The organism is Amycolatopsis sp. cmx-4-61, from assembly GCF_046548775.1.
Lineage (GTDB): Bacteria > Actinomycetota > Actinomycetes > Mycobacteriales > Pseudonocardiaceae > Amycolatopsis.
In genome coordinates this window covers 55,443-110,939 of the sequence record NZ_JAEBEI010000012.1, presented here as the reverse complement: position 1 = coordinate 110,939, position 55,497 = coordinate 55,443, and the positions used below count along the sequence as shown (strand labels likewise).

Annotated in this window: 54 protein-coding genes (2 of these 54 running past the window's edge); 27 read left to right on the top strand and 27 right to left on the bottom strand. The window is 72.1% G+C overall.

Translation table 11 applies throughout. The annotated features are described in order from the left end of the window. From uraD to ACLJOU_RS29305, 5 genes are all read left to right on the top strand, one after another. Positions 1 to 55, top strand: the final stretch of a protein-coding gene (uraD, locus tag ACLJOU_RS29325; RefSeq protein WP_410571740.1) for a 2-oxo-4-hydroxy-4-carboxy-5-ureidoimidazoline decarboxylase. 410 nt of this gene lie to the left of the window's left edge; 55 of the gene's 465 nt are visible here — the last part of the coding sequence; the start codon falls outside the window, past its left edge; its stop codon occupies positions 53 to 55. Then, on the top strand, positions 52 to 369 hold the full coding sequence (uraH, locus tag ACLJOU_RS29320) for a hydroxyisourate hydrolase (protein ID WP_410571738.1): 318 nt from the start codon (positions 52 to 54) through the stop codon (positions 367 to 369). Before uraD ends, uraH begins: the two co-directional genes overlap by 4 nt. Before the next feature lie 2 nt (positions 370 to 371). Next, positions 372 to 1,253: a factor-independent urate hydroxylase gene (pucL, locus tag ACLJOU_RS29315; RefSeq protein WP_410571736.1), complete on the top strand. Its 882-nt coding sequence runs from the start codon at positions 372 to 374 to the stop codon at positions 1,251 to 1,253. A gap of 51 nt (positions 1,254 to 1,304) precedes the next feature. Next, on the top strand, positions 1,305 to 1,859 hold the full coding sequence (locus tag ACLJOU_RS29310) for a TetR/AcrR family transcriptional regulator (protein ID WP_410572031.1): 555 nt from the start codon (positions 1,305 to 1,307) through the stop codon (positions 1,857 to 1,859). Positions 1,860 to 1,963: 104 nt separating this feature from the next. After that, positions 1,964 to 3,517: a glycoside hydrolase family 27 protein gene (locus ACLJOU_RS29305; RefSeq protein ID WP_410571734.1), complete on the top strand. Its 1,554-nt coding sequence runs from the start codon at positions 1,964 to 1,966 to the stop codon at positions 3,515 to 3,517. Here ACLJOU_RS29305 and pucD read toward each other — a convergent pair. From pucD to ACLJOU_RS29285, 4 genes are read right to left on the bottom strand one after another with little or no spacing between them, the layout of a single operon-like run. Beyond that, positions 3,504 to 5,762, bottom strand: coding sequence for a xanthine dehydrogenase subunit D (pucD, locus tag ACLJOU_RS29300; RefSeq protein ID WP_410571732.1), 2,259 nt, complete (start codon positions 5,760 to 5,762; stop codon positions 3,504 to 3,506). The two genes, ACLJOU_RS29305 and pucD, sit on opposite strands and share 14 nt — an antisense overlap. Next, positions 5,759 to 7,099 carry an 8-oxoguanine deaminase gene (locus ACLJOU_RS29295; RefSeq protein ID WP_410571731.1) on the bottom strand — a complete coding sequence of 447 codons (1,341 nt, stop codon included), beginning with the start codon at positions 7,097 to 7,099 and terminating at the stop codon, positions 5,759 to 5,761. Before ACLJOU_RS29295 ends, pucD begins: the two co-directional genes overlap by 4 nt. Then, on the bottom strand, positions 7,096 to 7,563 hold the full coding sequence (locus ACLJOU_RS29290; protein WP_410571729.1) for a (2Fe-2S)-binding protein: 468 nt from the start codon (positions 7,561 to 7,563) through the stop codon (positions 7,096 to 7,098). Before ACLJOU_RS29290 ends, ACLJOU_RS29295 begins: the two co-directional genes overlap by 4 nt. After that, positions 7,554 to 8,426, bottom strand: a complete 873-nt coding sequence (locus ACLJOU_RS29285; protein WP_410571728.1) for an FAD binding domain-containing protein — start codon at positions 8,424 to 8,426, stop codon at positions 7,554 to 7,556. The genes ACLJOU_RS29290 and ACLJOU_RS29285 overlap by 10 nt, the downstream gene beginning before the upstream one ends. 123 nt (positions 8,427 to 8,549) lie before the next feature. Between ACLJOU_RS29285 and ACLJOU_RS29280 the strand changes: the two genes are divergently transcribed. The 3 genes from ACLJOU_RS29280 (at position 8,550) to ACLJOU_RS29270 (ending at position 11,650) form a co-directional block, all read left to right on the top strand. Beyond that, positions 8,550 to 9,872: a PucR family transcriptional regulator gene (locus ACLJOU_RS29280; protein ID WP_410571727.1), complete on the top strand. Its 1,323-nt coding sequence runs from the start codon at positions 8,550 to 8,552 to the stop codon at positions 9,870 to 9,872. 167 nt (positions 9,873 to 10,039) lie between these two features. Further along, positions 10,040 to 10,528 carry a MarR family winged helix-turn-helix transcriptional regulator gene (locus ACLJOU_RS29275; RefSeq protein ID WP_410571725.1) on the top strand — a complete coding sequence of 163 codons (489 nt, stop codon included), beginning with the start codon at positions 10,040 to 10,042 and terminating at the stop codon, positions 10,526 to 10,528. Between the two features lie 24 nt (positions 10,529 to 10,552). Beyond that, positions 10,553 to 11,650, top strand: coding sequence for a DUF2786 domain-containing protein (locus ACLJOU_RS29270; RefSeq protein WP_410571723.1), 1,098 nt, complete (start codon positions 10,553 to 10,555; stop codon positions 11,648 to 11,650). 4 nt (positions 11,651 to 11,654) lie between these two features. Here ACLJOU_RS29270 and ACLJOU_RS29265 read toward each other — a convergent pair whose 3' ends face one another. Next, positions 11,655 to 11,876, bottom strand: a complete 222-nt coding sequence (locus tag ACLJOU_RS29265; protein WP_410571721.1) for a hypothetical protein — start codon at positions 11,874 to 11,876, stop codon at positions 11,655 to 11,657. Positions 11,877 to 12,175: 299 nt separating this feature from the next. On the opposite strand from ACLJOU_RS29265, the gene ACLJOU_RS29260 reads away from it, so the two are divergent. After that, positions 12,176 to 12,517, top strand: a complete 342-nt coding sequence (locus ACLJOU_RS29260) for a hypothetical protein (protein ID WP_410571719.1) — start codon at positions 12,176 to 12,178, stop codon at positions 12,515 to 12,517. A 57-nt stretch (positions 12,518 to 12,574) separates the two neighbouring features. Here ACLJOU_RS29260 and ACLJOU_RS29255 read toward each other — a convergent pair whose 3' ends face one another. Both ACLJOU_RS29255 and aceB read right to left on the bottom strand, forming a co-directional pair. Then, a complete protein-coding gene (locus ACLJOU_RS29255) occupies positions 12,575 to 13,762 on the bottom strand; it encodes a DUF6986 family protein (protein WP_410571718.1) in 1,188 nt (395 codons plus the stop codon). Continuing rightward, positions 13,762 to 15,339, bottom strand: coding sequence for a malate synthase A (gene aceB / locus ACLJOU_RS29250; RefSeq protein ID WP_410571716.1), 1,578 nt, complete (start codon positions 15,337 to 15,339; stop codon positions 13,762 to 13,764). Before aceB ends, ACLJOU_RS29255 begins: the two co-directional genes overlap by 1 nt. Positions 15,340 to 15,451: 112 nt before the next feature. Here aceB and ACLJOU_RS29245 point away from each other — a divergent pair, with 112 nt between their 5' ends. Next, positions 15,452 to 16,228, top strand: coding sequence for an IclR family transcriptional regulator (locus ACLJOU_RS29245; protein ID WP_410571714.1), 777 nt, complete (start codon positions 15,452 to 15,454; stop codon positions 16,226 to 16,228). Positions 16,229 to 16,301: 73 nt separating this feature from the next. Then, positions 16,302 to 16,601, top strand: a complete 300-nt coding sequence (locus ACLJOU_RS29240; protein WP_410571713.1) for a hypothetical protein — start codon at positions 16,302 to 16,304, stop codon at positions 16,599 to 16,601. A 1-nt stretch (position 16,602) separates the two neighbouring features. On the opposite strand, the gene ACLJOU_RS29235 is transcribed toward ACLJOU_RS29240, so the two are convergent. Then, positions 16,603 to 17,103 (bottom strand): GNAT family N-acetyltransferase, encoded by a 501-nt coding sequence (locus ACLJOU_RS29235; RefSeq protein ID WP_410571712.1) that lies wholly within the window; start codon positions 17,101 to 17,103, stop codon positions 16,603 to 16,605. Between the two features lie 148 nt (positions 17,104 to 17,251). On the opposite strand from ACLJOU_RS29235, the gene ACLJOU_RS29230 reads away from it, so the two are divergent. Further along, entirely contained in the window at positions 17,252 to 17,707 is a 456-nt protein-coding gene (locus ACLJOU_RS29230) for a hypothetical protein (RefSeq protein WP_410571710.1), read from the top strand. A 43-nt stretch (positions 17,708 to 17,750) separates the two neighbouring features. Here ACLJOU_RS29230 and ftsY read toward each other — a convergent pair whose 3' ends face one another. After that, on the bottom strand, positions 17,751 to 19,073 hold the full coding sequence (ftsY, locus tag ACLJOU_RS29225; RefSeq protein ID WP_410571708.1) for a signal recognition particle-docking protein FtsY: 1,323 nt from the start codon (positions 19,071 to 19,073) through the stop codon (positions 17,751 to 17,753). 138 nt (positions 19,074 to 19,211) lie between these two features. Between ftsY and ACLJOU_RS29220 the strand changes: the two genes are divergently transcribed. The 3 genes from ACLJOU_RS29220 to ACLJOU_RS29210 all read left to right on the top strand — a co-directional run bounded on the left by ACLJOU_RS29220 (position 19,212) and on the right by ACLJOU_RS29210 (position 22,587). Continuing rightward, the gene (locus ACLJOU_RS29220; RefSeq protein WP_410571706.1) at positions 19,212 to 20,420 is read left to right on the top strand and encodes an anhydro-N-acetylmuramic acid kinase; all 1,209 of its coding nucleotides are present in this window, start codon (positions 19,212 to 19,214) and stop codon (positions 20,418 to 20,420) included. A gap of 15 nt (positions 20,421 to 20,435) precedes the next feature. Continuing rightward, the gene (locus ACLJOU_RS29215) at positions 20,436 to 22,001 is read left to right on the top strand and encodes a sodium:solute symporter (protein WP_410571704.1); all 1,566 of its coding nucleotides are present in this window, start codon (positions 20,436 to 20,438) and stop codon (positions 21,999 to 22,001) included. A gap of 85 nt (positions 22,002 to 22,086) precedes the next feature. Beyond that, entirely contained in the window at positions 22,087 to 22,587 is a 501-nt protein-coding gene (locus tag ACLJOU_RS29210; RefSeq protein WP_410571702.1) for a DUF3455 domain-containing protein, read from the top strand. 95 nt (positions 22,588 to 22,682) lie between these two features. On the opposite strand, the gene smc is transcribed toward ACLJOU_RS29210, so the two are convergent. Both smc and ACLJOU_RS29200 read right to left on the bottom strand, forming a co-directional pair. Next, a complete protein-coding gene (smc, locus tag ACLJOU_RS29205) occupies positions 22,683 to 26,285 on the bottom strand; it encodes a chromosome segregation protein SMC (protein WP_410571701.1) in 3,603 nt (1,200 codons plus the stop codon). Positions 26,286 to 26,441: 156 nt separating this feature from the next. Next, positions 26,442 to 26,729, bottom strand: coding sequence for an acylphosphatase (locus tag ACLJOU_RS29200; RefSeq protein ID WP_410571699.1), 288 nt, complete (start codon positions 26,727 to 26,729; stop codon positions 26,442 to 26,444). Between the two features lie 172 nt (positions 26,730 to 26,901). Between ACLJOU_RS29200 and ACLJOU_RS29195 the strand changes: the two genes are divergently transcribed. Further along, on the top strand, positions 26,902 to 27,504 hold the full coding sequence (locus ACLJOU_RS29195; RefSeq protein ID WP_410571697.1) for a hypothetical protein: 603 nt from the start codon (positions 26,902 to 26,904) through the stop codon (positions 27,502 to 27,504). A gap of 19 nt (positions 27,505 to 27,523) precedes the next feature. On the opposite strand, the gene ACLJOU_RS29190 is transcribed toward ACLJOU_RS29195, so the two are convergent. Next, positions 27,524 to 28,165: a TetR/AcrR family transcriptional regulator gene (locus tag ACLJOU_RS29190; protein ID WP_410571695.1), complete on the bottom strand. Its 642-nt coding sequence runs from the start codon at positions 28,163 to 28,165 to the stop codon at positions 27,524 to 27,526. A gap of 65 nt (positions 28,166 to 28,230) precedes the next feature. On the opposite strand from ACLJOU_RS29190, the gene ACLJOU_RS29185 reads away from it, so the two are divergent. Further along, on the top strand, positions 28,231 to 29,397 hold the full coding sequence (locus ACLJOU_RS29185; protein ID WP_410571693.1) for an acyl-CoA dehydrogenase family protein: 1,167 nt from the start codon (positions 28,231 to 28,233) through the stop codon (positions 29,395 to 29,397). Here the strand turns inward: ACLJOU_RS29185 and ACLJOU_RS29180 are convergent. Genes ACLJOU_RS29180 through kdpF form a run of 7 tightly spaced genes read right to left on the bottom strand, consistent with a single transcriptional unit; the run spans position 29,394 to position 37,294 of the window. Beyond that, positions 29,394 to 29,603 (bottom strand): hypothetical protein, encoded by a 210-nt coding sequence (locus ACLJOU_RS29180; RefSeq protein ID WP_410571692.1) that lies wholly within the window; start codon positions 29,601 to 29,603, stop codon positions 29,394 to 29,396. The genes ACLJOU_RS29185 and ACLJOU_RS29180 overlap by 4 nt on opposite strands. Before the next feature lie 21 nt (positions 29,604 to 29,624). After that, complete coding sequence (locus ACLJOU_RS29175; protein ID WP_410571690.1) at positions 29,625 to 30,323, bottom strand: response regulator; 699 nt, start codon at positions 30,321 to 30,323, stop codon at positions 29,625 to 29,627. After that, on the bottom strand, positions 30,320 to 32,884 hold the full coding sequence (locus ACLJOU_RS29170) for a DUF4118 domain-containing protein (RefSeq protein ID WP_410571688.1): 2,565 nt from the start codon (positions 32,882 to 32,884) through the stop codon (positions 30,320 to 30,322). The genes ACLJOU_RS29175 and ACLJOU_RS29170 overlap by 4 nt, the downstream gene beginning before the upstream one ends. Before the next feature lie 4 nt (positions 32,885 to 32,888). Beyond that, positions 32,889 to 33,479 (bottom strand): potassium-transporting ATPase subunit C, encoded by a 591-nt coding sequence (locus ACLJOU_RS29165; RefSeq protein ID WP_410571686.1) that lies wholly within the window; start codon positions 33,477 to 33,479, stop codon positions 32,889 to 32,891. Between the two features lie 5 nt (positions 33,480 to 33,484). Then, on the bottom strand, positions 33,485 to 35,533 hold the full coding sequence (gene kdpB, locus ACLJOU_RS29160; protein ID WP_410571684.1) for a potassium-transporting ATPase subunit KdpB: 2,049 nt from the start codon (positions 35,531 to 35,533) through the stop codon (positions 33,485 to 33,487). Then, positions 35,530 to 37,191: a potassium-transporting ATPase subunit KdpA gene (gene kdpA / locus ACLJOU_RS29155; RefSeq protein ID WP_410571683.1), complete on the bottom strand. Its 1,662-nt coding sequence runs from the start codon at positions 37,189 to 37,191 to the stop codon at positions 35,530 to 35,532. Before kdpA ends, kdpB begins: the two co-directional genes overlap by 4 nt. A gap of 1 nt (position 37,192) precedes the next feature. Then, positions 37,193 to 37,294: a K(+)-transporting ATPase subunit F gene (gene kdpF / locus ACLJOU_RS29150; RefSeq protein ID WP_410571682.1), complete on the bottom strand. Its 102-nt coding sequence runs from the start codon at positions 37,292 to 37,294 to the stop codon at positions 37,193 to 37,195. A 403-nt stretch (positions 37,295 to 37,697) separates the two neighbouring features. Here kdpF and asnB point away from each other — a divergent pair, with 403 nt between their 5' ends. Next, a complete protein-coding gene (asnB, locus tag ACLJOU_RS29145) occupies positions 37,698 to 39,539 on the top strand; it encodes an asparagine synthase (glutamine-hydrolyzing) (protein ID WP_410571680.1) in 1,842 nt (613 codons plus the stop codon). Position 39,540: 1 nt separating this feature from the next. Here the strand turns inward: asnB and ACLJOU_RS29140 are convergent, their stop codons facing one another. Beyond that, complete coding sequence (locus ACLJOU_RS29140; RefSeq protein ID WP_410571678.1) at positions 39,541 to 40,374, bottom strand: LysR family transcriptional regulator; 834 nt, start codon at positions 40,372 to 40,374, stop codon at positions 39,541 to 39,543. A gap of 60 nt (positions 40,375 to 40,434) precedes the next feature. On the opposite strand from ACLJOU_RS29140, the gene ACLJOU_RS29135 reads away from it, so the two are divergent. Beyond that, positions 40,435 to 40,767, top strand: a complete 333-nt coding sequence (locus tag ACLJOU_RS29135) for an ester cyclase (protein WP_410571676.1) — start codon at positions 40,435 to 40,437, stop codon at positions 40,765 to 40,767. Here ACLJOU_RS29135 and ACLJOU_RS29130 read toward each other — a convergent pair. Then, positions 40,757 to 41,233: a GNAT family N-acetyltransferase gene (locus tag ACLJOU_RS29130; RefSeq protein WP_410571675.1), complete on the bottom strand. Its 477-nt coding sequence runs from the start codon at positions 41,231 to 41,233 to the stop codon at positions 40,757 to 40,759. The two genes, ACLJOU_RS29135 and ACLJOU_RS29130, sit on opposite strands and share 11 nt — an antisense overlap. Then, complete coding sequence (locus ACLJOU_RS29125; RefSeq protein ID WP_410571673.1) at positions 41,230 to 41,733, bottom strand: SRPBCC family protein; 504 nt, start codon at positions 41,731 to 41,733, stop codon at positions 41,230 to 41,232. The genes ACLJOU_RS29130 and ACLJOU_RS29125 overlap by 4 nt, the downstream gene beginning before the upstream one ends. A gap of 62 nt (positions 41,734 to 41,795) precedes the next feature. Between ACLJOU_RS29125 and ACLJOU_RS29120 the strand changes: the two genes are divergently transcribed. After that, positions 41,796 to 42,377, top strand: a complete 582-nt coding sequence (locus ACLJOU_RS29120) for a TetR family transcriptional regulator (protein ID WP_410571671.1) — start codon at positions 41,796 to 41,798, stop codon at positions 42,375 to 42,377. On the opposite strand, the gene ACLJOU_RS29115 is transcribed toward ACLJOU_RS29120, so the two are convergent. Both ACLJOU_RS29115 and ACLJOU_RS29110 read right to left on the bottom strand, forming a co-directional pair. Continuing rightward, a complete protein-coding gene (locus ACLJOU_RS29115) occupies positions 42,367 to 43,365 on the bottom strand; it encodes a Gfo/Idh/MocA family oxidoreductase (RefSeq protein WP_410571669.1) in 999 nt (332 codons plus the stop codon). The two genes, ACLJOU_RS29120 and ACLJOU_RS29115, sit on opposite strands and share 11 nt — an antisense overlap. Beyond that, positions 43,362 to 44,369, bottom strand: a complete 1,008-nt coding sequence (locus ACLJOU_RS29110) for a LacI family DNA-binding transcriptional regulator (protein WP_410572030.1) — start codon at positions 44,367 to 44,369, stop codon at positions 43,362 to 43,364. The genes ACLJOU_RS29115 and ACLJOU_RS29110 overlap by 4 nt, the downstream gene beginning before the upstream one ends. A gap of 123 nt (positions 44,370 to 44,492) precedes the next feature. Here ACLJOU_RS29110 and ACLJOU_RS29105 point away from each other — a divergent pair, with 123 nt between their 5' ends. The 7 genes from ACLJOU_RS29105 to iolD are packed head-to-tail and all read left to right on the top strand — an operon-like array spanning position 44,493 to position 51,930. Beyond that, complete coding sequence (locus ACLJOU_RS29105; protein ID WP_410571668.1) at positions 44,493 to 45,371, top strand: TIM barrel protein; 879 nt, start codon at positions 44,493 to 44,495, stop codon at positions 45,369 to 45,371. Positions 45,372 to 45,412: 41 nt separating this feature from the next. Next, positions 45,413 to 46,393 carry a sugar ABC transporter substrate-binding protein gene (locus ACLJOU_RS29100; RefSeq protein WP_410572028.1) on the top strand — a complete coding sequence of 327 codons (981 nt, stop codon included), beginning with the start codon at positions 45,413 to 45,415 and terminating at the stop codon, positions 46,391 to 46,393. Then, complete coding sequence (locus tag ACLJOU_RS29095) at positions 46,390 to 47,433, top strand: ABC transporter permease (RefSeq protein WP_410571666.1); 1,044 nt, start codon at positions 46,390 to 46,392, stop codon at positions 47,431 to 47,433. Before ACLJOU_RS29100 ends, ACLJOU_RS29095 begins: the two co-directional genes overlap by 4 nt. Then, on the top strand, positions 47,430 to 48,209 hold the full coding sequence (locus ACLJOU_RS29090) for an ATP-binding cassette domain-containing protein (protein WP_410571664.1): 780 nt from the start codon (positions 47,430 to 47,432) through the stop codon (positions 48,207 to 48,209). The genes ACLJOU_RS29095 and ACLJOU_RS29090 overlap by 4 nt, the downstream gene beginning before the upstream one ends. Positions 48,210 to 48,243: 34 nt before the next feature. Then, a complete protein-coding gene (iolC, locus tag ACLJOU_RS29085) occupies positions 48,244 to 49,173 on the top strand; it encodes a 5-dehydro-2-deoxygluconokinase (RefSeq protein ID WP_410571662.1) in 930 nt (309 codons plus the stop codon). A 34-nt stretch (positions 49,174 to 49,207) separates the two neighbouring features. Next, a complete protein-coding gene (gene iolB / locus ACLJOU_RS29080; RefSeq protein ID WP_410571660.1) occupies positions 49,208 to 50,098 on the top strand; it encodes a 5-deoxy-glucuronate isomerase in 891 nt (296 codons plus the stop codon). After that, the gene (gene iolD, locus ACLJOU_RS29075; RefSeq protein WP_410571658.1) at positions 50,095 to 51,930 is read left to right on the top strand and encodes a 3D-(3,5/4)-trihydroxycyclohexane-1,2-dione acylhydrolase (decyclizing); all 1,836 of its coding nucleotides are present in this window, start codon (positions 50,095 to 50,097) and stop codon (positions 51,928 to 51,930) included. Before iolB ends, iolD begins: the two co-directional genes overlap by 4 nt. Here iolD and ACLJOU_RS29070 read toward each other — a convergent pair. The 3 genes in view from ACLJOU_RS29070 to ACLJOU_RS29060 are tightly spaced (at most 11 nt apart) and all read right to left on the bottom strand, a layout consistent with a single transcriptional unit that may run on beyond the window. Next, positions 51,915 to 52,868, bottom strand: a complete 954-nt coding sequence (locus ACLJOU_RS29070; protein WP_410571656.1) for a hypothetical protein — start codon at positions 52,866 to 52,868, stop codon at positions 51,915 to 51,917. The genes iolD and ACLJOU_RS29070 overlap by 16 nt on opposite strands. Next, positions 52,865 to 54,097 (bottom strand): MFS transporter, encoded by a 1,233-nt coding sequence (locus ACLJOU_RS29065; RefSeq protein ID WP_410571654.1) that lies wholly within the window; start codon positions 54,095 to 54,097, stop codon positions 52,865 to 52,867. The genes ACLJOU_RS29070 and ACLJOU_RS29065 overlap by 4 nt, the downstream gene beginning before the upstream one ends. A gap of 11 nt (positions 54,098 to 54,108) precedes the next feature. Further along, positions 54,109 to 55,497 carry the 3' portion of a discoidin domain-containing protein gene (locus ACLJOU_RS29060; protein ID WP_410572026.1) on the bottom strand. 165 nt of this gene lie beyond the right edge of the window, so the window shows 1,389 of its 1,554 coding nt (coding positions 166-1,554); the start codon falls outside the window, past its right edge; its stop codon occupies positions 54,109 to 54,111.

The following is a 55,497-nucleotide window of genomic DNA, read 5'->3' as shown; positions in this document are numbered from 1 at the left end:
GCGGGAACTCCTCAAGATCGCCGAACTCCGACTCGCGAAAGCGGTGACCGCGTGAGCCTCGTGACCACCCATGTCCTCGACACGGCGGCCGGACGCCCCGCCGCGGGCATCGCCGTCCGGTTCGAAACCGCCGAGGGGAAGCCGATCGCCGAGGGCCGCACCGACGACGACGGCCGCATCCGCGACCTCGGGCCGGACTCCTTGGCACCGGGCGTCTACCGCCTGGTCTTCGACACCGGCGCCCACCTGGGCCCGGACGCCTTCTTCCCGGAGGTCGCGCTGACCTTCCGGATCACCGACCCCGCGGCGCACCACCACGTGCCGCTCCTGCTCAGCCCGTTCGCCTATTCGACCTACCGAGGGAGCTGACCGTGGCCATCACCCTGGGCCCCAACCAGTACGGCAAGGCGGAGGTCCGCCTGGTCACGGTGCGCCGCGACGGCCCGGTGCACCACCTGAAGGACCTGACGGTGTCGACGTCGCTGCGCGGCGAGCTGGCCGCGACGCACCTGACCGGCGACAACGCCGGGGTGCTGGCGACCGACACGCAGAAGAACACCGTGTACGCCTTCGCGAAGGAAGCGCCGGTCGGCGAAATCGAAGAGTTCGGCCTGCGCCTGGCCCGCCACTTCGTCGGCACCCAGGAGAACATCACGGGCGCGCGCGTCAAGATCGACGAGCACGGCTGGGACCGGATCGCCGTCGGCGGCTCGCCGCACGACCACGCGTTCAGCCGGTCCGGCGACGAGCGCCGCACGACGGCGGTCACGGTCCAGGACGGCCGGGCGTGGGTCGTGTCCGGCATCGACGGGCTGACGCTGCTGAAGTCGACGGGCTCGGAGTTCCACGGCTTCCCGCGGGACCGGTACACGACGCTGGCGGAGACCGGCGACCGGATCCTCGCCACCGCCGTCACGGCGAAGTGGCGCTACCAGGGCGAGCAGATCGGCTGGGCGGAGAGCCACCGCGAGATCCGGCGGCTGATGCTGGAGACGTTCGCGACGAAGCACAGCCTTTCGCTGCAGCAGACGCTGTACGCGATGGGCGCCGCGGTGCTCCAGGGCCGGCCCGAGGTGGCCGAGGTGCGGTTGTCGCTGCCGAACAAGCACCACTTCCTGGTGGACCTGAGCCCGTTCGGGCTGAAGAACGACAACGAGGTGTTCTACGCGGCGGACCGGCCGTACGGGCTGATCGAGGGGACGATCCTGCGGGACGACGCCGAGGACGCGGGGCCGGCCTGGGACATCCACTGAGTTGATAGAACGCTCTATCATCGAGGGGTGGCAGGGACCAAGGAACGCATCATGGCCGCCGGAGCCGAGCTGTTCCGGCGCAACGGCTACGCCGGCACCGGGCTGAAGCAGATCGTCTCCGAGGCCGGTGCGCCCTTCGGGTCCCTGTACCACTTCTTCCCCGGCGGCAAGGAGGAACTCGGCGCCGAGGTCATCCGCACCTCCGGGCTGGCCTACCTCGCCCTCTTCGATCTCTTCATCGCTCCGGCCGAGGACCTGATCAGCGGGATCGAAGCCTTCTTCGCCGCGGGGATCGCGACCCTCGAAGCCACCGACTACGTCGAGGGCTGCCCCATCGCCACCGTCGCCCTCGAGGTCGCCTCCACCAACGAGCCGCTGCGCCAGGCCACCGCCGAGGTCTTCACCGCCTGGATCGACGCCGGGACCGAGAAGTTCGCGAAGTTCGGGCTGTCCCGCGAAGCGGCCCGGACCCTCACCATCACCGCCGTCAACAACCTCGAAGGCGCCTTCGTCCTCTGCCGCTCGCTGCGGGACACCGAAGCCATGGCCGTCGCCGGAGCCGCGACCGTCGAGGTCGCCCGGCACCTCGAAAGCGCGCAACTTTAGTCGGCAATCGCACGCAAATCACCAACATGGTGCTTGACCACTCAGCGAGCACCGGCGTAGTGATCTAGCCTCCTGCCTCACACCGTCGTCCGGTTGGAGCCGCCATGCGCCGTGTCCTCGCCGTCGCCGCAGCAGCAGTAGCCGCCGCAGCGCTGGCCACCCCCGCCCAAGCCCTGGAGAACGGCCTCGCCCGGACGCCGCCGATGGGCTGGAACACCTGGAACACCTTCGAGTGCAGCATCAACGAAACCCTCGTCGAGCAGACCACCGACCTGATGGTCAGCTCGGGGATGCGCGACCGCGGCTACACCTTCGTCAACCTCGACGACTGCTGGATGACCTGGTCCCGTGACGCGGACGGCAACCTCGTCGCCGATCCCGCGAAGTTCCCCAGCGGCCTCAAGGCGCTCGGCGACTACATCCACGCCCGCGGCATGAAGTTCGGGATCTACGAAGACGCGGGCACGATGACCTGCCAGGGCTACCCCGGCAGCCTCGGGCACGAACAGGCCGACGCGAACCTCTTCGCGAGCTGGGGCGTCGACTACCTCAAGTACGACAACTGCCACAACGACAGCTCCACCCAGCAGGACTACGTCCGGCGCTACTCGGCCATGCGCGACGCGCTGCAGGCCACCGGCCGCCCGATCACCTACAGCATCTGCGAATGGGGCTACTTCGACCCCGCCACCTGGGCCGGGGACGTCGGGAACCTGTGGCGCACCACCGGCGACATCACGAACAACTGGGGCAGCATCGACTCGATCTACCGCCAGAACGTCGGGCTCGCGGCCGCCGCGAAGCCGGGGGCCTGGAACGACCCGGACATGCTCGAAGTCGGCGACGGCATGGACTTCCAGGAGGACCGCGCGCACTTCACGCTCTGGGCGGCGATGGCCGCGCCGCTCATCGCCGGCGCCGACCTGCGGTCCGCGAGCGTCGCCACCTTCTCGACCTACCTGAACCCCGACGTGATCGCCGTCGACCAGGACCCGCTCGGCAAGCAGGCCACCCGCATCGCGACCGGCAACGGCCTCGACGTCCTGGCGAAGCCGCTCCAGGACGGCGCGGTCGCCGTGGTGCTGTTCAACGAAAACGGCACCCCGCAGCCGATCACGACCACGGCCGCCGCGGCCGGGCTGCCCGCCGCGGCGAGCTACCGGCTGGCCAACCTGTGGTCCAAGGAGCTGACCACCAGCGACGGCACGATCGGTGCCACCGTGCCGTCGCACAGCACGGTGATCTACCGCGTCACGCCCGGATCGGGCAGCAGCATCGGCACCACGCAGCCGATCCAGGGCGCGTCGTCGGGGCGCTGCATGGACATCGACGGCACCAACGCCGACATCCGGGACTGCGACGGCGGCGCGAACCAGGCGTGGACGTTCACCGGCGCCGGCGAGCTCACGGCGAACGGCCGCTGCCTGGACGCCGAAAAAGGCGGCACGACCGCCGGGACCAAGCTCCTCGCCTGGCCCTGTCACGGCGGTGCGAACCAGAAGTTCAAGCTCGAAGCCGACGGTTCGATCACCCAGGCCGGGCTGTGCGTCGACGTCACCGGCGGCGACAAGCCCGCCGGCAACGTCAACGGCACGCAGCTCGAACTGTGGAACTGCAACGACGACGCCAACCAGAACTGGCAGCTCAAGTCCCCGTGAGGTGCTCCGGCCGCACCGGGACGCGGGTGAGCGCGAGCCCGGTCGCGGCCCGGATCGCGGCGACGATCGCCGGGGTCGACGAGATGGTCGGCGGCTCGCCGACCCCGCGCAGGCCGTACGGCGCGTGCGGGTCCGGGCGTTCCAGGACGTCGATGCGCATCGGCGGCATGTCCAGGACCGTCGGGATCAGGTAGTCGGTGAAGGAGGGGTTGCGGATCTTGCCGCCGGAGGTCTGGATCTCCTCCATCACCGCGAGCCCGAGGCCCTGCGCCGAGCCGCCCTGGATCTGGCCCAGCACGGCCTGCGGGTTCAGCGCCTTGCCGACGTCCTGGGCACAGTCGAGCGCGACCACCTTGACCAGGCCCAGTTCGGTGTCGACGTCGACCACGGCCCGGTGCGCGGCGAACGCGTACTGCACGTGCGCGGTCCCCTGCCCGGTCTCCGGGTCCAGCGGGGTCGTCGGGCGGTGCCGCCATTCCACCGTTTCGTCGTGGACGTCGTCGCCGAGGACGTCGGCCAGGTCGGCGAGCACCTGGCCGTCGGCCGCGACGAGCTTGCCGCCGACCACGCGCACCCGCCGGTCGAACCGGGCCAGCAGCCGTGCCCGCACCGCCGCGCACGCGGCCTGCACCGCGCCGCCGGTGACGTAGGTCTGGCGGGACGCCGACGTCGAGCCGCCGTTGCCGATCGAGGTGTCCATCGGCAGGACCGTCACCTGCTCGACACCCAGCTCGGTCCGCACGATCTGCTGCATGATCGTCACCAGGCCCTGGCCGACTTCGCAGGCCGCCGTGTGCACGGTCGCGGCCGGCTCGCCGCCGACCAGCTGCAGGCGCACCCGGGCCGTCGAGTAGTCGTCGAAGCCTTCGGAGAAGCAGACGTTCTTGATCCCGACGGCGTACCCGACCCCGCGGACGACGCCTTCGCCGTGCGTCGTGTTGGACACCCCGCCCGGCATGTGGCGCAGGTCGAACGGCCGGTCCGGCGGCATCGGCATCTCCCGCACGCGGGTCAGCAGCTCGGCGACCGGCGCTTCGGCGTCGACGACCTGGCCGGTCGGCATCAGGTCGCCCTCGCCCATCGCGTTGCGCACGCGGACTTCGACCGGGTCGAGGCCGCACGCGGCCGCGAGCTTGTCCATCTGCGACTCGTAGCCGAAGGCCGCCTGCACGGCGCCGAAGCCGCGCATCGCGCCGCACGGCGGGTTGTTCGTGTACGTGCCCCAGCAGTCGACCGCCACACTGTCCACTTTGTACGGTCCGACACCGAGCGTCGCCGCGTTCGCGACCACCGCGCCGGTCGAGGACGCGTACGCGCCGCCGTCGAGGTACAGGCGCGTCTCCACGTACACCAGACGGCCGTCGCGCGTGGCGCCGTGTTCGTAGTACATCTTCGCCGGGTGGCGGTGGACGTGCCCGTAGAAGGACTCTTCGCGGTTGTAGACCATCTTCACCGGCTTGCCGGTGTGCAGCGCGAGCAGGCACGCGTGGACCTGCATCGACAGGTCTTCGCGGCCGCCGAACGCGCCGCCGACCCCGCCGAGCGTCAGCCGCACCTTCTCGACCGGCAGCCCCAAGGCGGCGACGATCTGCTGCTGGTCGACGTGCAGCCACTGCGTCGCGACGTACAGGTCGACGCCGCCTTCGGTGTCCGGGACCGCGAGCCCGGACTCCGGGCCGAGGAACGCCTGGTCCTGCATGCCGACCTCGTAGACGCCCGAGACGACGACGTCGGCGGCGAGGTCCTGGGGACCGCGGCGGATCTTCACGTGCCGGACGACGTTGCCGCCTTCGTGCAGCGAAGGGCCTTCGCCCGCGACAGCGGCTTCGGAGTCCGTCACCGGCTCGAGTTCTTCGTAGCCGACGCGGATCCGCTTCATCGCGCGGCGCGCGGTCTCCGGGTGGTCGGCGGCGACCAGCGCCACCGGCTCGCCCTGGTACCGCACCACGTCCGGCGCGAGCACCGGCTGGTCGGCGTGCTCGAGGCCGTACCGGTTGACGCCGGGGACGTCCTCGTGCGTCAGCACCGCGTAGACGCCCGGCACGGCCAGGGCTTCGGCGATGTCGATGGAGGTGATCCGCGCGTACGGGTGCGGGCTGCGCAGGGTCACGCCCCACACCATGTCCTCGTGCCAGAGGTCCGAGGAGTAGGCGAACTCGCCGCGCACCTTCACCGTGCCGTCGGGCCGCCGCGGCGAAGCACCGACGCCGTTCGTGGTCGGCGTGGTGACGGACGTGGTGGTCATCGGCCCTCCTGCAGTTTCGCGCTCGCGGCCGCCAGCTCGCGGGCGATGGCGGCCTCGTCGGCCTCGCGCAGGGTGCCGTCCTCGACGATCGCCTTGCCGCCGACGAACAGCCGCCGCAGCGGCGGGACCGTGCCGAGCACCAGCGCCGCGACCGGGTCGGCGATGCCGGCGTGGTTCAGCCCGGTCAGGTCCCAGACGGCGAGGTCGGCGAGCTTCCCGGGCTCGATCGAGCCGAGGTCGTCCGCGCGGCCGAGGCAGCGGGCGCCGCCCATGGTGCCCATCCAGAGCGCTTCCCGCGTGGTCAGCCCGCGCGGGCCGCCGCGCTGGCGGGCCTGCAGCAACGCCTGGTGCAGTTCCTCGCCGAGGCCACCGGACTCGCTGGAGGCGGCCCCGTCGACACCGAGGCCGACCGCCACGCCGGCGTCGAGCAGGTCCCGGACCGGGGCGATGCCGGAGCCGAGCCGTCCGTTGGACGTCGGGCAGTGCGCCGAGCCGGTGCCGGTCGCACCGAACCGGCGGATCGCCTCCGGCGCGAGGTGGACGGTGTGCGCGAGCCAGACGTCGTCGGCGAGCCAGCCGAGCTTGTCGGCGTACTCGGCGGGCGTGCAGCCGACCTCGGCGAGGCACTGGCGTTCTTCGTCCAGCGTCTCGGCGAGGTGGGTGTGCAGGCGGACGCCCTTGTGCCGGGCCAGCTCGGCCGCGCCGGACATCAGGCGTTCGGTGACCGAGAACGGCGAGCAGGGGCCGACGGCGATCTGGAGGTGCGCGCCCGGCGAGTCGTCGTGGAAGCGGGCGATCGCCGCTTCGGTGCCGGTCAGCGCGTCCTCGGTCGTCTCGACCAGGTTGTCCGGCGGCAGGCCGCCGTCGGACTCGCCGCGGTCCATCGACCCGCGCACGACGTGCAGCCGGACACCGATGCGCTGGCGGGCCGCGACCAGCGCCGCGACCTGGTCGCCACCGTCACGGGGGAAGACGTAGTGGTGGTCGGCGACGGTGGTGCAGCCGGTCAACGCGAGCCGAGCCATCCCGGCCGTGCCCGCGGCGTGGGTGATCTCGTCGTCGAGGCGGCCCCAGACCGGGTAGAGCTGCTTGAGCCATTCGAACAGCGTGTGGTCGGCGGCCATCCCGCGGGTCGCCCACTGGTAGAGGTGGTGGTGGGTGTTGATCAGGCCGGGGGTGACCAGGCAGCCTCCGGCCTCCACGCGGTCGTCGAACTCGCCGGTGTACACCCCTTCGCCGACTTCGGCGATCCGGTCGTTCTCGACGACGACGTGCCCGCTCGCGTACTCCTCGCCGGTGACCGTGGCGATCGCCGCGTTCGCGATGAGCGTCCTCACGCGACACCTCCCGTGGCGGCGGCGCGGACCGCGTCGAGGATCTTCTCGTAGCCGGTGCAGCGGCAGAGGTTGCCGGCCAGTGCCTCGCGGATCTCCTCGTCGGAGGGGTCGGGGACGCGCTCCAGCAGGTCGTGCGCGGCGACGACCAGGCCGGGGGTGCAGAAGCCGCACTGCACCGCGCCGTGGTCCACAAAGGACTGCTGGACCGGGTGGAGCGTGTCGCCGTCGGCCAGCCCCTCGACCGTGCGGACCACCCGGCCCTCGGCCTGCCCGGCCGCGACCAGGCAGGCGCACACCGGGACGTCGTCGAGGTAGACCGTGCAGGACCCGCATTCGCCCTGCTCGCAGGCGTTCTTCGAGCCCGGCAGGCCCAGCCGCTCGCGGAGCACGTAGAGCAGGCTTTCGCCTTCCCAGACGTCGTCCGCCTGCCGCGGCTCGCCGTTGATCGTGACATTCAGGCGCATGCGCGCTCTCCCGTCCGGTGTTCGTCCCAGGCCCAGGTCAGGGTCCGTCGCGCTAGTACCCCCAACGCGTGCTTCCGATACGCCGCACTGCCCCGGACGTCGTCGATCGGGGCCGCCGCTTCCCCGACCAGGTCGCCGAAGCGGCGTTTCAGGGAGTCCGGCAGGGGCGCGGGTGAGGTCCACGGCAGCTCGGCGGCCAGGAAGTCCTCAGCTTCGCGGGCGCGGCGCGGGGTCGGGGCGGCGGACCCGATGGCCGCGCCGACCCGGCCTTCGCGCAGGCACAGCGCGAAGGAGCAGACGGCGATGACCATCGCGTTGCGCGTCCCGACCTTGGCGAACTGCTGCGGCCCGGCGTGCGCGGGCAGGTGGACGGCGGTGATCAGCTCGTCCGGCTCGAGGGCGTGGCGTTTGACGCCGACGTAGAACTCCTCCGCGCGGAGGAGGCGGGTCCCCCGGACGGAGGCCACCTCGACCCGCGCGTCCAGGGCGAGCAGCACCGGGTGGGTGTCGCCCGCGGGCGAGGCGGCGCCGAGGTTGCCGCCGACCGTGCCGCGGTTGCGGATCTGCGGGGATCCGACCGTGCGCGAGGCCATGGCCAGCGCGGGGACGGCTTCACCCAGTTCGGCGATGACGCGGGAGTACGGGACGCCGGCGCCGAGCCGGACCGTGCCGTCCGAGGACTCCACAGTGGACCACGTCGCCAGCTCGGGGACCCGGGTGAGGTCGAGCAGGGCTGCCGGGCGCCGGTGGTCGAAGTTGAGCTCGACCATGACGTCGGTGCCGCCGGCGATCGGCACGGCGTCCGGGCGCCCGGCCTTGAGGGCCAGGGCCTCGGCGAGCGTCGCGGGGCGCAGGAACTCCACTGGCGGCTCCTTCGTGGGGGGCGATAGACCAGTAGACGACGGATCACGGCCGGGCGGCAACGGCGCCACGCATGAACCGCACTGGAGCGGACCCGGGGCCGGTTGTGCTTTCCTACAAGCCTCATGACGACCGTGAAAACTCTGCTGGGCCTGACCGGCCTGCGGCTGCGCCCGCGGGCCGGGGCCGACCTGCTCGACCGGCCGGTGACGCGCATCTACGTCACGGAGCTGTCCGACCCCGGACGGTACCTCTCGGCCGGTGAGCTGGTGCTGTCCGGCCTGCTCTGGTGGCACGCGCCGGGCGACGCCGAGCCGTTCGTGGCCGCGCTGGCCCGCTCCGGCGCGGCGGCGCTGGCCGCGTCCGGCGCGGACTCGGGCGGGATCCCGGACGACGTCGTCGACGCCTGCGTCCGGCACGGGATCCCGCTGCTGGAGGTGCCGGCCGACCTGTCGTTTTCGGTGATCACCGAGCAGGTGGTGCTGGCCTTGGCGGCCGCGTCGGACAGCGCGCGCAAACGTTTGCAGGCGGCTGCGGAGGCCCCCGTCGAGACGCTGCTCGAGCGGGCTTCGGCGGAGCTCGGGCTGCCCTGCTGGGTGGTGTCCGGCCTGGGCCGGCTGATCGCGGGAACGGCTCCCCTGCCGCTGCCGCCGGACGACGTCGTCCGCCGCTACGCCGCCCGCGAGCCGGGGCCGCTGACGGTGGTGCCGGTCGAGGGGCGGCACGCGGTGCCGTGGCTGATCGCCCTCGGCGGGCCGGTGAGCCCTGCGCAGGCGGAGCTGGCGGAGGAGGTGGCGGGGCTCGTCGGGATCACGCGGGCCCGGGCCTCCCGGCCCGAAGCGTCGGTGCCGGACGAGGTGTGCGTAGTCGCGTTGCGGACCGAGGGCAGCGACGAGAGCCGGGACGTCCTGAGCGAGTGGCTGCCGGACGCGCTGGTGCTCGAATCGTCGGGTGACACGTCGTACGCGGCGGTGGCGGAGCTGTCCGCCACGGCCGGGTTGTCCACTGTGGAGCCGCTGCTGCGGGCCACGCGGATCTTGTGCGGTATCGGCGATCCGGGCCCGCGCGACGAGGCCGTGGAGAGCGCGCGGTACGCGGTGGAAGTGGCGGCGCGGCGGCCGGACCGGGTGGCGGTGGTGCGGGCCGGTGAAGTGGACGTGCACGAGCTGCTGCTGGCCGGCGCTCCGGCCGGGCTGCGCGCGGCCCTGCGCCGCCGGGTGCTGGGCCCGCTGCTGGCCTACGACGCCGAGCAGCACACGGATCTGGTGCACACGGTCCGGGTGTTCCTGGAGTGCTCGGGCTCCCCGACCCGGGCGGCGAAGGCCCTGCACGTCCACGTCAACACGCTGCGCTACCGCATCGGCCGCGCGGGCGAGCTGCTGGGCGCGGACCTGACCGAGTTCACCGGCCAGCTCGACGTCTACCTCGCGCTGCGGGCGGGCGACTGAGACCGGGTGCGCGGAGAGGTCGGCCGCCGTCGGCGACCGGCGGGGCCGCGCCGGGCGGCGTCCCCCGTCCGGACGCCGCTCGCCCGCTCGGCGCACGCCGCGCACCTCGTACCCCTTCGCCCGCCGTCCGGCGTTGCGCGCCTGCGTGCCGGGGGGAGGATTGGCGGGTGGACCCCGAAATCACCTCGGCCCGGCAGGCGGCGGACGACGCCCGCGTGCTGGCCTTCGGGCGGCTGCAAGGCGCGGCGCACCGGCTCGCCTACCTGCTCGGGCGGGCGCTGGAACGCGAGTGCGGGATCACCCAGCTGGTCTACGAGGTCCTGCTGATCGTCGGCCGCACCGGGGAGGACGGGCTCACCATGCGCTCCATCGCCCAGGAGCAGGTGCTCACCACCGGCGGCGCGACCCGGCTCGTCGACCGGATGGAGGCGCTCGGGCTGGTCACCCGCACGGCCGACCCCGGCGACCGGCGGGTGCAGCTGGTGCGCCTCACCGCGCTCGGCGAGGAAACCACCGTGCGGGCCAGCCGCGTGCACGTCGAGAACATCGAGCAGTTCTTCTTCCGGCCGCTGCCCGAGGACCACCGCGCGCGGTTCGCCGAAGACCTGCGGACGCTCAGTCACTCCGCTCGCGACGCCCTCCCCCGCCTGCGCTGACGGCCCTGCGGCACACTCGGCGACGTGAGCGAGACAGACTTCCGCGACGCGCTGCTCGCCGCCGCCCAGGACCCCGAGCGGGCCCGGCAGCACGCCCGCCGGATCGCGCCCGGCTTCGAGCTGCCCGCCGGGCTCGCCGAGGCCGCGGACCGGGCCGCGGGGCCGCTGATCGGCCGGGCCTGCCGGGGCGGCTGGCTGCCCGAAGACCTCCGGCAGGCCGCGAGCCGCCGCGTCGACGAGTTCGCCGGCTCCTACGTGCTCGACGCCCTCGCCGCGCACGCCACGGCCGGGGATCCGCGGAGCCTCGCCGAGGCCGGTGCCGTCCGCTGGTGGACCGACGCCGAACCGCACCTGACGCAGTGGGCGGCCAAGCACATCCTCACCCCGGCCGAAGCGGTGACGGCGGTGATCGAGGCCCTGGGCCTGCTGCTGACCCTGCCGGTCCTGGGGACCGCGCCGCACCCGCGTCCGGCCGCCCACCACGGCGTCGACGGCAAGAAGCTCGGCCGGGTCCGGGCCCTGCTGGCCAAGGCCGAGTCCAGCTCGTTCCCGGAGGAAGCCGAGGCGCTTTCGGCGAAGGCCCAGGAACTCATGACCCGGTACGCCTTCGACCGCGTGCTGGTCGAGGCCGCACCCGACATGCCGTCGTCCCGCCGGATCTGGCTCGACACGCCGTACACCGACGCGAAATCCCTGCTGGTGCACGTGGTCGCGCAGGCGAACCGCTGCCGGGCCGTCTTCGACTCGCGCTGGGACTTCGTCACCGTGGTGGGCGACGAAGACGACCTGGACGCGGTCGCGCTGCTGACGACGTCCCTGCTCCTGCAGGCCACCCGGGCCATGATCGCCGACCCGGCCGGCCGGTCCCGGCCGTTCCGGAAGTCGTTCCTCGTCGCCTACGCCACCCGGATCGGCGAGCGGCTCGAGAAGGCGGCGGAAAGCACCCTCGCGGCGGCGCCGGACTCGGCGGACTTGCTCCCGGTGCTGGCTTCACACGACAAGCAGGTGGCGGCGACGTTCACTTCGCTGTTCCCCGATGTGGTGAACAAGTCGGTGACGGTGCGCAGTCACGAAGGCTGGGGCGCGGGCCGGAAGGCCGCCGACCGCGCCCGGCTGCGCTGATCGGCTACAGGAAGATCTTCACCAGCTGGTCCCGCCCGTCCTGGTCGCGCACGAGGACCTGCTTGCCCGCCTTGAGTTCGGCGTCGACGAACTCGTAGACGAGCAGCGCCCGGTTGACGAGGTCGACCTTCTTCAGCCCCGTGCGTTCCTGCAGCTTCGCCAGCGCATCGACCGCTTCGGCGATCAACGCGACGTTGACCCGGCCCACTGGGTTGTCTTCACTCACGACCTCATGATGGCAGAATAGCCACCGAAACCCCACTTTTTTCGCAGCGATTCGGTATTGCCACCGATCGGCACCGGACGTACAGTCGAAAGCGCCTGCTGCGGACCCGCCTTCATGCGAACGGGCCGAGCGATCGGGAAGCCGGACCACGCTTCCTCGCGGCCGGGCGAACCGGTGCGGCAGCTCATGGGGGACAGCCGTCCGGTAGTCGACCGCGGCTCGTGCCGCGGTCCCGAAAGTGGTCACCGGACGGGCCACCATCGGCGCCCGGCCGGACCCGGAAAGGAACGGGCACGAGCATGGGTGCCGGAATCGAGCGTGCGGATCCGTCCGCGCCTCACGAAGAAGAACCGGACCGGGACGACGTCCCGACGCGGTTCGCGCACGTCCGGATCGAGACGTCGGAGGTGAAGGCGGAGCTGGCGGTGCCGTCGAGCCAGACCCGCCGGTTGCTCACCACGGTCCTGGACCTGCTGGTGGTGCTCGGCGCGGCCCTCGGTCCGGCGCTGACCTGGAAGACGGCTCCGGCCGGACTTCCGACGTGGGCGGCGGCGGGGACGATCGCCGGTCAGCTCGCCTTGCTGACCGTCGTCGCCGTGTTCGCGCACCGGCCGGAACGAACCGGCCGGCTGCCGTCCTAGCACCGGCCCTGCGCAGCGGCTGGGTGGGCGCCGGGCAGGCGTCCGCTCAGCCGCTGCTCACGCCAGCCGCAGGGCGTACTTCTCCAGCTCCGGCCGGCCGAACGGCAGCTCGTCCTCGTCCAGCGCCCCGCAGTCCAGTCCCCGCAGCAGGTACACCGCCAGCGCCTGTGCCGTCGCCGGCTCGTCCAGCACGCCGCCGGCCGTTTTGCCGGCGTACGCCCGCAGCCTTTCTGCCGCTTCCGGGAAACCGGCGCGATAGAACTTGTACGTCGCCGCGAAGCGGGTCGGCAGCTGGTGCGGGTGCAGGTCCCAGCCCTGGTAGAAACCGCGCTGCAGGGAGCGGCGGACCAGCCGGAGGTGCTCGGCCCACGCCGTCGGCAGCGCGTCGCCGATCGGGAGGCGGTTGGTCGAGCCGTCCGAGAGGCGGACGCCGGTGCCCGCCGCCGCGACCTGCATCAGGCCCTTGGCCAGGTCCGCCGCCGGGTGGTCCATGCTCTGGTACGCGGCCGCGACGCCGAGGCCCGCGCTGTAGTCGTAGGTGCCGTAGTGCAGGCCCGACAGGCGCCCCGAAGCCGCGTGCACGATCCGCGCCACCGACAGCGTCCCATCGAGATCCACAATGGACTGGGACGTCTCGATCTGGACTTCGAAGCGCAGCGTCCCCTCGGCCAGCTCGTACGCGGATTCCAGCCGCGCCAGCACTTCCGCGGCCACCGACACCTGCTCGACCGCCGTCACCTTCGGCAGCGTGACGATGAACCCGGGCGGCAGCGGCCCGTTCTCCAGCAGCGCCCCGAAGAACAGGTCGAGGGTGCGGATGCCCCGCCGGCGCGTCGGCGCTTCGAAGCTTTTGAAGCGGAGGCCGCAGAACGGTGTCCCGCCGGTCGTGGCCAGGGTCTGCCCGGCCGCCAGCGCGGCGGCGTCCTCGACGTCGTCCGGCACGCGGCCGAAGCCGTCCTCGAAGTCGATCCGCAGGTCCTCGATCGGCTCGGTCAGCAGCTTCGCGCGGACGCGTTCGTACACGTCCGCGTCGACGCCGAGGAGGTCGCCGTGCTCGACGAACACGCGCATCGCCTGCTTGCCCCAGCCGGCCACCAGGCGCGTCTTGTACTGCGACGCCGGGACGTAGACCGTGTGCACGGGCTGCCGTCCCGGCCGCTCCCCCGGGTACGACGCCGCGACGCGCGCGTCGGCCGCAGCCAGGCGCGCGTCGGCGGCGTCGTAGACGTCCTCGGGCAGCCGCACTACTTGATCCGCTCGTACGCCGGCAGCGTCAGGAAGTCCGGGAACTCCTCGGCCAGCGCGACCTGCTCGAACAGCTCGACGGCGGGCTCCAGCTGCTCCGGCTTGAGCTCGGCGGCCAGCTCGCCGCGGACGTCGGCCAGCACGCCGCGCACCAGCTCCGCCGTGACGGCGTCGCCACTGTCCAAAGTGGTCCCGTTCTTGACCCACTGCCAGATCTGCGAGCGCGAGATCTCGGCGGTGGCGGCGTCCTCCATCAGGTTGTGGATGGCCGCCGCGCCGTTGCCGCCCAGCCAGGACGCGATGTAGCGGACGCCGACGTCGACCGCGGCGCGCAGGCCGGCCGCCGTCGCGCTGCCCGGCGTCGAAGCGACGTCGAGGAGCTGGTCGGCGGTGACGCTCACTTCGTCACGGGTGCGCTCGAGCTGGTTCGGCCGGTCGCCGAGGACCTTGTCGAACTCCTCCTTGCACAGCTCGACCATGCCCGGGTGCGCGACCCAGGAGCCGTCGAAGCCGTCGCCGGCCTCGCGCGACTTGTCCGCGTGCACCTTCTCGAAGGCACCCTTGTTGACCTCGGGGTCCTTGCTGGGGATGAACGCGGCCATGCCGCCGATCGCGAACGCGCCGCGCTTGTGGCAGGTGCGCACCAGCAGCTCGGTGTAGGCACGCATGAACGGCGCGGTCATGGTGACGGAGTTGCGGTCCGGCAGCACGAACTTCTCGCCCGCGTCGCGGAAGTACTTGATGACGCTGAACAGGTAGTCCCAGCGGCCGGCGTTGAGGCCCGACGCGTGTTCGCGCAGCTCGTAGAGGATCTCCTCCATCTCGAACGCGGCCGGGATGGTCTCGATCAGCACGGTCGCGCGGACGGTGCCGTGCTCGATGCCGAGGGTCTTCTCGGCGTGGGTGAAGACGTCGTTCCAGAGCCGCGCTTCGAGGTGGCTCTCCATCTTCGGCAGGTAGTAGTACGGGCCCTTGCCGCGCTCGATCAGCTCGGCCGCGTTGTGGAAGAAGTGCAGGCCGAAGTCGACGAGCGCGCCGACGCCCTCGCGGCCGCCGAAGGTCAGGTGGCTTTCGGGCAGGTGCCAGCCGCGCGGGCGGACCACGATCGTGGCGTGCTCGACGTCGTCCTTCAGCGCGTAGCTCTTGCCGCCGCTTTCCAGGGTGATCGTCTCCCGGACGGCGTCGTACAGGTTGACCTGGCCGGAGACCACGTTCTTCCAGTGCGGGGTGTTGGCGTCCTCGAGGTCGGCGAGCCACACCTTCGCGCCGGAGTTGAGCGCGTTGATCGTCATCTTGCGGTCGGTCGGCCCGGTGATCTCGACGCGGCGGTCGCGCAGCGCGGGCGGCGCGCCGGCCACCTGCCAGTCGCCTTCGCGGATCTCCTTCGTCTCCGGCAGGAAGTCGAGCCTGCCGGTGGTCCGGGCCTCTTCGCGGCGCTTGCTCCGCGCCTGGAGCAGCTCGTCGCGGCGGCCGGCGAAGGCGTCGTGGAGGCCGGCGAGGAAGGCGAGCGCCTCCGGCGTGAGGATCTCGTCGCCGCGCTCGACCGGGTCGCCCAGCACCTGGACTTCAGAAGACATGGGGAAACACCTCGAGGGTTCGGATCTTTGGATAACGGCCCTACGGTTTTCTACCAGCCGGACTATAGTTTCTGCATAGCGGAACCTCAACGCCGACGTAAGGAGGGCCACCGTGCCGGCGGAGAAGAACGGTCGCGACGGCGGCGTCCAGTCCCTGCAGCGCGCCTTCGAGCTGCTGGAACACCTCGCGGACACCGGCGGCGAAGCCAGCCTGTCCGAGCTGGCGACGCTGTCGGGGCTGCCGATGCCGACGATCCACCGGCTGATCCGCACCCTGGTCGACCTGGGGTACGTCCGCCAGAACACGAACCGCCGCTACGCGCTCGGCGCGCGCCTGATCCGGCTGGGCGAGAACGCGAGCATGCAGTTCGGCGCGTGGGCGCGCCCCCTGCTGGCGGAGCTGGTGGAGGAGGTCGGCGAGACGGCGAACCTGGCCGTCCTGGAGCGCGACGAAGTCGTGTACGTGGCCCAGGTGCCGTCGAAGCACTCGATGCGCATGTTCACCGAGGTCGGCCGGCGGCTGCTGCCGCACGGCACGGGTGTGGGCAAGGCGATGCTCGCGCACCTGCCGGCTTCCGACGTCCGCGAGCTGCTGTCGCGGACGGGCATGCCGGCGTACACCGAACACACGTTCACGGACCCCGACGCGCTCGCGGCGGAACTCTCGCGGATCGCGTCCCAGGGGTATGCCCTGGACGAGGCGGAGCAGGAGCTGGGCGTGCGGTGCGTGGCGGTGGCGGTGCCGGGCGCGCCGGTCCCGGCCGCGGTGTCGGTGTCGGGACCGTCCGGCCGGCTGACCGCCGAGGCGGTGGCGCACATTGCCCCGGCGGTGCAGCGGGTGGCGGACGCCCTGGGGGCGAGCCTCTCCCAGGCACCACTATCAGTATGACTGAGAGTGATATCTGATGACGGAAAGTAACCCCGCTGCCGAGGGCCCGGCGGCCGCCGGTAAAGTACGCCGCATGTCCAGCCTCGAAGACCTCGAAGCCCGCGTGACCGCGTTGGAGGAGCAGGTGCGGCACACCCGGCAGGACGCCGCGGCGGCCCGCATCCTCGCCGGCACGGCGGACCGCGACGTGTCGGAGTTCAAGCAGACCTTGAACGGCCACACCCAGGTGCTGAACGCGCTGCGCGAGACGCAGGTCGAGCAGGGTCAGGAAATCATCGACCTCAGGGCCGAGATGCGCAGCGGCTTCACCAAGATCAACGTCAGCCTGGAGCAGGTCAGCAGGCTGCTTCAGCAGGCCATCAACAAGGACTGACTCAGCTCAACTCCCCGGCCAGCAAGTCCATCAGCAGCCCGTCGTGCCAGGTGCCGTCCGGGGCGCGTTCGTAGTCCCGCAGCACCCCGACCGGGCGGAAGCCCACCTTCGTGTACACCCGGATCGCCGTTTCGTTGGCCGCCGCCGGGTCGATCGTCAGGCGGTGGTGGCCCTGGGCGAACAGGTGCGCGGCGAGCGTCCGAATGGCGTCCGTGCCGAGGCCGCGGCCGTGGAAGCCCGGGTGCACCGAGATGTCGATGCCCGCGTGGCGGTACTGCGGGTCCAGCTCCTCGCAGCTCTGGATCAGGCCGACGACTTCGCCGCCGAACTCGATCACGTAGACGGTGTAGCCCTCTTCGACCTCGTACAGGCCTTCGGTTTCCCGATCCGGGTCGCCCCACCAGCGGGCGACCTCGGGAGTGGCGAGGATTTCGCGCAGGCGGGCGCGGTCGGTTGAGCCGATCGGGCGCAGGCGCACCCGATCACCGTGGATGGCGGTCATGATGGTTCCTCACTCTTGTAGCGGATGACGGTTTCGGAGCGTCTGCTACGAGGAGGGGCACGTGCGGAAGTGCGTCAACCGGGCATACCGGGATTGTGCGCCGGCGCGGGCCGCCCGTCACCCGGATTTCCGCCGGAGGGAGCCACCGATGGAACCGCAGCTGAACTGGCTCGCCGCCGCGCACGTGGACCAGCTCGTCAACCGCGCGCTCGACGGCTTGCCGTCCCCCGCGGTGTGGCCGCACCCACCCAAGGCGGCCGGGGGAACGGTCGAGATTTCTGTCCGGCACCACTCGACCGTGAAGGTCCGCACGCCGGTGATCCTCACGCTGCAGGAGGAGAACAGCCGCACCGGCACGGCGTTTTCGGTGGTCCTCGGGCACACGGCCCGCATCGCGATGCCGGGCGGCCGCTACTTCGGCGCGGCGATGGTCGTGAACCCGGCGCGCCGCACCCTCGACGGGATCGGCTGGTCCAGGCTGGCGGTGAACGCGCACCGGACGTCCCCGCTGGTCATCCCGGCCCAGCGCCCGTCGGCGCAGCAAATCTTCCAGCTGGGCCTGCGGAAGGCGGACGGGACACCGCTGTTCCGGATCCAGGTGTGATGTCCGGGGAGGCTGGTCAGCCGGGTGACCGGCGGCCGATCACCTAGCCCAGGAGCGCGTCCACGAAGGCGCCCGGCTCGAACGGCGCCAGGTCGTCCGGGCCCTCGCCCAGCCCGACCAGCTTCACCGGCACGCCCAGCTCCTTCTGGACCTGGAACACGATCCCGCCCTTGGCCGTCCCGTCCAGCTTCGTCAGCACGATGCCCGTGACGTCGATGACCTCGGCGAACACGCGGGCCTGCATGAGCCCGTTCTGGCCCGTCGTCGCGTCCAGGACCAGCAGGACCTCGTCGACCTTCGCCTGCTTCTCCACGACGCGCTTGACCTTGCCCAGCTCGTCCATCAGGCCCGTCTTCGTGTGCAGGCGGCCCGCCGTGTCGACCAGGACCGCGTCCACGCCCGTGTCCACGCCGCGCTTGACCGCGTCGAACGCCACCGCCGCCGGGTCCGCGCCCTCCTTGCCGCGCACGACCTCCGCGCCCACGCGCTCGGCCCACGTCTGCAGCTGGTCGGCCGCCGCCGCGCGGAACGTGTCCGCCGCGCCCAGCAGCACCGTGCCGCCCTGGGCCACCAGGACGCGGGCGAGCTTGCCCGTGGTCGTCGTCTTGCCCGTACCGTTGACGCCCGCGACCAGCACCACGGCCGGCTGCTTCCTGCCGTCGACGGTGTGCGGCAGCGCCCGCACCGCCCGGTGGCCGTCGGTGGACAGCTGCGCCGTCAGCACCTCGTGCAGCACCTCGCGCGCCTCGGCCGACGACCGGACCGCGCGCCGGGACAGCTCGTCGCGCAGGCGCTCGACGATCTGGTTCGTCGTCGCCGCGCCCAGGTCGGCCATCAGCAGCGTGTCCTCGACGTCCTGCCAGGAGTCTTCGTCGAGGTCGCCGGCGCCGAGCAGGCCCAGCAGGCTCGTCCCGAACACCGAGCGGGACTTCGACAGCCGGCCGCGCAGCCGCTCGATGCGGCCCGTCGCCGGCTCGATCTCCTCGGCGGGCGGGGCGGGCTCGGCCGGTGCGACGACCTGGGCTTCCGGCAGCTGGGCGTCCGGCAGCTTGACGTCGCGGACCGTGCGCTGCGCCGAGTCGCGCGGCACCGCCGCGTCGTCGCCCACCGTGGGCTGGCCGTCGACCTCCGGCCGGTCCTCGACCGGGTGCTCGACGGCGGGTTCTTCCAGCGGCGTCGCCGTGCCGCCGGGCGCGAGGGCGATGCCCCCGCTGGCGGCGTACGAACCGCCCTTCGGTTTCTCCTCGACCTCGCGCTGGGCGTCCAGGCTGATCCGCCGCCTGCGGGCGACCAGCAGGCCGGTCACCAGCAGGGCGACCAGCACGACGACGGCGACGACTACGAACAGGAACCAGGTGCTCGACACGGGCCCATCCTTCCATCCGCGCTCCCCGCGCGCCGGACCCCGTCCGCACAGGCAATTCGTCACCACGTAGGTCGCGATTGGGCCAAGACTTCACCACGTGGGTTGCATCACTCGGAAAGCTCCACTAGACCCCTCCGGATGGGGATGCGGACGAGCCACGGCTATCGGGTGATCGGCCTGATTTCGGGCACGTCGATCGACGGGATCGACGTGGCCGCCGCCGACCTGCGCGCCGAGGACGGCACGGTCGTGTTGACGCCGCTGGGCGAGCTCGACGTCCCCTACCCCGAACCGCTGCGGGAGGCCCTGCTGGCGGCGTTGCCACCGAACCCGTGCAGCGCCGGCGAGCTGACGCGGCTGGACACCGGCGTCGGGCAGGCGTTCGCCGACGCGGCGCTGCGCGGCGCCGAGGAACTCGCCGGCGGCCGCGCGGACTTCGTGGCGTCGCTGGGCCAGACGGTGTTCCACTGGGTCGAGGGCGGTCACGTCCGCGGCACCCTCCAGCTCGGCCAGCCCGCCTGGATCGCCGAACGCACCGGGCTGCCGGTGTGCGCCGACCTGCGGGCCCGCGACGTCGCCGCGGGCGGCCACGGCGCGCCGCTGGCGAGCACGCTCGACCGGCTGTGGCTGCGCGGCCTCGCCGAGGACACCGGACGCCCGGTCGCCGCGCTGAACCTCGGCGGCATCGCGAACATCACCGTCGTCGCCGAAGGCACGCCGGTGATCGCCTACGACACCGGGCCCGCCAACGCCCTGCTCGACCTCGCGGCCCACCGCGTCACCGGACAGCGCAGCGACGTCGGCGGCCGGCTCGCCCTGAGCGGGTCGGTGCGCGCCGACCTGCTCGTCCGGCTCTCGGCCGACCCCTACTTCGCCGCCGGACCGCCGAAGTCCACGGGCAAGGAGCACTTCACCGCGGGCTACCTCGACGCCGCCCTGGCCGGGCTGGCGCCGGTCGAGCCCGGCGACCTGCTCGCGACGCTGACCGAGCTGACCGCCGTCACCGTGGCCGACCAGTGCCGCCACCACGGCGTCGGGACCGTCATCGCCTCCGGCGGCGGGGTCCGGAACCCGGCCCTGATGGCGGCGCTGGCCCGCACCCTGCCGACGGCGGTGTGGAAGACCAGCGACGACCTCGGGCTGCCCGGCGACGGCAAGGAGGCGTACCTCACGGCCCTGCTCGGCTGGCTCACCTGGTGCGGCGTGCCCGGTACGGTGCCGTCGGCGACCGGTGCCCGCGGGCCGCGCCTGCTCGGCGCGCTGGTCCCGGGCGCCGGCCCCCTGATCCTTCCCGCCCCGCTGGGGGGCGCCGTGACCCGGTTGCGAGTCGCGGAGAAAGCCGGATGAAGGTAGGAGTGATCCATGCGCGGTGTTGACCTCGCCATCATCGTGGTCTACCTGGCGGCGATGCCGCTGATAGGCGTGCTCGTCGGCCGGAAGCAACGGTCGGCGGCCGACTACTTCGTCGGCGAGCGCAGCCTCCCGTGGGGCGCGGTGATGCTGTCCGTGGTGGCCACGGAGACCTCGACGCTCACCGTGATCAGCACGCCCGGGCTGGTCTTCGGCAACGCGTTCCTGTTCCTGCAGCTGGCCTTCGGCTACATCATCGGCCGGACGATCGCCGCGTTCGTGCTGCTGCCGCGGTACTTCCGGGGCAACCTGGTCAGCGCGTACGCCTTCCTCGGAAAGCGGTTCGGCTCCGGCCTGCAGGGCACGGCGTCGGTGACGTTCGTGGTCACGCGGCTGCTCGCCGAGGGCGTGCGCCTGTTCGCCGGCGCGATCCCGATCAAGGTGATCCTGGGGCACTACGGCGTCCACCTGGACTACTGGGTGATCGTCGTGATCCTCACCGCGCTCACGCTGGTCTACGCCTACATCGGCGGGATCAAGGCCGTGGTCTGGGTCGACGTCATCCAGCTGTCGCTGTACCTCGGCGGCGCCGCGGTGGCCGCCATCGTGCTGCTGAACAAGCTGCCCGGCGACTGGGCGTCGCAGGCGTCCGCGGACGGCAAGTTCATGCTCGTCGACTTCACGAAGAACCTGCTGACCAGCCCGTACGCGTTCGTGACGGCGGTGCTCGGCGGCGCGGCGCTGTCCATGGCGTCGCACGGCGCCGACCAGCTGATCGCACAGCGGCTGCTGGCCACGCGCAGCCTGCGCGACGGCCAGAAGGCGCTGATCGGCAGCGGCATCATCGTCACCATCCAGTTCGCGCTGTTCCTGCTGGTGGGGGCGATGTTGTGGGTGTTCAATGGGCGCAAGCCGGTGGCGCAGCTCGGCCTGCAGAGCCCGGACGACGTGTTCTCGCGGTTCATCATCGACGACCTGCCGGTCGGCGTCTCGGGCCTGCTCATCGCGGGGGTGCTGGCCTCGACGATGGGGGCGCTGGCCTCGGCGCTCAACGCGCTTTCGACGTCCACCGTGGCCGACCTCTACCAGCGGTTCACCCACCGTTCGCCGGAGGATTCGAAGCTGCTGCGGCACGGTCGCATGTGGACGCTGATCTGGGCGGTCGTGTTCGCCGTGTTCGCTTCGCTGTTCTCCACCACGAAGAACTCGGTGATCGAGCTGGGGCTGGCCATCACCGGCTACACCTACGGCGCGCTGCTCGGCTCGTTCCTGCTGGGCCTGCTGGTCAAGAAGGCGCGGCAGGTGGACGCGATCATCGCGTTCGTCGTCACGGTCGTGGTGATGGCGTTCGTCATCCTCGGGGTGAAGTTCAACGCGAAGACCGGCGGCCTGATCGGCGTCGACTTCGGCAAGGCGGCCGGGGACAAGGTGGCGCTCGCCTACCCGTGGTACACGCTGATGGGCGTGGTGATCACGCTCGTCGTCGGCGGCCTCCTGGCCCTGCGGCACCGCACGCCGGACCCGAAGGCGGCCGAGTCCGAGGCCACCGGCGAGAGCGTGGAGGTCCCCGCCGCCTGATCCGTTGAACCGTTTCCGGCGGGCGCCCGTGTCGGGTTGCGGGAGCCCGCCGAGAAGCGGCGGGAGGATTTCGAAGGTGGGACTCATGAAGCGGATGACGGTGGCGCTCGCGATCGGCGCCCTCCTGGTCGGCGGCGCGGCGACGGCTTCGGCCACCCCGGCGGCCCCGCAGGTGCCGGACGCGATCAAGGTCCCGGCGGGCAACCTGCCGCTGGCGACGTACGCGGCCGAAGGCGTGCAGATCTACGGCTGCACGAACGGCGCGTGGGCGCTGATCCAGCCCGCCGCGGTGCTTACCCGGCACGGCAAGCCGGTGGCGCTGCACAGCAAGGGCCCGGTGTGGACGTCCACAGTGGACGGCAGCACGGTCGGCGCGACGGCCGCGGCGAACGCCCCGCGGGAAGGCGCGATCCCCCAGCTGCTGCTCAAGGCGAACCTCAACACCGGCGACGGCGTCTTCACCCACGTGACGTACATCCAGCGCTTGAACACCCGCGGCGGCGTGGCCCCGGCCGGGACGTGCACCGACGGCGCCCAGACCGCGGTCCGCTACTCGGCCGACTACGCCTTCTGGGTCGCCGGCTGACCAGCGCCCCAATGTGGGCCTTGGTTGCGTCAGACGCACCCAAGGCGGCCTTGGGTGCGTCTGACGCACCGAAGGCCGCCTTGGGGCGCTTGGGCTCAGCCGACCGTGACCGGTTCGTCGTCGGCCGTGCGTAGGCGCTGCGAGATCACCTTCGTGATGCCGTCGCCCTGCATGCTCACGCCGTAGAGCGCGTCGGCGATCTCCATCGTCGGCTTCTGGTGGGTGATGATGATCAGCTGCGACGAGTCGCGCAGCTGCTCCAGCAGCCCGATCAGCCGGCGCATGTTCGTGTCGTCGAGCGCCGCCTCGACCTCGTCCATGACGTAGAAGGGTGACGGCCGGGCGCGGAAGATCGCGACCAGCATGCCCACCGCGACCAGCGACTTCTCGCCACCGGACAGCAGCGAAAGCCGCTTGACCTTCTTGCCCGGCGGGCGCGCTTCGACGTCGACGCCGGTGGCCAGCAGGTCGTCCGGCTCGGTGAGGACCATCCGGCCCTCGCCGCCCGGGAACAGCACGCCGAACACCGTCTCGAACTCGCGGGCCACGTCGGCGTAGGCGCCGGCGAAGACCTCGAGGATCTTCTCGTCGACCTGCTTGATGACGGCTTCGAGGTCCTTGCGGGTGTCCTTGAGGTCCTCCAGCTGCGTGGAGAGGAACTTGTACCGCTCCTCCAGCGCCGCGAACTCCTCCAGCGCCAGCGGGTTGACCTTGCCCAGCAACGACAGGTCCTTCTCGGCGCGCTTGGCCCGGCGGGCCTGGGTCTCGCGGTCGTACGGCATCGGCGGCGGCGGGGTGACGTCCTCGCCGCGTTCCTTGGCCGCCTCGTACTCGGCCATCTCGCCCGCGCTCGGCGGGACCGGGACGTCCGGGCCGTACTCGCGGACGAGGTCCTCCAGCCCCATGCCGAAGTCCTCGGCGATCTTGGCTTCCAGGGTCTCCAGCCGCAGCCGCTGCTCGGCGCGCAGGACCTCGTCGCGGTGGACGGCGTCGGTCAGCTTCTCCAGCTCGCCGGTCAGCTCGCGGACCTTGGCGCGGACGCCCGTCAGCGCCTGCTCGCGGCTCTGGCGGCGGGCCTGGACCTCGTCGCGTTCGGTGGCGGCGCGCTGCACCGACTGCTCGATGCGTTCGAGCGCGGTCTCGCCGGCGTCGACGACGGCGTTGGCGATCTCGGCGCCGCGCTTGCGGGCCGCGGCGGCGCGCTCGGCGCGTTCCCGGGCCTGCTGCTCGGCGTGCGCGGCGCGGCGGAGGCCTTCGGCCCGGCCGGCGATGCTGCGGGCGCGCTCTTCGGAGGTGCGCTGCGCGAGCCGCGCCTCCATCTCTTCCTGCCGCACGACGGCCAGCTCTTCGACGGCAGCGTCGCGCTCGGCGGTGTCCGGGTCGTCCTCGACGGGCTGCTCGGCGACGGCGGCGAGCCGTTCCTCCAGCTCGGCGAGCTGGGCCAGCGCCTGGACGCGGCTCTGCTCGACCTTCGCGCGCTGCCCGGACAGCCGCTCGACCTCGGCCTGGGCCTGGCGGGCGGCCTGCTGCAGCCGGCTGAGCCGCTCCGACGACCGCGCCTTCCGGACCTTGGCCTCGCCGAGGGCGTCCTTGGCCTGCGACACCTCTTCGCGGCGCGCCTGCTGCTCGGCGCGGGCGCCTTCCAGCTCGGCCGCGTACCGCTCCAGCGAGCGTTCGGCCAGGCGGAGCCGCTCCGCCGCCTCGTCGACGGCGGCCTGGACCTCGATCACGCTCTCGCGCTTGCCGGAGCCGCCGATCGCCCAGCGGGCCCCGAAGACGTCTCCTTCGGCGGTGACCGCACGGACCTCGGGGTGCACCGCGACGAGGTGACGGGCCGCGTCGAGGTCGCGGACCAGCGCCAGCCGGTCGAGCGCCTGCTCGACGGCGGGCCGCAGCTGCGCCGGCGCGGTGACGACTTCGCGGGCCCAGCGCGCCCCTTCGGGCAGCGACGGCCACGAGGAAGTGTCCACAGTGAACTCGGGACCGCCGAGCAGGATGCCCGCCCGGCCGGAGTCGGTGTCCTTCAAGTACTTCAGCGCACGCAAGGCGTCTTCGCCGCCCGCGACGGCGATCGCGTCGGCCACCGGGCCGAGCGCCGCGGCCAGCGCGACCTCGTGGCCCGGCTCGACGGTCAGCAGCGCGGCGACCGAGCCCAGCAGGCCCGGCAGCTCGTGCGACGCACCGAGCAGCGCACCCGCGCCGTCCTTGCGCTTGAGCCCCATGGACAGCGCCTCGACGCGCGCCTTCTCCGACGCGATCTCGCGCTCGGCCGCGCGCTCGGCCTTGACCAGCTCTTCGACGCGGGCCTTGGCGGCGTTGTTGGCCTCGACCGCGCGGTCGTGGCGGTCCATCAGGCCGGCGTCGTCGGACTCCTCGGCGCCGCCCTCGGCCTGGGCCATCTCCAGCTCTTCGACGGCGATCTCGGCGCGCTCGGCGGCTTCCTCGATCGAGACGCTGAGCCGGTCGATCTCGTCGGTGGTGGCGCCGTTCTTGCTGCGCAGCGCCTCGACCTGGCCGGTCAGCTTGGCCATGCCCTCGCGGCGGTCGGCGATCGCGCGGACGGCGGCCCAGTGCGCGCGCTCGGCGGCCTGGACGCGCTGTTCGAGGTCTTCGCGGCGCAGCACCGTCTGGGCGAGCAGCTCCCGGGCCTCCATGACGGCCTCGTTGAGCTCTTCTTCCTGCTCGGCGACGCGCTCGGCCTCTTCGAGGAGTTCTTCGGGGTCGCGGCCGCCGGTGTGCGTCGAGACGTCGGCGGAGAGGTGCCGCTGGCGCTCGACGGCGAGGCGGACGGTGCCGCGCAGGCGCTCGGCCAGCGCGGACAGCTTGTACCAGGTCTCTTGAGCGGTCTGCAGCAGCGGCGCGTCCTCGGCGAGCGAGGCTTCCAGCTCGGCTTCCTCGGCGGAGACGATCTCGAGGGTCTGCTCGACCTCGGCGCGGCGCGCGCGGGCCGTCTTCTCGTCGGCCTCTTCGCGTGCGATCGCGGTGCGCTGGGTGACGAGGTCGTCGGCGAGCAGGCGCAGGCGGGAATCCCGCAGCTCGGACTGGACCGACTGGGCCTTGCGGGCGATCTCGGCCTGCTTGCCCAGCGGCTTGAGCTGGCGGCGCAGCTCGGTCGTCAGGTCGCCGAGGCGGTCGAGGTTGCCCTGCATGTTGGCCAGCTTGCGCAGGGTCTGTTCCTTGCGCTTGCGGTGCTTGAGGACGCCGGCGGCCTCTTCGATGAACGCGCGGCGCTCTTCGGGCTTGGACTCGAGGATCGCCGAGAGCTGGCCCTGCCCGACGATGACGTGCATCTCGCGGCCGATGCCGGAGTCCGAGAGCAGTTCCTGGACGTCCATCAGGCGGCAGCGGTCGCCGTTGATCTCGTACTCGCTCGCGCCGTCGCGGAACATCCGGCGGGTGATCGACACCTCGGAGTACTCGATGGGGAGCGCGCCGTCGGCGTTGTCGATGGTGAGGGTGACCTCGGCGCGGCCGAGCGGGGCGCGGCCCGCGGTGCCGGCGAAGATGACGTCCTCCATCTTGCCGCCGCGCAGGTCCTTGGCGCCCTGGGTGCCCATGACCCAGCGCAGCGCGTCCAGCACGTTGGACTTGCCCGAGCCGTTCGGCCCGACCACGCAGGTGATGCCCGGCTCGAAGCGCAGCGTGGTGGCCGAGGCGAAGGACTTGAAGCCCTTGAGCGTCAGGCTTTTCAGGTGCACGTGGTGCTGACCCCTCTGGCCGCGGGTACTGGCGGTTCAATCGTCCCAGGCTACCCGGCGGCGTCCGCGGACCCCCGGACGCGCCCCCTCCTCGGCGCGCCTAGCACACCCGCGGCGGCCTCAGCAACACCACGAGTCACACCGGCCCCGGACGGCCTACCGCTCGACGAACCCGGTGAGTCCCCCTTTCGGGGCGGACCAGCGCTCGGCGACGTGCTCCACACTTCCGGGTGATTCTCCCGACCGCAACGCGGCCAACAGCCGCTGACAGTGGTCACGGCTACCCTCCGCTATGACCTCGACACGGCCGTCGGCCAGGTTGCTCGCGCTGCCGACCAGCCCGAGTTCGAGCGCACGGCTGCGCGTCCACCAGCGGAAACCAACGCCCTGGACCCGGCCGCGCACCCACGCCGTCAGCCGGGTGTGGGTTTCTTCCTCACTCACACATTCCTCCCGTCCGGGTCAACCGACCGCGCACAGTAACGGATCAAGGCCACTACCTGGGCGAATACCCGCGCGCCGGTGATAACCTCGCCGCCGAGGTCGCTCCCCCGCGGTGGCTTGTGCCCCGATCCGACCTCGCCCGCGCCTCCCCGAATTCCCCAAGGAGCCCCGTATGCCCCGCCCCGCCGGGTCGGATTCGAGCTCTCGGATCACCAGGATCGACACCGCGCCGCCCAAGAGCAGCAAACCGAACCGCACCGGGTACGTCGTGCTCGGGGTGGCCGGGCTGGTCGTCGCGACCGCGTTCGCCGCCGTGGCCGAGCTCGCCGGGCCGGCCCCCGCTTCGACCGCGGGCGGCACGGGCGGCCCCGGCGGCCAGGGCACCCTCCCGGCCGGCGTCCAGACGCTGCCGAGCACCCCGGCCTCGCCGAGCTCGTCGACGGCCGGCGCGCCGCCGGCCACCCCGGGCCCGACGTCGTCCAGCGCGCCGACGACCGTCGTGTCGGTGAGCCCGGACGGCAAGACGACCACCACGGTCGTCACCCAGCCGTCCCCGCCCCCGCCCCCGCCGCCGCGCAGCGACACCGGCGGCAACCCGCCCCCGGTGACGAGCCAGCACCCGACGCAGCCGACGACCACCAAGACCACGTCGCCGGAAACCACCCCGACGACTCCGTCCACGGAGCCGACGACGACGACCACCGCGACCGGGGGCGGCTCCAGCTCGGCGGGCGCCCCCTCGTCGACCACGACCGGCGCGAGCACCACGGCTTGACCCCGAGCGGGCGCTGCCATCAGGCCAGCACAGCCGCGACCATCGCGTCGCGGAGGAACCGCCCGTAGCGCTCCGGAGGCCAGCCGCGCTCCAGGCAGAGCAGCTCGTACTGCTCGGGGCCGTGGTAGGTCCACAGGATGTCGCGGACGTCGTCGGCGGTCAGGCCCGGCTTGACCTGGCCGGTGGCCAGCAGGTCGGCCGAGAAGTACGTCATGGCCATCAGCGATTCCCGCCGCATCTGCGCCCACACCTCGGCGGCCGCGGGGTCGGCGGCCGCCGCGTCGCGGGCCAGCAGCTGCACCGGGGCCACCTGGGGTGCGATCGCCGCGAAGTGGTCCAGGTACATCGTGATCTTGCGCGCGGCGTCCGGCTCGGCCTGGATCGCGGCGATGAACTCGCGGCCGGCGATGGGGACGTCCTCGTCGTCGCCGGCGACCGTGACGTCGAAGACGGCTTTGAGCAGCGTCGCCTTGTTCGCGAACGCCTTGTAGACGGTCTGCACCGAAACACCCGCGGTCTTCGCCACCTCGGGCATCGCGGCGCCCGCGTATCCCTTCTCCCGGAACAGCACCGACGCAGCCGCCAGGATCCGGCGGCGGTTCTCGCGCGCCTGCTCCTGGCGCCGCGACGTGTCGTACCGGCGCTTGACAGGCCCGTCCATTTAGGTAGAGACTCCTCTATCCAATAGAAGTACATCTATCATGACACCCTGAGGGGGCGCTGACCATGATGGAACAAGCCACCACCGACGCCGTCACCGCCGCGCGGGAGCTCGCGCCCGAGCTGAGCGCGCGCGCCGTCGAAGCCGAACAGCTCCAGACCCTGCCCCGCGACCTCGTCGAACGGGCCCGTGCCGCCGGGCTCTTCCGCCTGGCGACGCCGCGCGGGCTCGGCGGGCAGGAGCTGCCGCCCGCCACGATCGTCGAAGTGGTCGAAGAGCTCTCGCGGGCGGACGGCTCGGCGGGCTGGACGATCACCATCGGCAACGCCTCGGCGTTCCTCGCCTGGCTCGATCCGGCGGTCGCGGCGGACCTCGTCGCCGGCAGCCCCGACCCGGTCGGCGGCGGCGTCTTCGCGCCCGCGGGCCGCCTCACTCCCGACGGCGACGGCAAGTTCGCCCTCGCCGGCCGGTGGGCGTTCTGCAGCGGCAGCCCGCACACGGACCTGTTCTTCAACGGCGCCATGGTCTTCGACGGCGACGCGCCGCGGACGGTGCCCGGGCGCGGGCCGGACTGGCGGCTGGCCGTCGTCCCCGCGGCGCAGGCGCGCGTGCTCGAAAACTGGGACGTCACCGGCCTGCGCGGCACCGGCAGCCACGACATCGCGATCGACGCGGTGGTGCGGCAGGAGCACACGATCTCGCCGTTCACCGAACCGGCGCGCCACGACGGCCCGCTGGGCCGGTTCCCGTTCTTCACGCTGGTCGGCACGATGATGGTCGGGGTCCCGCTCGGCATCGCCCGGCGCGCGCTGGACGAGTTCACCGGGTTCGCGCCGGCCAAGTTCCGCCCGCCGGGCCCGGGCCCGATCGCCGACGACGGCGACGTCCAGCTCGCCCTGACCCGCGCGGAAGGGCGGCTGCGGTCGGCCCGCGCGTTCGTCTTCGAGGCGCTGGGCGAGCTGTGGGACACGGCGTGCGCGGGCGACGTCCCGGACGTCCGGCAGCGGGGCCAGTTCCTGCTGGCGGCCCAGCAGGCGATGCGTGCTTCGCTGAGCGCGGTGGACATCGCGTTCGGCTACGCGGGTGCGGGCGCGCTGCACGCGGACCAGCCGATGCAGCGCTGCTTCCGCGACCTCCACGCGGCGGCCCAGCACATCTACTTCTCGGCCGCGGCGTCGAAGCGGTACGCCAAGCTGCGGTTCGGGATCGAGCAGCCGACCTTCTGGTTCTAGGAAGACCCATCGCGCCGGACCCGGCCGGACCACAGGTTCACGAGCGCACCGCCGAGGAACGCCCCCAGAGCGACGATGCCCTGGCTCCACGGGTCCGGCCGGTGCAGGAGGGCACCGATCCCGACCCCGGCCAGGTACACCAGTGAAGACATCAGGAGCAGCCGCACCGCTTTCCGGCTGCGTCGCCTCGTTTTCCCCTCGGTCACCCATCCGGGGTACCCACCGGGTCAGACCTCGAAGCGGTACCCCATGCCCGGTTCGGTGAGCAGGTGCCGGGGCCGGGAGGGCTCCAGTTCCAGCTTCCGCCGCAGCTGGGCCAGGTACACCCGCAGGTAGTGGGACTCCGTCTCGTACGACGGGCCCCACACCTCGTGCAGGAGCTGCTTCTGCGCCACCAGCCGGCCGCGGTTGCGGACCAGCAGCTCCAGCACGCCCCACTCCGTCTTCGTCAGGTGGACCTCCACGCCGTCGTGGCGGCGGACCTTCTTCGCCGCCAGGTCGACGGTGAACGACGCCGTGTCCACCACCGCGTCGGCACCGTCGGCGCCCGCCACGGCCGAACGGCGCACCGCCGCGCGCAGCCGGGCCAGCAGCTCGTCCATGCCGAACGGCTTCGTCACGTAGTCGTCGGCGCCCGCGTCGAGGGCCTCGACCTTGTCCGCCGAGTCGCCGCGGGCGGACAGGACGATGATCGGGACCGTCGTCCAGCCGCGCAGGCCGGCGATCACCTCGGTGCCGTCGAGGTCGGGCAGGCCGAGGTCGAGCACGACGACGTCGGGCTTGGTCTCGGCCACTGCCTTCAACGCGGCCGTGCCGTCGTGCGCGGTGATCACCTTGTAGCCGCGGGCGGTCAGGTTGATCCGCAGGGCCCGCACGATCTGCGGTTCGTCGTCCACCACCAGCACGGTGGCGCCCGGGTCGCTCATCGCGCCCCCTCCTCCTGGAACTCGACACTGAACGCGGGCAGGGACAGCACGATGGTGAGCCCGCCGCCGGGGGTGTCCTCGGCGCGGATCGTGCCGCCCATCGCCTCGGTGAACCCCTTCGCCACCGACAGCCCGAGCCCGACCCCCGGCGTCGTGTCCCGGTCGCCGCCGAGCCGCTGAAACGGCGCGAACGCCGAGTCCGCGGCGCCCTTGCGCAGGCCCTTGCCGTGGTCGACGATCCGCAGCTCGACCCGCCCGGAGTGGGCGCTGGCCCGGGCCGAGACCGGGCCGCCACCCCTTTCGTCGACGCCGTGGCGCAGGGCGTTGTCCAGCACGTTCGCCACCACCCGTTCCAGCAGCCCGGGGTCGGCCAGCACCGCGGGCAGCTGGTCGTCCACCGCCACCAGCACCGCCGCCGATCCGTCCACATTAGACAGGGCGTGCGCGACGACCTCGTCGTAGCCCACCGGGCGCAGGTGGGGCTTGACCGCTCCGGTCGCCAGCCGCGACGAATCGAGGAGGTTGTCGATCAGCCCGGCCAGCCGGTCGGCGGACAGCTCGATGGCCTCCATCAGCTCGGCGGTGTCCTCTTCGGACAGCTCCAGGTCGGCGGCGCGGAGACTGCCGATCGACGCCTTGATCGAGGTCAGCGGCGTGCGCAGGTCGTGCCCGACCGCCGACAGCAGCGTCGTGCGCAGCTCGGTCGCCTCGGCCTTGCGCTCGGCGCGGGCCGCGGCGGCGGCCGCGCGCTGCTGGCGCAGGGCGAGCAACGCCTGCCCGGCGACGGCTTCCAGGACCTGCCGGTCGGCCGCGGGCAGCGCCCGCCCGCGCAGGGTCAGGTGCACGTGGGACGTGACGGCGACGACAGTCTTCTCCACGTTTCCCACGTCGGCCTCGTCCGGGTCGGCGCACGGGGGCTCCCCCGCCGACGCCACGCACTGCCACTCCCCGTCCTGCTTCTCCAGCAGCGTCACCGACGTCAGCGCGAAGTTCTCCCGGACCTTCTCCAGGAGCCGCTCGATCGGGTTCGCGTGGGTCAGCACGGTCCGGGCGTAGGACGCCAGCAGTGCCGCCTCCGTCCGCGCCCGCGCCGCCTGCGTGGCGCGGCGCGCGGCCTGGTCGACGACCAGCGCGACGAGCACCGCGACCACGACCATCGCGATCAGCGTCACGAGGTTCTGCGGGGTGTGCACGGTGAGCGTGTACAGCGGTGGCGTGAAGAAGAAGTTGAGCAGGCCGGCGCCGAGCACGGCCGCGACCAGCGCCGGGCCCAGGCCGCCGACCAGGGCGACGATCACCGTGGCCAGCACGTAGGAGATGACGTCGGTGGCGAAGTCGAGCCCGGCCGGCACGAACACCCCGACCAGGGTGACCAGCACCGGCAGCACGACGCCGAGCACCCAGCCGGCGACCAGCCTCGACAGCCCCAGCGGGCTCGCGGCCAGCCGCGCCCGCAGGCGCCCGCCCGCCTCGGAATGGGTGACCATGTGCACGTCGATCGGCCCGGACCGGCGGATCACCGAGGCGCCGATGCCCTCGTCGAACAGCCGCGCCACGCGCGAGCGCCGCGAAGTCCCGATGACCAGCTGGGTCGCGTTGACGCCGCGGGCGAAGTCCAGCAGCGCGGTGGGCACGTCGTCGCCGACGACCGTGTGGAACGTGGCCCCGACCTCTTCGGCGAGCGTGCGGCAGCGGGCCATCGCGGTCGGGCCGATGCCGGCGAGACCGTCGCCGCGCAGGATGTGCACCACCTGCAGCTCGGCGCCGGCGCGGGTGGCGATCCGGCTGGCCCGGCGGATGAGCGTCTCGCTCTCCGGGCCGCCGGTGATCGAGACGACGACGCGTTCGCGCGCCTCCCACGTGTCGGTGATCCGCTGCTCGGCGCGGTAGCGCTGGAGGGCGACGTCGACCTGGTCGGCCACCCAGAGCAGGGCCAATTCCCGGAGCGCGGTGAGGTTGCCGGGGCGGAAGTAGTTGCCGAGGGCGGCGTCGATCCGCTCGGCCGGGTAGACGTTGCCGTGGGCCAGGCGCCGCCGCAGCGCCTCGGGCGTGATGTCGACCAGCTCCAGCTGTTCGGCGCGGCGGACGACCTCGTCCGGCACGGTCTCCTGCTGCGTGACGCCGGTGATCCGCTCGACGACGTCGTTGAGGCTCTGCAGGTGCTGCACGTTGACCGTGGACAGCACGTCGATGCCCGCATCGAGCAGCGTGTCCACGTCCTGCCAGCGCTTGGCGTTGCGGGACCCCGGCACGTTCGTGTGCGCGAGTTCGTCGACCACGGCGACCTCCGGCGCGCGGGCCAGGACGGCGTCGAGGTCCATCTCCTCGAAGTCGCGGCCGCGGTGGCCGGTCTGCCGCCGCGGGAGCACCTCGAGGCCGTCGAGGAGCTCCGCGGTCCTCGCGCGGCCGTGCGTCTCCACCAGCGCGATGACGACGTCGGTGCCGCGGTCCAGGCGCCGCCGGGCTTCGCCGAGCATGGCGAAGGTCTTGCCGACGCCCGGCGCCGCGCCGAGGTAGATCCTCAGCTCTCCTCGGCGCGGCTTGGCGTTCTCCGTGGTCACGGTGTCAGTGTGCCCCTCCGGCCGCGGCTTGCACGGCCAAGTTGAGCGGGAGCACATCCACGCCCGGGACGCCGATCCCGGCCCCGCTCGTGTTCCGGGCGATCAGCTGCTTCACCCGGTCGAGGGGCAGCCCCGTGGTGCGCGCGACCCGCGGGGCCTGCAGGTCGGCGTAGGCCACGCTGATGGCCGGGTCGAGGCCCGAGCCCGACGCCGTCACCGCGTCCGGCGGTACCTGACCGGGTGACACGCCTTCGCGCTTCGCGATGGCGTCCTTCCGCTCGCCGATCGTCTTCACGAGGTTCTCGTTGCCCGGGCCCAGGTTGGACGCGCCGGACGGCACCTGGGGGGTGGCCGCCGAGGGACGCGTGTGGAACCACGGGTCGCGCGCCGGGTCGGCGGGCACCGGGTCGACGCCGATCAGCGACGACCCCACGGCCTGGCCGTCCCGCGTGACGACCGAACCTTCGGCGTTGCCTTCGAGGCCGGGGATACGGGCGATCGCCCACACCGCCAGGGGGTAGAGGATGCCGAGCAGGACGGTCATGACGAGCAGGACGCGCAGCCCGGCCCAGGTCTGCTTGAGGAGCGTGGTCACGGTGTTCACCCGATTCCGGGGACGAGGCGCACGAGCAGGTCGATCAGCCAGATCCCGAGGAACGGGCTGACGATGCCGCCGAGGCCGTAGACGAGCAGGTTGCGGCGCAGCAGGGCCGAAGCCGACGACGGCTGGTACCGCACGCCCCGCAGGGCCAGCGGGATGAGCACGACGATGATCAGCGCGTTGAAGACGACCGCGGAGAGGATCGCCGACTTCGGCGTGGCCAGGTGCATGATGTTCAGCCCGCCGAGCTGGGCGTGGATGCCGGTGAACATCGCGGGCAGGATGGCGAAGTACTTGGCCAGGTCGTTGGCGACGCTGAACGTGGTCAGCGCGCCGCGGGTGATCAGCAGCTGCTTGCCGATCTCGACGATCTCGATCAGCTTCGTCGGGTCGCTGTCGAGGTCGACCATGTTCCCGGCCTCCTTGGCGGCGGAGGTGCCGGTGTTCATCGCGACGCCGACGTCGGCCTGCGCGAGCGCGGGGGCGTCGTTGGTGCCGTCGCCGGTCATCGCGACCAGCCGGCCGCCTTCCTGCTCCCGCTTGATGAGGGCCATCTTGTCTTCGGGCTTGGCCTCGGCGAGGTAGTCGTCGACGCCGGCGTCCGCGGCGATGGCCTTCGCGGTGAGGGGGTTGTCGCCGGTGATCATCACCGTCTTGATGCCCATCGAGCGCAGTTCGGCGAAGCGTTCCTTCATGCCCGGCTTGACCACGTCGGACAGCCGGATCACGCCGCGCACGACGGCGTCCTCGGCCACGACCAGCGGCGTCCCGCCCTGGGCGCTGATCTCGTCGACCACGCGGCCGGTCTCGGCGGGGAACTCGCCGCCGTTGTCGCGCACCCAGGCGCGGACGGCGCTCGCCGCGCCCTTGCGGATCCGGCGGGTCCCGATGTCGAGGCCGCTCATCCGGGTCTGCGCGGTGAAGGGGACGAACTCGCCGTGCTCGTCCTGAGCCGCGTGTTCCGCCGTCAGCTCGACGACGCTGCGGCCCTCGGGGGTCTCGTCGGCCAGGCTGGCCAGCCGGGCGGCGCGGGCCAGCTCGTCCGGTGTGGACGCACCGACCGGGATCAGCTCGGTCGCCCGGCGGTTGCCGAAGGTGATCGTGCCGGTCTTGTCGAGCAGCAGCGTCGAGACGTCGCCCGCGGCCTCCACCGCGCGGCCGCTGGTCGCCAGGACGTTGCGCTGCACCAGGCGGTCCATGCCCGCGATGCCGATCGCGGACAGCAGCGCGCCGATCGTCGTCGGGATCAGGCAGACCAGCAACGCCGTCAGCACGATCACCGGCTGCTCGGACCCGGAGTAGCGGGCCATCGGCTGCAGCGCCACGACGGCGAGCAGGAAGATGATCGTCAAGGTCGAGAGCAGGATGGTCAGCGCGATCTCGTTCGGCGTCTTCTGCCGGGAAGCGCCTTCCACCAACGCGATCATGCGGTCCACGAAGGACTCGCCGGGCTTGGTGCTGATCCGCACGACGATCCGGTCGCTCAGCACGGTCGTGCCGCCGGTGACGGCGCTGCGGTCACCGCCGGACTCGCGGATGACCGGGGCCGACTCGCCGGTGATGGCCGACTCGTCGACGGTCGCGATGCCCTCGACGACGTCGCCGTCGCCCGGGATCACCTGGCCCGCCTCGACGACGACCAGGTCGCCGACCTTCAGCTCGGCGCCCGGAACCTGTTCCTCGGAGCCGGTTCCGGTGAGCCGGCGGGCGACGGTCTCCTTCTTCGACCGCCGCAGGCTTTCGGCTTGGGCCTTGCCGCGGCCTTCCGCGACGGCCTCGGCGAGGTTGGCGAAGAGGACCGTGAACCACAGCCAGACGGCGACGAGGACGGTGAACACGCTCGGGTCGGTGACGGCGAAGACGGTGGTGAGCGCGGACCCCGCCCACACCACGAACATCACCGGGTTGCCGAGCTGGTGCTTCGGGTTCAGCTTCCGCAGCGCCTCCGGCAGCGACGTCCAGAGCTGCCGCGGGCTGAAGACCCCGGCCCCCACCCGGCTCTTCGGTTCGGCGGGAGCCATCTGCGGTCGTTCGTCGGTGACGGTCATGCGAGTGCCTCCGCGATGGGCCCGAGCGCGAGCGCCGGGATGAACGTGAGGGCCGCGACGAGCACCACCGTGCCGGTGAGCAGGGTGGCGAACAGCGGTCCGGTGGTCGGCAGGGTGCCCGCGGTTTCGGGCACCCTGCGCTGGGCGGCCAGGGAACCGGCCAGGCAGAGCACGGCGAGGATCGGCACGAACCGGCCGAACGCCATGGCGACGCCGAACGACGACTGGAACCAGTCGCTCGTCGCGGTCAGCCCGCCGAACGCGCTGCCGTTGTTGTTGCCGGTCGACGCGTAGCCGTAGAGGATCTCGGACAGCCCGTGCGCGCCGGTGTTGCCCAGCGCGCCCGCCGTGCCCGGCAGGAGCAGCGCGATACCCGAGCCGAGGAGCACGACCGTCGGCATGGCGAGCATGGCGATCGCCGCGCAGGTGACCTCGCGCTTGCCGAGCTTCTTGCCGAGGTATTCGGGCGTCCGCCCGACCATCAGGCCGGCCAGGAACATCGCGATGATCGCCAGCACGAGGATGCCGTAGAGGCCGGTGCCGACGCCGCCGGGCGAGATCTCGCCGTAGAGCATGTTCAGCAGCGGTCCCCCGCCGCCGAGCCCCGAGAAACTGTCGTGGGCGCCGTTGACCGCGCCGGTCGACGTGCCCGTGGTGGTGTCGGCGAAGATCGACGTCAGGCCGATGCCGAAGCGCTGCTCCTTGCCTTCCGTGCTCGCGCCCGCGGCCAGCGCCGCCGGGTTGTCCGCGTTGGCCTCGGAGAACCAGATGAGCGCCAGCGAAGCCGCCCACAGCAGGCCCATCACGCTCAGCAGGACGTACCCCTGCCGGCGGTTGCCGACCAGCGTCCCGAACGCGCGGGTCAGGCTGACCGGGACGACCAGGATGAGGAACAGCTCGACCAGGTTCGTCCACGCGGTGGGGTTTTCCAGCGGGTGCGCGGAGTTGGCGTTGAAGATGCCACCGCCGTTGGTGCCGAGTTCCTTGATCGCTTCCTGACTCGCCGCCGGGGCCAGGGCGATGGTGCCGTGACTGCCGTCGGGATTCGTCACCGCGACACCGGCCTTGAGGCTCTGCACCACGCCGAGGGCGACCAGCACGAGCGCGAACACGAACGCCATCGGCAGCAGCACGCGGACCGTGCCGCGGGTGAGGTCCACCCAGAAGTTGCCGAGCCGGTCGGTCTTCGCCCGGACGAAGCCCCGCGTCACCGCGATCGCCACGGCCAGGCCGACGGCCGCCGAGAGGAAGTTCTGCACGGTCAGCCCGGCCATCTGCACGAAGTGGCCCATCGTCGTCTCGGGGACGTAGGACTGCCAGTTCGTGTTGGTGACGAACGAAACCGCCGTGTTGAACGCGACACCCGGGCTCACCGAGCCGCGGCCGAGGCTCCACGGCAGGAGCGGCTGCAGGCGCTGCAGCAGGTAGAGCAGGACGACCGAGCCGAACGAAAAGCCGAGCACGCCCGCGGCGTAAGTCGGCCACCGCTGCTCGGCGTCGGGATTGACGCGGAAGAGCTTGTAGAGGCCCATCTCGAGCTTCAGGTGCTTCCCGGTGGCGAAGACGCGCGCCAGGTGGTCGCCGAGCGGCCGGTAGACCGCGGCGAGGGCGGCGAGGAGCAGGCCGAGCTGGACGAGCCCGGCCGTCGTGTCGGTCATTTCAGAACTTCTCCGGCCTGATCAGCGCGACGAACAGGTAGACGAGCAGGCCGAGCGCGAGCAACCCGCCCACGACGTCGGCCGTGGTTCCGGTGCCGCTCACAGCTTTTCCAAGCCGCGCAGCACCAACGCCAGCACCACGAAAACGCCGATCAGCAGAACGGCGTAGAGCAAGTCGGCCACAGGCACCTCTCAAGACGGGTCACCGGGTTCGGTGACCGGGACGACGTCACTGTGCGGTCCGGGACGGCCTTTTCGAAGGCGGCTGATGGCGCCTTGATGCGTTCCTGATCCGCCTTTACGGGCTCTTGATGGCCGGTGGCGGCCGTCACGCAAGCGTTTGCCCGTCGCTGACCGTATGCAGTCGGTCAGTGACTCGCGACACAACGCGTGACCGAACAGGTGCGGAACGTGCAATTCGGGCAGACAAGATCGTCAGGCCGTGTTACACCTGTGTTACCGATAGTTGTATCGGCTAAGCAAATCTTTGGGAGAGGGGATCACCTATGTGCGGTATCGCCGGCTGGGTTTCCTACGACGCCGACCTCACCCGCCGCCAGGACGTGGTCGACGCCATGACGGGGACCATGGCCTGCCGCGGACCGGACGACTCCGGGACGTGGGTGCGCACGCACGTCGCGCTCGGCCACCGGCGGCTGGCCATCATCGACCTGCCCGGCGGCCGTCAGCCGATGACGGTGCACACGCCGAACGGCGACATCGCGATGGTCTACAGCGGTGAGGCGTACAACTTCACCGAGCTGAAGGAAGAGCTGACGAAGCTCGGCCACAAGTGGGAGACCGACAGCGACACCGAAGTCGTCCTGCACGGCTACCTGCAGTGGGGCGACGCGGTCGTCGACCACCTCAACGGCATGTACGCCTTCGCGATCTGGGACGAGCGCGACGACCGGCTGGTCATGATCCGCGACCGGATGGGCATCAAGCCGTTCTACTACTACCCGACCCCCGACGGCGTTCTGTTCGGCTCGGAGCCGAAGGCGATCCTGGCCAACCCGCTGGCGAAGAAGGTCGTCGACACCGACGGCCTGCGCGAGCTGATGGCGTTCACCAAGCGGCCGGGCTGGTCGCTGTGGAAGGGCATGGAGGAAGTCCGGCCCGGCACGATCGTCACGGTGTCCCGCGAGGGCATCAAGACCCGCACCTACTGGAAGCTGGACGCGAAGCAGCACACCGACGACCAGGAGACCACCGTCGCCCGCGTCCGCGAGCTGATGACCGACATCGTCAACCGGCAGCTGGTCGCCGACGTCCCCCGCTGCGTCCTGCTGTCGGGTGGCCTGGACTCGAGCGCGGTCACCGGCCTGGCCGCGGCGCGGCTGGCCGAGCAGGGCGAACGGGTGCGGACGTTCTCGGTCGACTTCTTCGGCCAGGAGGAGAACTTCAAGCCGGACGAGATGCGCGACACGGCGGACTCGCCGTTCGTGCGGGACGTCGCCGCGCTGGTGGGCTCGGCGCACCAGGACGTCGTGCTCAACCCGGCCGAGCTGACCGATCCGGAGGTGCGGCGCGCGGTGCTGCGGGCGCGGGACATCCCGGCGGGGCTGGGCGACATGGACACGTCGCTGTACCTGCTGTTCAAGGCCATCCGCGGCGAGTCGACGGTGGCCCTCTCGGGCGAGTCGGCCGACGAGGTGTTCGGCGGCTACCGCTGGTTCTTCGACGAGGCGTCGGTCAAGGCGGAGATGTTCCCCTGGATCGCCTTCCGCAGCGCGATGCTGACCGACCGGACGTCGATCTACACGCCCGAGCTGATGGGCCGGATGGACCTGCAGTCCTACCTGCACGACCAGTACCGCTCGGCGGTCGCGGAGGTCGACCACCTGGACGGCGAGTCCGAGACCGAGGCGCGGATGCGGACGATCTGCCACCTCCACCTGACCCGCTTCGTCCGGATGCTGCTGGACCGCAAGGACCGCGCGTCGATGGCGGTGGGCCTGGAGGTCCGGGTCCCGTTCTGCGACCACCGGCTGGTCGAGTACGTGTACAACACCCCGTGGTCGCTGAAGACGTTCGACGGCCGCGAGAAGAGCCTCCTGCGCCACGCGACCAAGCACGTGCTGCCGGACTCGGTGCGCGACCGCGTGAAGAGCCCGTACCCGTCGACGCAGGACCCCGGTTACGCGGCGGCGCTGCAGCAGCAGGCGAAGGAGGTCCTGGCCGAGCCGGGGCACGCGGTGTTCGGCCTGGTCGACCGGTCGTGGGCCCACCGCGTGTCCGAAGTGGACTCCGCGACGATGGCCCCGGCGGACCGGATCGGCCTGGACCGGCTGCTCGACCTGTACCACTGGATCGAGATGTACTCCCCGGAGCTGCAGCTCGACTGAGTCAGCGCGTGCGCGTGGCCGCCCGGACGAAGGCGGCCACGCGCGGCGAGCGGGACGAACTCGGCCAGGCCACCTGCCAGCGGGCCTCGCCGAGCCCGTCGATCCGGCGGTACGCGACCCCTTCCCGCGGGTACCGCCGGGCGACGGACTCCGGCAGGAACGTCACGGCCTGGCCGAGTTCGACCAGCCGCAGCGCTTCGGCGAGGTCCTTCGCCGGCGGACCGTGCTTCGCGGGCGGAGCGCCGGCGGGTGCCCGGTCCCGTGCGCGGTAGTACGCGTCGAGGCGCTCGTCGACGCCCGGCCAGGTGACCGCCGGCCGGGCGAGGACCTCCGCCAGCGTGGTGGCTTCCCGGCCACGCGGCTGGGCGGCCACGCGTGGCTCGGCGTGGACCTGCTCGACGTCGAGGCCCGTGCGGTCGAAGGGCGCGGCCACCAGGGCGACGTCACCGCGGCCGTCGCGGAGCATGTCGGCCGCCTCGTCGCCCGTGGTCGCGAACAGCAGCTCCGCCGGCTCGGCCAGCTCCGCGAGGATGCCGGGGAGCAGCCCGCCGTCACCGTCCGGTTTGGACACCACCACCAGGCCGCCCGCGCGGCGCGCCCGGCGCCTCGCCGCGTGCGCGGCGGCCACGGCGGTGCGGGCGTCGGGCAGCATCGCCTCGCCTTCGGGCGTCAGCGCGACGCGGCGGGTGGTGCGTTCGAAGAGCGTCACGCCGAGCGCGCGCTCGAGCCCGCCGACGGCCCGCGAAAGCGTCGGCTGGCTGACTCCCAGCCGCTCGGCGGCGCGGCCGAAGTGCAGCTCCTCGGCGACCGCCACGAAAGCTTCGAACCCATTCATACGGGTTCAGCATAAATGGCGTATTTCCGCTCCGGCCGGGGCGCTGGTTGCCTGGTCGGCATGACCAACATCGACGTCGTCCGCCGCTACCTGACCGCCTTCAACGACGGAGACCTCGCCGCGTTCGACGAGCTGATCGACCCCGCGTACGTCAACCACAGCCCGAGCCTGCCCGGCCTGCCGCCCGGCCCGGCGGGCCTGAAGCCGATCGTCGAGGATCTCCGGCGGCAGGCGCCGGGCCTGCGGTTCGAGGAAGTCCACCTCCTCGAAGACGGGGACCTCGTGGCGGCGCACCTGCTGGTCCACGGCTTCGGGCCGGAACCGGCGCGGCAGATGCAGATCGAGCGGCTGCGCAACGGCCGGATCGTCGAGCACTGGCGGGTCACGGCCTGAGCGGAAGCACGGCGGCGACCTCGTCCCCTTCGGTCGTCAGCGCCGCACCCGCGCCGCTCAGCAAGGCCTGCGCGGCGCCGTTGCCCGCCGTCGTCGAAGCGATGAACCTCGCCGCGCCGCTCGCACGGGCTTCGGCCACCAGCAACGCCGCCACCTGCGTGCCGATCCCGCGGCCGCGGGCGGCGCGGGCCAGCCAGATGCCCGCCTCGACCGCGTCGCCGCGGGGCGCCAAGCGGGCCGCGCCGATCGCCACGCCGTCGTCGTCGATCACCCACGTGCGTTCCACCCCCGTCGCCGGATCCACCGATCGGGACCGGTGGAACGCCACGAACGCGGCGCGGCGCTCGGGGGTCCAGCCGGGTGGGCCGTCGACCGGGGGCATGACCTCCAGGGGATCGGCCCCCGCTTCGGCGGCTTCGAGCAGCCGCGTCAAGGCGGCCTCGTCCAACGGCGTCAAGCGGATCACGAGCGCAGTCTCGCGGCCGAGCGCGTGCGGCGCGAGCGGATTTTGCCCAGCCCGCGCAGGAAGCGGACGTACGGCGACCAGCGGACCGGTCGGCCGATCCGCCCGGTCACCGCCAGCTCCGCCCGGTCCAGCAGCTGCTCCAGCAGCGCGTCGTGCAGCGGACGGAAGAACAGCGGCCACGTCAGCCGGGCCCAGCCGTGCAGGGAAGCGACCAGCTCGTGGGTCAAGGTGTCGTCGTCGATCGAAAACGAGTGGTGCCCGTGGACGCCCGCCGGGGCCGTGAACCGGAAGCCGAGCCGGTCCGGGGTGACCTCCTCCAGCACGTACCGGACCGGGCCGTGGCCGGCCGGGGTGCCCGGCACGCGGGGGCCGTCGAGGCGGGTCGGCGGCCAGTCCGCCACCGGCCACAGGCGGTCGCCGGGGGTGCCGAGGGTGTCCAGGAGCTCGGCGAGGTGCGCCCGGGTCGCCGGGAACCGCCGGGTGTGCACGTTGCGGACCATGGTGAAGCCCTCCCGTTCTGGAGACTGTCCTCCAGAACGTATTAGAGCATAGTCTCTACAACATGGGCCGGCCCGCGACGCACACCACAGCGCAGTTCCTCGACGCCGCCGCGGCGTTGTTCGCCGGCGGGGGTGCCCGGGCGGTCACGATGGCCGCCACCGCGAAGGCCGCCGGCGCGCCGAACGGCTCGATCTACCACCGCTTCCCGGACCGTCCGGCCCTGCTGGCCCAGCTCTGGCTCCGCACCCTGCGCGACTTCCAGGACACCTTCACCGCCGCGCTCGGCGCCGCGGCCGACGTCGAAGCGGCCGTCGCTGCCGCAGCCAGCGTCGTCCACTGGTGCCGCAAGCACCCCGAAGGCGCCCGGGTCCTCGACGCGGGCATGCAGGCCTTCGACCCGGCCGGCTGGTCGGCCGAGGCGCACGCGGCCCTCGCCGCGACGGAACAGGAACTGCGCGGCGCGCTCAAACGCGCGACGCTGAACCTGCCGCCGCTCACCGGTGTCACGGACGAGGAGATCGTGCTCGCCCTGGTCGAGATTCCGCGCGCGGTCGTCCACCGCTACCTCTCGACCGGCCGCACTCCCCCGCCGAAGGCCGCGGCGCTCGTCGAACGCACGGTCCGCAAGCTGCTCAGCGCCTGACTTCCGCCAGCCGCACCGGACGCCGTTCCCGGCGCGACACCTCGCACGCCTCCGCGATGTAGAACGCCTCCAAGGCGTCCGCCGCTCCGCACGGCACCGGCGCCCGGCCCGCGACGACGTCCAGGAACGCCCGCAGCTCCGTCGTGTACGCCGGCCGGAACCGCTCCATGAAGCCGGGGTACGCCGGCCCGGGCAGCGGCGCCACCCCCGGCTCGGCCGACCGCAGCGGCGCCCGGTCGTCCAGCCCGACCACCACACCGGAGGCCGAGCCGAGCACGTCGAGGCGCACGTCGTACCCCGCGCCGTTGTAGCGGGTCAGCGACACCGTGGCCAGGGTGCCGTCGTCCAGGGTCAGCGTCGCCGCGGCCGTGTCGACGTCGCCCGCGTCGCGGAAGAACCGCTCGCCGCGGTTCGCGCCGATCGCGTACACCTCCTCGACCTCGCGGCCGCTCACCCAGCGGATGATGTCGAAGTCGTGGACGCCGCAGTCGCGGAACAGGCCGCCCGAGTGGGCCACGTACTCCGCCGGCGGGGGTGCCGGGTCGAACGTGGTCGCCCGGAGGGTGTGCAGCCAGCCCAGCTCGCCGGACTCGACGGCCGCCCGTGCCGCCGCGTAACCGGCGTCGAAGCGGCGCTGGAACCCGATCTGGACCGGCACGTCGGAGGCGCCGATGCGGTCGATCACCGCCAGGGTGCCCGGGATGTCCGCCGCCACGGGCTTCTCGCAGAACACCGGGATGCCCGCGTCGACGGCGGCGATGATCAGGCCCGGGTGCGCGTCCGTGGCCGCCGTGACGACCACGCCGTCCAGCCCCGCGGCGAACAGCTCGTCGAGGGATGCCGATTCGACCCCGAGCTTCGCGGCGGCGGACGCGGCTCGCGCGGGGTCGACGTCGGCCACGACGACCGATCCGACCTCGTCGAAGCCCTTGAGCGTCTCCGCGTGGGCGGTGCCGATCCGGCCGGTGCCCGCCAGTCCCAACCTCATCGTGAAGCTCCTTCTCCTGCGGTGGATTCGGCGGTGGTCGCGCGGACCACCAGTGACGGGTGCAGCAGGTGCCGGACCGGCTCCGTGCGCTCCCCGCGGACGCGTTCGAGCAAGGCCGCGAAGGCCAGCCGGGCCATCTCCTTGCGCGGCTGGTCCACCGTGGTCAGGGACAGGTGGCGCAGCGCGGCCAGCGACGTGTTGTCGTAGCCGACGACCGAGACGTCCTCGGGCACCCGCAGGCCGGCCTCTTCGAGCGCCGAGATCGCCCCCACGGCGTTGAAGTCGTTGCCGGAGACCAGGCCCGTCGGCAGTTCCGGGCGCGGGTACGCGGCGAGCAGCTCCCGCACGGCGTTCTCGCCCCCGATGTCGGTGTGCTCGCTGCGCACGACGATCGGCTCGAGGCCGTGGCGCCGCATCGCCGACTCGAAGCCCCGCCGCCGCTGCGCCGCGCCGGCCGCGCCGCCGCCGTCGAGGTGCGCGATGCGCCGGTGCCCGAGGCCGACCAGGTGGTCGACGGCCAGCGCTGAGCCCGCCTCGCCGTCGTCGTTCACCGTGTCCACTGTGGACGAGCGAGCGGTCCGCGAGACCAGCACGACCGGGCACTGCCGGGCCGCGACCTGGATCGCCGAGGCCGGGACGACCGGGGAGAGCAGGATGATACCCGCCGGGCGGAAGGAAAGCAGGTTGTGCAGGGCGTTCCACTCGCGCGTGGGGCTGCGGCCGCCGGTGTTGAGGATCAGGTCGAACCCCGCCGCCTGCGCCGCGGTGTCCAGCTCTTCGACGATGTCGGCGAAGAAGGCGTTGCGCAGGTCGTTGACCATCACGCCGAGCACGGTCGACGTCCGGCTGGCCAGCGACCGCGCCATCACGTGCGGCTGGTAGCCGAGTTCTTCGGCCGCGCGCAGCACCGCGGCGCGCCGCGCGTCGGACACCTTCGGCGAATTCCGCATCACCAGGGAGACCAGTGCGCGGGAAACCCCCGCCCGCGCGGCGACGTCCTCCATCGTCGGACGCACGACCCCACCCCCTGATCTCGGAAAACTCGGCCTTGACTTGGTGTGACGGACGCTACAAGATTAGAGCGCTCTAATCAATAGAGCGCTCCAACGGACCAACGGAGGCCCCTTGTGACAGCGACGATCCGCGTGGCCGCCGCCCCGATCTCCTGGGGCGTCTGCGAAGTTCCGGGCTGGGGCCGGGTGCTGGACGCGGCCACCGTGCTGGGCGAGATGGCGGCCCTCGGCGTCCAGGCCACCGAGCTGGGGCCGCCCGGGTACCTGCCCCGCGAGCCCGCCGCCCTGCGCGAGCTGCTCGCCGGGTACGGCCTGAAGCTCGTCGGCGGCTTCCTCGCCGTCGTCCTCCACGAGCACCCGGAGCGCGCGCTGGCCGAGGCCGAGGAGTCGGCCGCGCTCTTCGCCGCCTGCGGGGGTGACGTCCTCGTCCTCGCCGCCGCGACGGGCCTCGACGGCTACGACGAGCGCCCGCGGCTCGATGACGCCGAATGGGCGACCCTCGTCGGCACCGCCGGAAAGATCCGGGACATCGCGGCGCGCCACGGCCTGCGCACGGTGCTGCACCCGCACGTCGGGACGCACGTGGAGCAGCAGGCCGAAGTCGAGCGCTTCCTCACCGATTCCGATCTCGGGTTGTGCCTCGACACCGGGCACCTGATGATCGGCGGGACGGATCCGGTGGAGCTGGCGAAGCGGTATCCCGAACGGGTGGGGCACGTGCATCTCAAGGACGTCCGGGAGGACCTCGCGGCCGAAGTGCGCGCGGGCCGGCTCGCCTACACCGACGCGGTCGGGCGGGGTATGTACACCCCGCTCGGCGAGGGCGACGTGGACGTGGCGGCGATGGTGCGCTCCGTCCAGGCCGCCGGCTACGACGGCTGGTACGTCCTCGAACAGGACACCGCCCTCGGCGAGGAAAGCCCCGACGACCTGCCCCGGCGGGACACCGGGCGCAGCCTGGCCCACCTCGCGAAGATCACCGACTCCCTCTGAAACCTGGTCCCAAAGGAGTGACTGTGTTCTCTATCCGGAAAATGGCCGGCGTGGCGGCGATCGCCGCCGCCGGGCTGGTCCTCTCCGCCTGCAGCGGCCCGGCCGCCGACAACCCGAACAGCGGCTCCAGCTCTTCGGCCGCCGCAGCGGCGCCGAGCACGGGCGGCCCGCTGAAGGTCGCCGTGGTCACCCACGGCAGCGCCGGCGACGCCTTCTGGAACGTCGTCAAGAACGGCGCCGAGCAGGCGGGCAAGGACCTGAACGTCGGTGTCGACTACTTCTCCGACGGCGACCCGGGCAACCAGGCGCGGCTCATCGACAACGCGGTCGCGCAGAAGGTCGGCGGCCTGGTCGTCTCGATGGCGAATCCGCAGGCCCTGCAGACGTCGATCCAGAACGCGGTCAAGGCCGGCATCCCGGTCATCACCATCAACTCCGGCGAGGACTTCAGCGCCCGGTTCGGCGCGATCGCGCACGTCGGGCAGAGCGAGGGCCTCGCGGGCCAGGGCGCCGGGCAGCGGCTCAAGGCGGCCGGCAAGACCAAGCTGCTGTGCGTCATCCACGAGGCCGGCAACATCGGCCAGAACCAGCGCTGCGACGGCGCGAAGCAGACCTTCGGCAACGTCACGACGCTGCAGGTCGACATCTCCAACCCGACCGACGCGCAGGCCCGGATCCGCGGCGCGCTGCAGTCCGACCCGTCGATCGACGCCGTGCTGGCGCTGAACTCGCAGGTCGCCGCCCGCGCCGTCGCCGCGGCCAAGGAAGCGAGCTCGAAGGCCCAGGTGGCCACGTTCGACCTGAACGCCGACGTCGTCACGGCCATCAAGGACGGCAGCATCCTCTTCGCCGTGGACCAGCAGCAGTACGAGCAGGGCTACCTCCCGATCGTGTTCCTGAAGCTGTACAAGGAAAACGGCAACACCATCGGCGGCGGCCACCCCGTGCAGACCGGCCCGGGCTTCGTCGACAAGAGCAACATCGACACCATCGCCCCGTACGCGCAGCGCGGCACGCGATGACCGCAGCGATCCAGGCGCAGCCCGACGAGCGCGTCGCCAAGAAGGGCTTGACGGACCGCCTGGTCGTCCGCCCCGAAATCGGCGCGCTCCTCGGCGCGGTGCTGGTGTTCGTCTTCTTCTCGGTCGTCACCGGCCAGTTCCTCAGCCCGCTGGGCGTGGCGACCTGGCTGGACGACTCCTCGACGCTGGGCATCATGGCCGTCGTGGTCGCGCTGCTCATGGTCGGCGGCGAGTTCGACCTGTCGGCCGGCGTGATGACGGCGTCGACGTCGCTGGTCACCGCGATCCTGGCCACGCAGGCGGGCTGGAACGTCTGGCTCGCGCTGCTGGCCTCGCTCGTCTTCGCGCTCGGCGTCGGCGCGTTCAACGGCTGGCTGGTGATGAAGACCGGGCTGCCCAGCTTCATCGTCACGCTGGGGTCGTTCCTGGCCCTGCAGGGGCTCAACCTCGGCGTGACGCGGCTGGTCACCAACACCGTCCAGGTGTCGGGCATGCGCTCGACCAGCGGTTACGCGTCGGCCGGCGGCCTGTTCGCGTCCACGTTCGACATCGGCGGCACCCAGTTCCAGTCGTCGATCATCTGGTGGGTCGTCGTCACGGCGATCGCCGCGTGGCTGCTGGTGCGGACCCGGTTCGGCAACTGGATCTTCGCGGTCGGCGGGTCGCAGGTGTCGGCCCGCTCGGTCGGCGTGCCGGTGGTGCGCACGAAGATCCTGCTGTTCATGGGCACCGCGCTCGGCGCGTGGCTGGTCGGCTCGATCAACATCCTGCGGTTCGCCAGCGTCCAGGCCAACCAGGGCATCGGGCTGGAGTTCCAGTACATCATCGCCGCGGTGATCGGCGGCTGCCTGCTCACCGGCGGGTTCGGCTCGGCGGTGGGCGCGGCGATCGGCGCGCTGATCTTCGGCATGGCCCGCCAGGGCATCGTGTTCGCGCAGTGGAACAGCGACTGGTTCATGCTGTTCCTCGGCGTCATGCTGCTGGCCGCGGTCCTGGTCAACAACGCCTTCCGGCGCCGCGCGGAGAGGGTACGCCGATGAGCCTGCTCGAAGTTCGCGAGATCGGGAAGACCTACGGCAGCGTGATCGCGCTGCGTGATGTGTCCACTGTGGTCAACGCGGGCGAGGTCACCTGCGTGCTCGGCGACAACGGCGCCGGGAAGTCCACGCTGATCAAGATCCTGGCCGGCGTGCAGCAGCACGACCGCGGCGAGTTCCTGGTCGAGGGCGAGCCGGTGCGGTTCTCCTCGCCGCGCGAGGCCCTCGACCGCGGGATCGCGACGGTGTACCAGGACCTCGCCGTGGTGCCGCTGATGAGCGTCTGGCGGAACTTCTTCCTCGGCTCCGAGCCGACGACCGGGTTCGGCCCGTTCCGGATGCTCGACCGGAAGAAGGGCCGCGAGACGACCAAGAAGGCGTTGTCCGACATGGGCATCGACCTGCGGGACGTCGAGCAGCCGGTCGGGACGCTCTCGGGTGGTGAACGCCAGTGCGTCGCCATCGCGCGAGCGGTGTACTTCGGCGCGAAGGTGCTGATCCTGGACGAACCGACGGCCGCGCTGGGTGTCAAGCAGGCCGGGGTGGTCCTGAAGTACGTCGCCCAGGCCCGTGACCGCGGGCTCGGCGTCGTGCTGATCACGCACAACCCGCACCACGCCTACCCGGTGGCGGACCGGTTCCTGCTGCTCAAGCGGGGTACCGCGCTCGGTTCGTACGAGAAGAAGGACATCGACATCAACGAGCTGACGCGGCAGATGGCGGGCGGTGCCGAACTGGAAGCCCTCGAACACGAGCTGCGGCAGGTGGAGAAGGCGTGAATCCCGCCGACGCACCCTTTCCCGCGGAGGCGGCATGACCATCGAGGCCTTGACGATCGGCCGGGTGGGCGTCGACCTCTACCCCGAGCAGAGCGGCGTGCCGCTGGCCGGGGTCAGCACGTTCGCCAAGTCGCTCGGCGGGACCGCGACCAACGTCGCGGTCGCCGCCGCGCGGCTCGGCCGGCGGACGGCGGTGCTCACGAAAGTCGGCCCGGACGGCTTCGGTGACTACGTCCGGCAGGCCCTCGACGGCTTCGGCGTCTCGCCGGACTTCGTGGGCACTTCGCCGGACCTGCAGACGCCGGTCGTGTTCTGCGAGCTGAACCCGCCCGCGGACCCGCCGCTGCTGTTCTACCGCTCCCCGATCGCGCCCGACCTCACGCTCACCGACGAGGACGTGCCCTGGGCCGTCGTCGAGTCGGTGCCGCTGCTGTGGGTCACCGGCACCGGCGTGTCCGTGGAACCGGCCCGGGCGACCCAGCGGAAGATCCTCGAGGCCCGGGGACGCCGGGCGCACACCGTCCTGGACCTGGACTACCGGCCGATGTTCTGGCCGTCGGTGGAGCAGGCCCGCGCCGAGATCGGCGGGATGCTCGACCACGTCACGGTCGCGGTCGGCAACCGGACCGAGGTGGAGGTCGCCGTCGGCACCGCGGACCCGGACACGGCCGCGGACCGGATGCTGGAGCGCGGGCTGCACCTGGCGGTGATCAAGAAGGGCGCCGAAGGTGTCCTCGTGGCGACTCCGGAAGGCCGCTGGACGGTGTCGCCGCAGCGCGTCGAGGTCGTCTGCGGGCTCGGGGCGGGCGACGGCTTCGGCGGGGCGCTGATCCACGGCCTGCTGTCGGGCTGGGACCCGGTGCGGACCGCGGAGTACGCGAACGCCGCGGGCGCGCTCGTCGCGTCCCGGCTGGCCTGCGCCGACGCCATGCCGAGCGCGGCCGAAATCGAGGAACTCCTGTGATCCACCGCCGCCGCGAAGTCTTGGAGGCCGCGAAGTGAGCAAGCTGCACCGTCCACTCGGGACACTGTCCGACGACGCCGACCCGGTCCGGCTGACCCCGGACACCGCCGGGTGGCGGTACTCCGGGCTGCGGGTGCTGTCCCTGGCGCCCGGCGAGACGCGGACCCTGCACACCGGCGAGTTCGAGGCGTTCGTGCTGCCGCTGGCCGGTTCCGCAACCGTCCGCGTCGACGGGGAGGTCTTCGAGCTGCGCGGCCGCGACTCGGTCTTCACCCGGGTGACGGACTTCGCCTACGTCCCCCGGGACGCCGAAGTCGAGTTGTCGACACCGGACGGCCTGGAGGTCGCGCTGCCGATGGCGCGCTGCACCCGGCGGCTCGCGCCGAAATACGGGCCCGCCGAGGACGTGCCGGTGGAGGTCCGCGGCGCCGGGCAGGCCACGCGGCAGGTCACCAACTTCGGCGTGCCCGGGGTGTGGGACCACGCCGACAAGCTCAACGCGTGCGAGCTGATCACCCCGGGCGGCAACTGGTCGTCCTACCCGCCGCACAAGCACGACGAAGCGACCGAGTGCGAGGTCGTCAACGAAGAGATCTACTACTTCCGCGTCGCCGGCCGCGACGGCGTGACGCCGTCCCGCGAGGGGTTCGGCCTGCACCGGACGTACACGTCCGACGGCGAGCTGGACGAGGACGTCGCGGTGCGCGACCACGACGTCTTCCTGATCCCGCGCGGCTACCACGGGCCGTGCGTGGCCGCGCCGGGCTACCCGATGTACTACCTGAACGTCCTGGCCGGACCGGCTCCGGAACGCTCGATGGCGTTCTGCGACGACCCGGCGCACGGCTGGGTCCGCGACACGTGGGCCACGCAGGAGCCGGACCCGCGGTGTCCCGTCACGAGTCACGAAGGACGTGTGCAGTGAAGCTGACGACGGCTCAGGCCCTGGTCCGCTGGATACTGGCCCAGCGGTCGGAAACCCTCGACGGGCGGGAAGTCCCGCTGTTCCCCGGCGTGTTCGCGATCTTCGGGCACGGCAACGTCCTCGGCCTCGGGACCGCCCTGGAGGAACACCGCGGGGAGATCCCGGTCTGGCGCGGGCACACCGAGCAGGGCATGGCGCTGGCCGCGGTCGGGTACGCGAAGGCCACGCACCGGCGGCAGGTCGGCGTCGTGACGTCGTCGATCGGACCGGGCGCGCTCAACATGGTGACCGCGGCCGGCGTCGCGCACGCGAACCGGCTGCCGGTCCTGCTGCTGCCGGGCGACACGTTCACCAACCGCGCGCCGGACCCCGTGCTGCAGCAGATCGAGCCGTTCGGCGACGCGACCGCGACGGTGAACGACGCCTTCCGCGCGGTCTCGCGCTACTTCGACCGGATCACCCGGCCCGAGCAGCTGCTCTCGACGTTGCCGCAGGTGGCGCGGGTGCTGACGGACCCGGCCGACGCCGGCCCGGTGACCTTGGCGCTGCCGCAGGACGTCCAGGCGGAGACCTACGACTTTCCGGAGGCGCTCTTCGAGCCGGTGACGCACCGGCCGCTGCGCCCGCGCCCGGACCGGCGTTCGGTCACCGAGGCGGCCGGGGTCCTGCGCGCGTCCCACCGCCCGCTGCTGGTGCTCGGCGGCGGCGTCCGGTATTCCGGGGCCGGGCAGCGCGCGCTCGAGTTCGCCGAGCGGCACGGAATCCCGCTCGTGGAGACCACGGCGGGCCGGACGCTGGTGCCGCACGACCACCCGCTGCACGCGGGCCCGCTGGGCATCACCGGCTCGACGTCGGCGAACGTCGTCGCGGCCGCGGCCGACGTCGTGCTGGCGGTGGGGACCCGGCTGCAGGACTTCACGACGGCGTCCTGGACGGTCTTCTCCCCCGGCCTCCGGCTGGTGTCGCTCAACGCGGCCCGGTTCGACGCGGTGAAGCACGGCGCCCTCTCGGTGGTCGGAGACGCCGACGCGGGCCTGGCCGAGCTCGCCGCCCAGCTGGAGAGCTGGCGGGTGGACCCGGCGTGGACGTCCCGGGCCGCCGGCGAGCGGGCTTCCTGGGACACGCACATCGACTCGCTGCGGTCGTCTCCGGGCGAGCTGCCGTCGTACGCGCAGGTGGTCGGGGTGGTCAACGACCTGTCGGCGGCCGACGACTACGTCATGACGGCCTCGGGCGGGCTGCCGGGCGAGCTCATCGGCGGCTGGCGCGGGTCCGGCTCGGTCTCGATGGACGTCGAATACGGGTTCTCCTGCATGGGCTACGAGCTGTCCGGCGCGTGGGGTGCGGCGATCGCCCACCCGGGCCTGGTGACGACGCTGCTGGGCGACGGCTCGTACCTGATGCTGAACTCGGAGCTGTTCTCGGCCGCGTTCGCCGGCCACCCGTTCGTCGCCGTCGTCTGCGACAACGACGGGTACGCCGTGATCGCGCGGCTGCAGGAGGGCCAGGGCGGGAAGCCGTTCAACAACTTCTACGCCGACTGCACGACTTCGCACGCTTCGCCACCGCGGGTCGACTTCGCTCGCCACGCCGAATCACTGGGCTGTGTGGTGTTCGCGGCGTCCACAGTGGACTCGCTGCGGGACGCGTATGCCTCGGCTCGCGAAGCGGCCGTCTCGGAGCAGCGTCCGGCTGTGGTCGTGGTGAAGACGCAGCCGTCGTCGTGGACCGAAGCCGGGGCTTGGTGGGAGGTCGGCGTGCCCGAGCACCTGGCCGGGCGGGACGGGTACGAGCGCGGGAAGGGCGGCCAGGTGCGTTACCTCGGGTCCTGAGTGACGGCCGGCGACGCGGCCCCGGCGACGAGCTGCCGGGGCGCGCCGGAGCCGTCGGCCGAGACCGCCCAGACGGCGTTGTCCAGCCCGTACAGGATCGTCCGGTCGTCCTGCCAAAGCGCCTGGTCGTCGACGCTGCGGGGCTCGGCGAGCTCGGTCTCCCGCAGGCTCGCGAGGTCCAGGACGGACAGCCGCCAGACGCCGTCGCCGACCTTCTTCTTGAAGGCGATCCGCTGGCCGTCCGGTGACAGGGACGGGCATTCGACGTTCTCGCGCAGGGTCTTGCCGCGGAAGCGCCGGTAGTCGGCTTCGACCAGGTACGTCTTCCCCTTGCTGCCCAGGGTGGCGTAGAAGCGGTTGCCGTCGGCGGCGAAGGTGATGCCCCAGTAGTTGACGTCGGCCGCGAAGTAGCGGTCGTCGCCCTTGAACACCGGCAGCTCCTCGATCGTCTTGACGAGCCGTCCGGTGTCGACCTCGTAGAGACCGGCCCGGGTCGAGAAGCCGGTCTGCGCGTAGGAATCGCCGGTGACGAACAGCGTCCAGTCGACGCGCCTGCCGTCCGGCGACACGCGCGCGCGGCTCGGCGTGCCGGGCAGGGTTTCGGTGTGGCGGACGGCGAGGTGGTCGTCGAGGACGAGGACGTCGGTGATCGCCGGGAGTGTGCCGGGCCGCACAGCCAGGCAGACCGCCGTCTGCTTCGCCACCGCGAACCGGTCGCACTTCAGGCCGCTGAGCCGGGGTTTCGCCTGCGGGTCGCCGAGCGGCACGGCGCCGACGCGGCCGGTGGCGGTGTCGCGGAACAGCAGCTGCCCGGGCGCCAGGGTCAACGCGGCGGCGGGTTCGGCGGCCGCGGTGTCGTGCCGCGCGCTGACCGTGTACGTGACGGCGGCGGCGATCAGCAGGGCCGTGCCGCCGAGGGCGAGGACGAGTTTCTTCACGGGCGCACCGGTTTCGCGAAGGCGGCGGCGAGGGCGACGGCGGCCAGGCAGGCTGCGGCGACGAGCACCGCGGGCCGCAGGTCCCACAGCGTCCACGCCAGTCCGAAGAGGACGGAGGAGAGCATCCGCGCCACGGCCTGGCCCGTCTGCACCACGGCCAGCCCGGTGGCGCGCAGGCCGGCCGGGATGAGCGGGCCGGCGGCGGCCATCAGGACGCCGTCGGTGGCCGCGTAGAACACGCCGTGCAGGCCGAGCGCGACCACGGCGAGCCACAGCCCCGCCTGCGGGCCGCAGAGCAGCACCAGGGCCAGGCACAGGGCGGCGTGCCCGCCGAGGAACACCGGCCAGCGGCCCACGCGGTCGGCGAGCTTGCCGAGCGGCACGGCCAGCAGCAGGTAGACCCCGGCCGTGCCCAGGGGCAGCAGCGGGAAGTACGTCGCCGCGATCGCCCAGCGCCGCTGCAGGACGAGGTAGACGAACGAGTCGCCGACCGTCACCAGGCCCAGCAGGGCCGCCCAGAGCGCCACGCGCCGGAAGTCCTGCTGCCTCAGCAGGCCGAGCGCGGCCCGGGCGGACACCGCCGCGCGGTCGACGCTGCCCGGGTGGTCGCGGACGAACAGGACCAGCAGCAGCACGGCGATCGCCGCGACGCAGAAGCTGGTGAAGAACACGCTGGTGTAGCTGCCGAGGCTCAGCGCGAGCACGGCCATCGCCACCAGCGGGCCGAGGAACGCGCCGACGGTGTCCATCGCCCGGTGCACCCCGAACGACCGGCCGAGGGCCGCGGGCTCGCTGCTGAGCGAAATCAGCGCGTCGCGCGGGCCGGTGCGCAGCCCCTTGCCGGTGCGGTCGGCGGCGAGGACGACCCCGATGGCCGCCACCGACGAACCGGCCGCGACGAGGCCGAGCTTGCACACCGCGGACAAGCCGTACCCGAACCCGGCGACGGCCTTGAGCCGCCGCCACCGGTCGGCGAGGTGCCCGCCGAGCACCCGCACGACCGCGGTCGCCCCGGCGTAGAGCCCGTCGAGCAGCCCGAACTGCAGCGGGTTCAGGCCCAGGCCGAGGACCAGGTAGAGCGGGAGGACGGCGGTGACCATCTCCGACGAGACGTCGGTGACCAGGCTGACCATGCCGAGTGCCACCACGTTGGCGGACACCCGCTTGAGCCCCGGCCGGCGATCGGTCCCGGACGCCAGGTCCGAAGTACGGCTTGCCGCGATGTACATGCCCGGGCCTCCTAGTGGCAGGTGTAGGTCGGGCTGTTGTCGAGGACCTTGCCGTCGACGCCGATGAGCTGCGTCTGGAACGTGGTGTCCGTCATCGACAGCTTCAGGACGCCGAAGGTCTTCAGCAGCTTGGCCGTGGTGGCGTGCGCCGGGCTCAGGTCGTAGAGGTTGGCTCCGCCGCTGCCGCCGACGATCTCGACCGGACCGTTCGGATCCGCCTTGCCGTCGGCGTTCTGCGGGAGGAACCGCTCGTAGTCGTGGTCGTGGCCGTTGAGGACGAGGTCGGCCTTGTTGGCGACCAGGAGGTTCCACAGCTCGGTGCTGTCGGTGTTGTCGCCGTGGTCGCCGGAGCTCCACCGCGGGTGGTGGTAGTACGCGGCGACGCAGCCCTTCCTGTTGTTGGCCAGGTCCTGCTTCAGCCAGGTGATCTGGGGCGGCTCGGCGAACTCGTCGTGGGTGACGAAGTCGTTGGAGTCGAGGGCGATGAAGTGCCAGTTGCCCATTTCCCAGCTGTAGTACCGCTGGCCCTGCGGCTTGGCGATGGCGCCGAAGTACTGGTCGTAGCCGGTGAAGCCGCTGTAGGACTCGTGGTTGCCGGGGACCGGGTGCGTGATGCTCTTGAACTTGCCCCAGCTCTTGTCGTAGTAGTTCTTGAAGTCGGACAACGTGGGCTCGTCGTACTGGTTGTCCCCCATGGTGATCACGGCCGCGGGGTTGATGTTCTCGACGAGCTTCGCGGTCTTCGGGTGGACGCAGCCGGAGCTGCTCGCGGTGCACTGTTCGGCGATGTCGCCGGCCGCGGCGAGGACGAATCCCGCGCTCCCGGCGGCGGTCTTGACCGTGATCGGCGTGCTCGCGGCCGAGGTGTTCCCGGCGGCGTCGCGCGCACGGACCGCGTAGGTGTAGCTCGTGGCCGGGGTGAGCCCGGTGTCGGTGTAGGACGTGGTCGCGCTGGTGGCGACGACCGCGCCGTTGCGGAGGACGTCGTACCCGGTGACGCCGACGTCGTCGGTGGCGGCGCCCCAGGTCAGCGGAACGCTGGTAGCGGTCGCCGTGCCCGCGGCGAGGCCGGCCGGGGTGGTCGGGGCCTGCGTGTCGCCGGAGGAGTCCGTGGTGCCGAAGACCTGCATCTCCCAGAAGGAATAGCCGTAGCTCGTGCCGCGGGTGAGGCCGACGAAGCGCACGAAGCGGCCGCGGGCGGTGAGGCCGCCGAGGTCGTCGATCTTGCCGTCCCCGGTGTCGATGGCGGCGGCCGTGGTGAAGGTCGTGCCGTCGTCGGAGACCTCGATGCGGTACTTCTTGGCGTAGGCGGCTTCCCAGTTGAGGACGACGCGGTGGATGGTCGCGGGCTGGCCGAGGTCGATCCGCAGCCACTGCGGGTCGGCGCCTTCGGCGCTGGC

Bases quoted from the DNA above. Each gene is read 5' to 3' on its own strand.
- ACLJOU_RS29310 (WP_410572031.1), top strand. From the start codon at position 1,305: ATGGCCGCCGGAGCCGAGCTGTTCCGGCGCAACGGCTACGCCGGCACC.
- ACLJOU_RS29305 (WP_410571734.1), top strand. From the start codon at position 1,964: ATGCGCCGTGTCCTCGCCGTCGCCGCAGCAGCAGTAGCCGCCGCAGCG.
- pucD (WP_410571732.1), bottom strand. From the start codon at position 5,762: ATGACCACCACGTCCGTCACCACGCCGACCACGAACGGCGTCGGTGCT.
- ACLJOU_RS29290 (WP_410571729.1), bottom strand. From the start codon at position 7,563: ATGCGCCTGAATGTCACGATCAACGGCGAGCCGCGGCAGGCGGACGAC.
- ACLJOU_RS29280 (WP_410571727.1), top strand. From the start codon at position 8,550: ATGACGACCGTGAAAACTCTGCTGGGCCTGACCGGCCTGCGGCTGCGC.
- ACLJOU_RS29260 (WP_410571719.1), top strand. From the start codon at position 12,176: ATGGGTGCCGGAATCGAGCGTGCGGATCCGTCCGCGCCTCACGAAGAA.
- aceB (WP_410571716.1), bottom strand. From the start codon at position 15,339: ATGTCTTCTGAAGTCCAGGTGCTGGGCGACCCGGTCGAGCGCGGCGAC.
- ACLJOU_RS29240 (WP_410571713.1), top strand. From the start codon at position 16,302: ATGTCCAGCCTCGAAGACCTCGAAGCCCGCGTGACCGCGTTGGAGGAG.
- ACLJOU_RS29235 (WP_410571712.1), bottom strand. From the start codon at position 17,103: ATGACCGCCATCCACGGTGATCGGGTGCGCCTGCGCCCGATCGGCTCA.
- ACLJOU_RS29230 (WP_410571710.1), top strand. From the start codon at position 17,252: ATGGAACCGCAGCTGAACTGGCTCGCCGCCGCGCACGTGGACCAGCTC.
- ACLJOU_RS29220 (WP_410571706.1), top strand. From the start codon at position 19,212: ATGGGGATGCGGACGAGCCACGGCTATCGGGTGATCGGCCTGATTTCG.
- ACLJOU_RS29215 (WP_410571704.1), top strand. From the start codon at position 20,436: ATGCGCGGTGTTGACCTCGCCATCATCGTGGTCTACCTGGCGGCGATG.
- ACLJOU_RS29210 (WP_410571702.1), top strand. From the start codon at position 22,087: ATGAAGCGGATGACGGTGGCGCTCGCGATCGGCGCCCTCCTGGTCGGC.
- ACLJOU_RS29195 (WP_410571697.1), top strand. From the start codon at position 26,902: ATGCCCCGCCCCGCCGGGTCGGATTCGAGCTCTCGGATCACCAGGATC.
- ACLJOU_RS29190 (WP_410571695.1), bottom strand. From the start codon at position 28,165: ATGGACGGGCCTGTCAAGCGCCGGTACGACACGTCGCGGCGCCAGGAG.
- ACLJOU_RS29185 (WP_410571693.1), top strand. From the start codon at position 28,231: ATGATGGAACAAGCCACCACCGACGCCGTCACCGCCGCGCGGGAGCTC.
- ACLJOU_RS29175 (WP_410571690.1), bottom strand. From the start codon at position 30,323: ATGAGCGACCCGGGCGCCACCGTGCTGGTGGTGGACGACGAACCGCAG.
- kdpB (WP_410571684.1), bottom strand. From the start codon at position 35,533: ATGACCGTCACCGACGAACGACCGCAGATGGCTCCCGCCGAACCGAAG.
- kdpA (WP_410571683.1), bottom strand. From the start codon at position 37,191: ATGACCGACACGACGGCCGGGCTCGTCCAGCTCGGCCTGCTCCTCGCC.
- asnB (WP_410571680.1), top strand. From the start codon at position 37,698: ATGTGCGGTATCGCCGGCTGGGTTTCCTACGACGCCGACCTCACCCGC.
- ACLJOU_RS29140 (WP_410571678.1), bottom strand. From the start codon at position 40,374: ATGAATGGGTTCGAAGCTTTCGTGGCGGTCGCCGAGGAGCTGCACTTC.
- ACLJOU_RS29135 (WP_410571676.1), top strand. From the start codon at position 40,435: ATGACCAACATCGACGTCGTCCGCCGCTACCTGACCGCCTTCAACGAC.
- ACLJOU_RS29125 (WP_410571673.1), bottom strand. From the start codon at position 41,733: ATGGTCCGCAACGTGCACACCCGGCGGTTCCCGGCGACCCGGGCGCAC.
- ACLJOU_RS29120 (WP_410571671.1), top strand. From the start codon at position 41,796: ATGGGCCGGCCCGCGACGCACACCACAGCGCAGTTCCTCGACGCCGCC.
- ACLJOU_RS29115 (WP_410571669.1), bottom strand. From the start codon at position 43,365: ATGAGGTTGGGACTGGCGGGCACCGGCCGGATCGGCACCGCCCACGCG.
- ACLJOU_RS29110 (WP_410572030.1), bottom strand. From the start codon at position 44,369: ATGGAGGACGTCGCCGCGCGGGCGGGGGTTTCCCGCGCACTGGTCTCC.
- ACLJOU_RS29100 (WP_410572028.1), top strand. From the start codon at position 45,413: ATGGCCGGCGTGGCGGCGATCGCCGCCGCCGGGCTGGTCCTCTCCGCC.
- ACLJOU_RS29095 (WP_410571666.1), top strand. From the start codon at position 46,390: ATGACCGCAGCGATCCAGGCGCAGCCCGACGAGCGCGTCGCCAAGAAG.
- ACLJOU_RS29090 (WP_410571664.1), top strand. From the start codon at position 47,430: ATGAGCCTGCTCGAAGTTCGCGAGATCGGGAAGACCTACGGCAGCGTG.
- iolC (WP_410571662.1), top strand. From the start codon at position 48,244: ATGACCATCGAGGCCTTGACGATCGGCCGGGTGGGCGTCGACCTCTAC.
- ACLJOU_RS29065 (WP_410571654.1), bottom strand. From the start codon at position 54,097: ATGTACATCGCGGCAAGCCGTACTTCGGACCTGGCGTCCGGGACCGAT.